The following is a 57,671-nucleotide window of genomic DNA, read 5'->3' as shown; positions in this document are numbered from 1 at the left end:
GTAAATGCTCCCACAAAATACTTTTTAATTGAGTGATTTCCAGTTGATTCCAACCCATGTGAGGAATAGTGATGTCAGGTTCTGGACGAAACCGCCGCACTTTTCCTTGGATAATTCCTAGTCCTGGTTGAGTACCTTCTGCACTTGATTCAAAAAGAATTTGCAATCCTAAACAAATTCCTAAAAAAGGTTTACCAGATGCGATCGCTTCTTTAATAGGTTGTTCTAAACCACGTGATCGCAGGTGTTGCACTGCTGGATCAAATGCTCCCACTCCCGGTAGGACTATAGCATCTGCCTGCTCTAATTCCTTTGGAGAATAAGTAACATTAGGAGTTGCTCCAGCTTTTTCCAAGCCTTTGCAGACTGAGTGCAAATTTCCCATCTCATAATCTACGACCGCAATTACTGGCATTTACCTGCTCCTTGTAAATTTATTATGGAGGGTTTTTCTATTCTAAATAATATTTGTTATGAAGAAAAGAATTCTATTAACTTCTTTTGACACTTGGCTAAAAGATCAACAGTCAAATTCTTCTGATGATTTATTACTTGAAGTTACCAAACTCGATCTGATACAGCATGACTTAACTTTTTTACGCCAGTTACCTGTAGATGTACAACTTGCCAGTACTCTGGTAATGGAAAAAATCAAGGCAATCCAACCTGATTACATCATCTGTTGTGGTATGGCTGCAAGTCGTACACAATTAAGTGTGGAAGCAGCAGCTAGCTGCAAAGAAAGTATTTTACAGACAGAAGTTGATTTAGAAAAATTAGTGGCGGGAGCAGCGGCAATTCAGATTAGTTACGACTGTGGAAAATTTGTTTGCGAGGGTCTTTACTATTCAGTGTTGGACTACTTAAGCCAAAATCAATTCACAGCGCGTTGTATTTTTGTCCACGTTCCGGTTTTCAATCAAGAAAATTTGATGGGGATTCTTGCCGATTTCGTATTAATTATTAACAAACTGGCACTTTCATCAAGTTGTTAATGTCTGTATGGTGAAATAAATATCTAAGTATATGTTGCCATTGTTACTATTTTTCCCAATAGCCGAATCAATACCTGCCACACCACCACCTGAAGAAGTTGTTCAACCACAAGATGTACGTCCTTTACCAGGTAAGTTGGATACAGTGCCAACCTTTAATAGCAATAGTCCAGAATTGGTTTTGAAAGAAGGAATTTTACTTTCCACCTTTCCATCAGATGGAAAAAAAGTGCCAACGGCGCATCTGAATTTTCCCTTTCGGGGACGATTTGATATTTTTGCCCATCATGTTGCGAAGGCTCAACCACCAGAGAATTTGCGTTCTCTTTATTTAGGAATAATTTTACACAACCCTGGTTCGGAACCAGTGAAGGTAAATATTTTGCAGGCGGCGAGTTATTTAAGTCAACCGGATGCACCATTTATTCAGTTACCATCCTTTAGCCAAAATCTTTTAGGTAAAGTTTTTGCTGGGCCAGGCGATCGCGTCATGTCTGATGTACTTAGGGGAGTGCGACAAGAGATTTTCCCTGCCCAAATTGAGATTCCACCAAAGCAAAGTCGGATGTTACTCAATTTACCAATTCCTGTACAGGGATTGACACCACCCCTGAATGGTCGGTCTACATTAATCCGACTGCAAAGTGATGGCACTGTTTATGTAGCTAGCCTAGCGATGTTTGCACGGGAGAATCCTGATGGCAGTGAGCGATGCCTACGGCAACCCGAAGCGGGAACGCCTACTTTGGAAGAATGGCAGAATTTACTAGATAATGGCGATTTGGCTGGACCACGAGATAAAACTCCCACTCCTTTAGAGGAAACTGGCAAGCCAAGAATTTATGGGCGAGTTGCGGGAGTGGTTGAAGGTTCGCGATGGAGAGCCTTATTAGTAGATAATCCTAAAGCCAGGTATCTAACTATTCCCCAGCCTGGTCAAGTGTTTTCTTACGCTCTAAATACGCTGCATGGCGGTACATTAGGAACTGGTCAAATTCAAAGTGCGCCTATGCTGGTACGCTATCCTGACACCGCATATCGCGCTCATGGCAACTATGGAATTCAATATAATCTCAAATTGCCGTTATACAACAATACTCAAAGTCCTCATACTGTTAGTGTATCCATACAAACACCACTCAAGGAAGATCGGTTAGTCAAACCAGGGTTACGCTTTCTGAGTACACCAGATCCTCAAGTATTCTTTCGGGGAACGGTACGGGTACGTTACAAAAATGAGCAAAATCAGCCACAAACTCAGTTTGTGCATTTAGTGCAAAAGAGAGGTCAAGTAGGGGAACCGTTAGTTTTATTAAAGATGAAACCAGGCGATCGCTCTTTAGTAGAAGTAGACTTTCTCTATCCCCCAGATGCTACACCACCGCAAGTATTAACAGTCTCAACTCAAGCTGAACCTCGGTAATGAGTTATGGGTAATGGGTAATAGCTTTTCTCCTATTACCAAAAAATATTAGTCCACTTTGTAAGTACTACAAAAACGCCATCACCAAAACCTAAAAATATTAGAGAATATATTAAGAAATTTAAATAGATAAAAGTTATTTTAAGTTTTTTGTCATTCGATAATAACGATAAATCAGGGTGTAGCTAAATACTTGTAATAATAATTGCAAAGCCCTGGACTTCCACTATTACGGAAAACAACACTTTACTTATGGAAACCATATCGGATATACCTCTAGATTCCTACGCCATCTGTTCGAGCCGCTAAATTCTGAGAATTGCGTTACACAATGTTAAGTAAAATTATGGAAATCTTATTTTTCTATGAAAAATGCACTAATTTTTAAATTCTCATTAGATACTGTGACATTCACTTAGAGTAGGCACCTAGTATGCCCATTCCCAACACTTCCACACTGGAAGGATTGCGAGTACTAGTGGTCGACGATGACCTCGATTCCTGTGTCTGGATGACTTGTTTGCTTGAGTTGTATGGGATTGAAGTTCATTCAACTTTCACGGTACATCAAGCCTTAGCAGCGTTTATCGAACTTCACCCAGATGTAGTACTTAGTGGGCGTTGCATATTTGCGGGATGAATTAGACCGGAAGGGGTACAGTACCGTCATGGAGGTAGTGCAGTAGTAATTTAATTGATAGTCTCAGCATTTGTTCTGACTTTGAATAACATAAAGTCTTACGATGAAGACAAGCCAAATAATGCGGAGCCGGAGATACTCCGCCTCCGGTCTTAATCTTGTATTTTCCCCTTCAACCCGCGTCATATAAGTTTTCTTGACAATATGGTCTCCATCATCAATAAAACATGGGTAAACTGGGTAACCATCCGTGACATAAAAGTAACTTTTCCAGCATCTTATAATTTTCCATAGTTTTTCGAATGTTTTAGCACTACGGTCTCCTAAAATCCAGGCTAAAATCCCTGAACAGCTTTTATTTACTGCTGTCCACAGCCATATTTTGTTTTTTTTTAGCAACAAAAGTTTCTAGTTCATCAACTTGGGTTATTTCGGGAATTTCAGAATGTTCAGGTGCATCTGCTAATGGTTGAACCGCTTTTTTAACCCACTGTATGATCGTATTATGGTTAACTCCCGTTTGCCGTTCTATAGCACGAAATCCAGTACCATTAACGTACATTGTTAAACATCGTTTTTTAATTTCATCTGAATAACCACGCGAGTGAATGTGATTCTATAAATTGGCGTTAGCGAAGCGGGGCGGAACGCACGTCGCATGATACACAAATGTAATTTTGTTTACCACGCCGATGCCCGTTCTTACGAATATGGGTTGATGCACAATCAGGACAGTTCATCCCTTAATTATGCAACGCCACTTAGTGACATTGCCATGCCCAATGAAGATGGTTATTCGCTGCTACATCAGATCAGGCAAATCGAAGATAGGCTTGACAAATCCACTCCCGTTATCGCAGTCACAGCACTCGGAGAGTTAGAAGCTCGATTTCCAAAGTCGCAAGCAAGGTTTGACCAATGGTTATTAAAACCTGTGGACATAGATGAGTTGATTAAGGCGATCGCTCACCTAACAGGGCGCTCAATATTGCTCGGTGAATTAACTTCCTCATATTGATAAAGCTTTTCACCCCAAGTTTGTGTATTTAGGGTGAATACTTATTCCGCTCTATGCGTTGCAATAGAAATAGCAAACTATAGCAGGCAATAAAAGGACGGCATGGCAACGGATCAGAAAACCAATCAAGAAACTGAGTTAAATTCGCTCCAGCACCTGATTGGAACCACTATCTTACTGGTAGAAGATGAGCCAGATATTGCAGATTTGCTCACCTTCATTTTGGAAACAGCAGGTGCAGAGGTAATGTCTTTAAGCGACGCAGAAACAGCCCTTGATTTGGTCGAATCGCTTCATCCCGATCTTCTGCTATGCAATGTGAAGTTGCCCGATCGTGATGGAAATTGGTTAATTGAGCAAATTCGAGTGCATTCTTCCCCATCTATAAGAGAATTGCCTGCGATCGCTATCACTTCTTATACACGGGAAGTCTCAAGCTATAAAGCTTTGAATGCTGGTTTTAATCGATTTCTAGTCAAGCTTGAGAGTCCAGAAGAAATTGTAGATGAGATTGTTCATCTGTTATTTACCGATCTTTAAATATAACTAGCTAGCTTGATCTCGTTTTTCATATTGATTTTACGCAATACGCTGTGGGAGCGCACAGCTAACTATACACTCCTACAAACGACTTTAAGAAAGAAAACGATAAACCCTAAGTGAGTAGGGTAAAATGTCGGATATATTTATTAACCTCGTTGAAAACCCTTTGCTGGCTTTTGTTGCCCCTTACCCTTGGGCTTAGATTTGTTAACTTCTCCTAAAGCTTCCTGAAATAAGTTATGCAAATGTATGGGTACACTGGCAATGTCTGGCAAGTCTGGCTCGATAGGTTTGTAAAATTCTTGCAAAAGTGCATCCAAGTCACTTTCAAGCCTAAACTCTGGACGTTGTAAAAATGTTTGCAACACATTTTCTGATTGAGTTGGATACTGTTGCGCTAATCTATGCCAAATAAAAGCATTAATACTTTTATCTTCGAGGTAGTAGCGAATTAGTTTTTCTGCCCCTTGCACACTTTGCCAGTCCTCTGCCGATAAAATTGCTTGTACTTTACTATATGTTGGTAAAAACATTTGTCCCCAACGGGGATGAGAAAGAGCCGTCACCTGTTCTGCTTTCTTGAGTTCAGCAGGCAAATCAACCTTTGGCATCACCATTTTGCTCTTACTGCTTTTGCTGTTAAACATCTCAGAGACTACGTTGGAATCTGCACCAAATTCTTGTGCGGCTGCTTTTATTTCTTCGTCGCCAATTCCAGCTGCTTGTGCTACTTCCGCAAGAGACTTAGAAGTATCAATTCCTGCGGCTGCAAAGGTTTTTTCAGTAATTACTTCTTGAAATTCCGCTATTTTTTTATTAAGCTGGTATCCAGGTAGTGTGATTTCATCAGTGCCAAAAAAGTCCACAAACTGCTGATGATATTTTTCTACTGACTGCCAAGCTTCTTCTAGCAAGTCTGGAGCATCGCTGTAAAGATTACTTTTATAGTTTTCTTTGAAATTGCCAATTGCTACGGCAAGTTTTGGTTTACCTAATTTACCCATTATTGTGTAAGGGCCAGAAAACATCCAGTAACTATCGGTAATGGGAGAAATGCGAGTTAGTAAGATTTCTCCGACTTTCAACCGAGATATTTCCTGTAATGTTTGAGTATTGTTTGGCTTGACAATGTAGCGTTTATCTGTCAACCAATTCGTCAATTCAAAGCCATCAGGTAAAATATTAGTGATAGCAAATAAGCCAATAAAACTATGATGCCAACTATTTATCAGACTGCGATCGCTTTCTGCTAAATCTGGATGGCTTTCGATAAACAACTCTAATGGAGACTTATCACCGACTTTCCCGGCTGTCAAAAAGCTATCGATGGTTAAGTCCTGCTGTGTACTATCACCACTTCCACGACGCAACTGTTCTGCGGCATAAGTTTCCAGTGCTTGTGCCAGTTCGCCTTCAGCATCAAGGACAAAATCAACTAAAGCTTGTTTTAATTCGTGCGATCGTTCTAATATGACATCCACAAGTTAATCTCTCGGTGCAACAGATGTAAATTATAGCCTTTAAGAGAATTTCAGCATCTAGCTATTGCTAGATTTATGGAAATGCACACTTAGCAGAATAGGTTTTATCATGCAGGCATACTACAGCCAACATCTGGCACAGCCAGGTTATTGGGATTAAACCCTTGGTAAAATCGGCGCGAACAAGCGTACCAGATTGGTGTGGTGTTTAGACAGCGATCGCAGTTATGGTATCGTCTACTTCCCCACGATACCTTAGAGATTCAATTTCTTGGGGTAAGAGTTTTTTGAAAGTTATAAATATAGGGAAAAACGGGAATATAGAAGTTTGATTTCCAGACTTTTTTCAAAACCTACTATGCAAACTTAGTTCGTTTGTACTATTTTGTAGTTGTAGATTTTATTACAGGCATATTATGAAAAGCGATCCTAATCAGAGTAAGGAAACAAATTATAACACTGGGCTGAGTGTTATTTTCTCTGAAAAAGCTCTCATTGCATTATTCCATATCATACTTGCCTTAGGCATTGCTCATCTACAATTTAGCAGTTCACCTAATCAAGAACACCCTGCAAAAGTTTTGCAAGACAAACACAATTAGTAAGGTTTTTACTAGGGAAATATGAGAAATTGCGAAAACTTGCACAAAGGATGATTACTTATGCCAAGAGGCGGTTCCAGAAAAGGGTCAGGTCGGAAATATAAATTTGGCGAGCCACTTACAGACATTGGTGTCCCTTCATCAATCAGTAATGACTTGATTGTGGCAATAGAAAACCTCTGGGAAAAGGGAATAAAAGGAGAAGAACTGATAGATATTTTACATTCAGCAAAGTTTCGCAAGGTCAGAAAGTATGATTATCCAGTATCAGCAGGTATACATAGCACATCTAGTGTTGGAGGGGATTCAATGAACATTGATTATGAAGAAATTGATCTCTGTGAGGAACTGATCAATGAATCAAATAAAACGATCATCTTACCTGTAATGGGAGACTCAATGATAGGTATTGGTATATATCCTGGTGATTGGTTAATTGTTGAACTGATTGATCCTCTATACCAAAAGCCTAAGGAGGAAGAGATTGTTATAGTTTCTGTGGATGATGAGACTTTAGAGCTGATTCGTAAAGAAAATCTTGAGGGTACTCAACTCATTACTAGGTCTGAGTTTCAGCGAATAAGTGCTTTATTGACTTAAATTCCTGAAACCCTTACTAGACAAGTACTTTACTTTAGTTTACGAATTAGCTCTTAGTTAAACGTTATAGGAGGGAAAAAGGAGAAGTAGTCTTAGTATCGGAGAACAAGAACCACGAGCCAATCAGACGCGCTGAAGGAGCAATTTATATTTCAGGAATTGTGAAAAGTGCTCTTAGTCGCAATTTATCAAAAAGGTTGCCGAATGGATAACCTTTGTACAGGACTCATTGATAAATTACTTAGCAGCCTTTTTGATACCTTGCCATCTTTGTCGCAATCGCTGCAAGTTAGGTGTATGACCGCCATAACGCCAGCCAACATAAGCTTGACAAATTTCATCTATAACCTCAGCAGTTGCTATAGCATGATGGTGGTATGAGACCCTGGCATACTCTAAAGGTGTTTGTGCTGGATGTTTACCTAAACCTTTTTGGGTTGTCCATTGCAGCATTTGTTGATAAAGGCTCTCCATCGCTGGCAATTTCTTTAACCATCGGCGGTTGCGCCACTCTCGCCACTGACCCCAACCCAGCCAACTTAAGAAAGCTGCTGTAGTCCCCACAATTAAGCCAGTTAACACGCCAAACCAACCTTGAGAGAATAAAGCTAAAAACCAAGCGATCGCTCTAATCACCCACTTAAATATTGTCTCAAATAGATTATTCAACAAGCCTGTCACCGGAGAAGGTAGCCAACCAGCAACCCAATGCCACAATTGGCGCAACACACTAAAAGTCTGAGTATCTTCAATGGATGGCGGAATCAGAGGATGATTGGGAATAGGGTCAAAGGTAAACCAACCATATTTCGGAAAATACACTTCCGTCATCGCATAAGCATCAGTATTACGGACAACATACAGCCCTGTAAATGGATTAAATTCTCCGGCACTAAACCCTGCTACTAACCGCGCGGGAATACCAATGGAACGCAACATCACCGTGAGAACTGTCGAGAAGTGGTCTGGATAGCCTCCCTTTTGCTTAAACAAAAAAGTTTCTACCAAATCTTCTTTTTCACTCAAATAAGGCAGTTCTAAGGGATTTTGGGGAATTGAGTAGCGTTGCTTTAAATATTGAGCTAAGTAAAGAGCCTTCTCATAAGGTGAATCCAGGCTTTTAGCAGACTTTGCGACTTTTTCTTGATTGTAGTTAGCAAGAATTTCTTCGGTACGTTGTCGGACTTTTTCAGCAATTTCGGGAGGAATTTGCAGATAATACTTTTTAATTTGTGGTGGATATTTAGTAGAAGCTTCACTTAACAAAGTGCGATCGCGGTATGGCACTTCAGAAACTATTGTGTAGGTGAGACCTTGTGATAATTCTACAGGCGATCGCAATCCATCTTCTTTATCAACAGCGATCACTGGTGCTGGAAAGTAAACTTCTTTGGGATAAGTCATCGCTGGAATCAGGTTAGGCAAATCTGACACCACTGTATAAGTTTGTACTACCTGTTGGGTTTTACCAGTAAGCACAGATGGAGAAAGAAAAATTTGGTAAGACCAAGGCGATCGCTTAACAGTCGTCACATCTTCATTGCGAGAAACTTCCCATCCCTTACCTGTATAACGATCAAATCCTAATACTCGCCAAAAACCCTCAGCTTGCGATCGCACCCGCATCACAACCTTGGGTTTCATCTCGCCCCGCAAGTTTTGGTTTATTTGGCTATTAAAACCGTAATAAAAATTATTATCTATTTTACCTGGTTGACCAGTTTGATTTTGTCCCGTACCACCGCTACCACTGCCTTGATTATCAGCTTTACCTTGGCGGATATAACCGGGATTAATGATACTACGTCCGGTGAAATTATTTTTTACTTGAATAGCGGAACTTACAGGAAAATTTCGTAATTGATAGCCGGGAAATCTCGGTAAAACAGCAAAAATTGCCAGCCCCAGACCAACAATTAGTAAAAAAGTTAGAATTAAAAATTTGAAATTAAGACTTGAGGAATTCTGCTGATTTAATTTTTCATTTTTTATCTTTAATGGCTGCAAACCCAAGCGTGAGCGGTAATCTAGTACTAAAGTTGGCAGAGCGATCGCTAAAAATAACAGCAACACAGGTGCAAATGCAAAAGTCTGACTTAGGGTTGCCGCCACACCTAATAAAATCAGTCCGATAACAATCGAATAGCCCAAATTTTTCCGGCGGGGTGTATCAAAGCTATGCAACACCTGGAGTTGAATTAATAACTCTGCCAAACCCAACCGGGTATCATTTAACTCTCCCACTAATCGCCCAAAGAAAGCACCCAGTGCTACTAACATTCCGATGGCGATACAGAACTTAATTGCAACATTGCGATCGCGGCGACGATAGTAACTCCAAATCGCACCTACTAGACTTAGGGGTAACGCCCAAAAACTAAATGAAGTTTCAGCAGCAATATCCGTCGCCACAATTCCCAAAATAACCAACGCTAGCACCAGCACCCGCAAAGAAATAGAATCTTCTACTTCAATCAAAGGCGACCCCTGCGAATTTTGCCGCCAGAAATTACTTACAGGGATACGCCAAAACCGATTCATCCTGGATAAGTTAAACATTTGAGTCTAATAGAAGCAATGATGTAGATGCAACAAACACAATGCAGGGCACATAATTACTTACCCTACTACTGTGTTAAAAAATCATAGATAAGGGGTAATGGAGATACACGAGAAATGGGTGACGCGGTAAATCGAGAAATCAAATACTTTCTCAATATCCCTATGTCCCCATATCCCTGTGTCCCTGTGTCTTTGTAATAATTGCTTCTCGTAGACACCCTAATGACCGTTTATTGAAAAATGGGATAAGCTTCAAAACCAGGAAAATCCTCTTAATATATATCGGTGTTGATTGACATAGTGTGCTAGCGGTGGAAATTTAAACTAAATCGTGGGATTAATCACAAACAACAACGACTGTTCGTCTATTTCTGGAAATTCAACTTCCAGGGTATAAGTTGGGTTAAGTTGCTCGCAGCCTAACTCTACATTTAAGTATCCCGAAGTCGAAGATGTTGTCATTGCTAAAGTGCCGCTTCCCCGCAGCGTCAAAGTTCCTTTAACAGGTAACTCAGCTTGAACAAGTAACTTCGTAAGTTTACCTAGAGACTGGTATTCTACTCTGATATTTAAAGTACCAACGCTGGTTAGCCATTCTCTTTCTACTACCGGACTGGTTGCTGAAAGTGGTAGAGTCAGATTTTCCAGCAATTGTTTAGCTGCTAGCAACGACAAAGCCATTTGTTGACGTGGCTGTAAATCTGAGTAATCGCTCTGAATAGCGGGCATTGCTTCCAGAGTACTTACAGACCTATAAGTGCTTCTTAGCACCAATCCAGCGATGTCATTTAGTGCTTGAGACTCATTGGGAAAAAAGTTCTCCACCACTTGAACTAATTTTGCCCCCAACGGCGCTGAAGATGTCACTAAAGCCTGACATTGTTCTAACAATTGCTGGAAAACTTTTTCCGGTAGGCGAGTCGGCAAGGTCAACTTTGACTGTTGTACCATCCATCCCCAGCTAGGAACGAGTGTCATTGACGGCTCATCAACAAAATCAGGATATTCAATTAATTCTGTTTCCCAGGGAAACAACGGTGGATGTTCTTGGGCTTGAATTTGTAACCGACGCTTAAGGATAGCTTGAAAACGATCTTGCACAGTAGGAATTTCTCCCAGTTGAAACGTCTGGGGTGTTCCTCCCAATTTTGGCTGACTGCTTTTTGAAGCAGTAGCTTCCTTGAGGAGGTTTTTTACCCCGTCATTTTCCTCACATTCTACCGAGTGCTCGTTATTTTTGACATTATCTGTCAATAACAAATCGAGACACTGGTGTTGTAAAGATTCTGAGTCACTATTCATGAGTAGATGCACCCGATCCGGAAACTAATGAGTTACGAATTTCCCAAGCTTGCTCAAGAATTTTAAACCATCGTTTTTGCAGTTGTGCCATTGACAGCCCTAAAGTTTTTGCTATTTTTTCATCAGATTGTCCTTGTTGCTTTAACTCTAATAAAGACCGTTGCTTATTGTCCAGGTGTGCTGTGTATGCTTGCCATTGCTGAGGAGTTAAGCCCAAATTGGTGTTCAAAGATGCTTCCAGCCACTCGTGAACTAATTCCCAACGGTGCAACAGGGCGAACCGAATCAAATGATACTTAAAGCGCTGCTGCAAATAATCTCTCTGACGAGGAGTTAAACCTAAAATCGACTCAATTTCCTGTGCTGATAAATCCTGGAGGCGGAGAGAAAAGTAATCAGCGCAGTCAGGTTGTTGTCGTTGTTCGAGATAATTCATTAATTCTGTAACGACAACAGAGCGCAAGGTGTCTTCTTCAAGTTCGGGTTCGGCTTGGGTTGCCATTGTGGAGCGCAATTGGTGAATTGCTGGTTCTTCCCAAGAACCGTCACCTTCATTATTGCTACCTTCTGCGGCTTGTTCTATATCTACGCTGGTTTCTGGGGGCTGCTGTTGGGAAAAAGTTTGTGCCCGCAGGATAATTAGCTGTTGCTGGCGACCTGGTAAGGGAATGCGTCGCTTGCCGTAGCGCTCGGTAAATGCCATATACTCGGACAATTCTAAGAGCGTCTGAGGGCGATAAGTAGCACCAAGTTGATTTTCTCGCCGGAAAGCGTTCAACGCCTCTAAATAAAAACTCTGGAGGAAATCTTCAATTATCGTCAGCCGCCCTTGATAGCTCAATTGTCTCTGAGGAGGATTAATATACCGATAAATAATTGCACTCAAAGTACTGTGTAATTCGACTCTGCCCCGATTTGAACCCAACTGATAGTACCTGAGACATTGTTGCAGGCGATGCCGAGCTAAGGTCATCGCCGAGCTTTCTACAGATCCAGAAGCTTGGATACGTTTACTCTCATGACAAATCCGGTAGACTTCGGTGGTAATACGTGTTGCGACGTCATGGCAATTCTGTTCCGAAGCTTTGGTTGACTGCTGAAACTCCTTGGACAGGAGTTGAAAGATCGCCTCCACGCCTGTAGAATTTTCTCCCAGAATAGTTGCAGATGGAATAGTTGCGGTTGCGGCTGAATTCATAGTCTCGGTTTTCAAAAGACCCTAACTTACTTAAATACAACCTGTAAGACTGTGGGTATTGGCTAGTTTGGTTTTACGTATAAGCTAAACGCAGGCCAATCCTATATTAAGGATATGGCTGATTTTATTATTCCCAATTCTGATGGAATTGTTCACATTTGATAGATGTTATTGCCATTACCCAAGAGCCGTATACAAGTCATTATGGATTTAGAAACACAAATTCAATTGCTGATTGACAATGCACCTCGCGATGGGATGACACCACATCTTGTTGCAGCAATTGCTCCTGCCCTGAGAGCGATTGCTCAAAAATTACGCTACTCCCAGTACTATATTCTCCAAAATTCGGAGTCAAGCTGGGTTTTAACTACATTGAGCAATCGTGCTAACCCAGGATTGGAAAAACGTGTGATTTACGCTTTCCCTACCATACAGGATGTCTCTCTAATTTCCCCTGATGGGCTTGACCCTCAAATGCTAGCTAAAATTACTCCTGTCACCCATATTTTGTTCCAATTGGTGGCATTAGAACCCGTAGATAGTATCGTTTTTTTGGAGACGCCGGGTAAGACCACTCATACCGTTGAAATTCGGCGCACTGAACTAGAAAAACTCATGCAGAAACAGTTACGACAAAAGCGATCGCCTAAACAGATACCCCCTGATATTGCATAGAAAAAATTTGGATGTGGAGTTTTTTAGATACAATCCCACATCCAAATTTTTAAATTTCAAATTCCTTTAAAAAAGTTTTCTAAATCAGTGAAAAAAGAAATTTTTTCTTTCCGTTACACTATACGACTGGCTCAACTTCTCGTGAAACCTAAAATTGATTAAAAAACAGTTATCAGTGAACATTTTTCCGTTTTCAAGTTTTAGTTTCCCAGTGAAGCAGAGTCTCATACTTAAGAACTTTCACATCAAAAAATATCCCATTCTTTATTGTCAAGTTCCCAGCAGCCATAAGAAGGCAAGTCTTAAGAGTGAGCGCTCAGTCACACGCTTTCCATCCCATAAGTAGTAATTTATTTTTTAGAAATCACTAAAAACTTCCAAATCAAAACTCCACTTTATACTTGCTGAATAAGTGGATTAAATTAAACATAAAGCTGCCTGAGTGTGTTAAAGCGTTGCATAACACAAAATTTCAGGTTTTCCGTGGGTTACAGAAGCCACAACACACTTACATCAAAATCCCCACTTTTTACCTAAGAACTAATAACTGATTTAATAGAGGCGACTCAGTGTGTACTCAGCAATGTTAATCAATGCCTGATGAGATTCTGAGGGTGGGAGAACTGCAAGATGTTCAATTGCTAACTTAGCATGATGAGCAGCTAACTCTCGCGCCTGCTGTATACCTTGACTATCTTGAATCAGTGCTAGTGCTTGCTCTAAATCTCCTTCTTGAGCAAACTCTCGTTCAATCAGCACTTCTAAAGATGGTTTTTGGGCTAAAGCAAATAAAACGGGTGCAGTCAGATTACCACTTTTGAGATCAGACCCCACTGGTTTACCCAAGGTATCTGTTGTACTGGTGAAATCTAAAATGTCATCAACAATTTGAAATGCTATACCAAAATGACGACCGTAGCTATACAGATGCTCAACAGTTTCTCGCGAGACTTCACTGAGTAAACCAGCAGCTTTAGAACTGTTGGCGATTAACGAAGCTGTTTTGTAATAACTCTTCTCAATGTACGTTTCAATAGAGATACCAGCATCAAAACGATTTAGTCCCTGCTTAATTTCCCCAGTAGCCAAATCCATAATGACTTCTGAGAGCAGTTTCACTACTTCCAAATTGTCCAAGTTAGCTAAATACCAGGATGATTGGGCAAAGAGAAAATCTCCTGCTAAGATGGCAATGCGGTTCCCGAACAAACTATGAACGGTGGGAACACCTCGCCGCACGTCTGATTCATCTATCACATCGTCATGTACTAAGCTTGCTGTGTGAATCATTTCTGTAATCTCAGCAAGGCGACGATGACGCGGCGTAATATCTTGTTCTAACATTGTTGCCCGCGATATTAGCAGGACAATTGCTGGTCTGATACGCTTTCCCCCAGCTCCGAATAAATGTTCGGCTGCTGCAAACAGAATGGGGTGGCGATTTCCAACTAGCTGTTTTAGATTATCTGCTAGTAGTCGCAGGTCTGCTTCCACAGGGGTAAACAGGGAGGTGGCTGGGGTCATGGATGGGCGGACTCTGACTTAGGTTACGAAAGTTTACATATCCTATACTCATTTTAAGATAACCCTGTGCCAGCGCAAAGTTTTCATCAGGTAATCCCATTTTTATGAGTCTATGGGTGATAATTAAGGTTACTGGTGTATTTGTCAATAAGTAATTATGCTTTATACGTAGCTACTTAGACTTTAAACCGACTTAAAATATAAATTCTCAGTACACGGAATAAATATTAGATGAAATTGTGTTAATTAGTTTCTCATCTCACCTTTCCGCCCACAGTTTCCCAGATACTTTAAGCAATATTACTTATTGACAAAAAGACGCAGTTTGAAGATATGCCAAGAGATAAGACTAAATTTCCTCAGATTGAGGTGTAGCTCTTCAAAAAATTTGAAATTTAGCAGCCAAATAAGCTCAAAATTTAGTGTCGTTGTGTTACGCTAAAATATAGGAATTTTAAATTTTGTAAGATGTTCGCACTCTAAAATTAAAATTAGCTACTAGTTGATTTTACTGATTTGGGGTTGTGAGTATAAAATAAATATTCGTCGGTGAGGTTAAAGGAATAAATTCTTTAATTTTTCCTACGATACGCAAAACTCCTGGTTTGGAGCTGTGTAATATCCCTATGGGAAGCCGCTACACGTCCTCAGCGCACGTTGAGCGCAAGCATTGCTATTTATCACAGCAGTTTGAGCAAAAATAAAGCAGATCGAGTAGACCGCAGAGAATCGTAGTTTAGATTGTTAAACGGCAAGCTAACTGTTGTGGAATCTATGGTCTGCTAGAAGTCGCGTTAAATTATAAATTCTTTGTCCGTAGAGGATTTTATCTCTATAGGTAGTTTTACCATAGGAAACTCCAGCCATTGAGAATGCACTTGCTTGGCTGAGGTTCTACTAATTTTATATTCGTTTAGAAGGGTGCTAGTAGAACAATGATTTACGGAAGTATACTATGATGATTTTTATTTTAGCCTCTGGATATTTGTTCACAGTCTACCTATTATTAGCACTGGCGAAGCGAACGGGTACAAAAACTGTTCCTACAAGTTTCCCTTCATCATCTGAAGGAAAACGCAAGCAGGAGATATCAGTTAATAGTCAATAGTCATTTGTCATTTGTCCTTCATCCTTGGTCATTTGTTTTGATTAAATGACTAAGGACTAAGGACTAATTAGTTTTATTGGAGTTGGGAAATAGCGGTATCAGTGAAGGAAACCTCTTCAACCATTGGGGTATAGCCTAGCCATTGCACTCCTGACTGGGAAAACTGTTGCGGAGAACCGCTGACGGCGAAGCGAGTTGGTAATGGTAGATGAGTATTTCTTAAACCTAGTAAGTCTAGCTCTTGGGCACAAGCTGCCACAACATGAACAGCTGGATCGACCAACTGGACTTGAGAGGGGAGGAGCGATCGCAGTACTGGTGTCAGGTGGGGATAATGAGTACAGCCGTGAACTAGGGTGTCAATTTCCTGCTCTAATAAAGGCTCTAAGTAGGCTCTTGCAACTTCCGCAGTGTAAGGATCGTGAATGCGGTTTTGCTCAATCAGTGGCACAAACTCTGGACATCCAACTTGCCAGACTTGGACATCGGGAGCAATTTCGAGAATAGCGTGCTTATAAGCATTACTCTTAGCTGTAGCTGGAGTAGCAATTACACCAATCCGCTTTCCTTGCTGCACCGCAGCTTTTGCACCCGGTAGGATTACTCCCAAAATGGGTATGCTAAATTCTTGACGCACGGTTTCTAGAGCTAAGGCGGAACTGGTGTTACAAGCCATAATTACCATTTTTACCTGCTGCTGTTGTAGCCAGGTAATGATTTCACGTGTAAATCGTAAAATTTCTGCTTGTGAACGAATTCCGTAAGGAAGTCTAGCTGTATCCCCAAAGTAAACAATTGATTCATTGGGAAGTTGCCGATATATTTGTCGCAGTACTGTCAGCCCACCTACACCACTATCAAAGATGCCAATTGGGGCACGTTGGGGTTCTCGATTGGAAAAATCGTCAAGATTCCCTTCAAAAATGGAAGATGAATACACAGGCAGATATATATTTAGGTTTTGGGATTTAAAATACAGAATTTAGCAGACAATCTCTAATTTAACCACTAAATTCTGCGCGTTAAAGAAGTTTAAATATCACCTCTTTAATTAGTAATTTGTACTATATTACCTCTGCTGTAAGTATTTTAGAATGCCACGAGCGATCGCTTCTGCCATCCGATTTTGATATTCTGGTGTTCCTAATCTGGGATTATCCTCGTAACCAGTCATATAGCCTGTTTCTACCAAAATCGAAGGCATGGAGCTTTTCCTGAGAACGTAGAATCTGGCTTTGCGGGTTCCCCGGTCTTTGATAGTACCGATGTCCTGGAGAATGGTTTTACGAACTACTTCAGCCAGATTGTAACCACTATCGAAATAATATACTTCTAACCCATTGACATCAGGGCGATTATCAACAGAATTAGCGTGAATACTGACAAACAAAGTCGCATTAACCCGCTTGGCAATATCTACCCGTCCCTGAAGTTCTACGAAAAAGTCGGCATCCCGCGTTAGCACTGCTTGTACGCCATTTTGCTCTAAAATTGCTCCTACCCTTTTTCCAATAGGCAGAATTACATTCTTTTCTAAAAGTCCCCCCAAACCAGGGGCACCTGAGTCTTTTCCCCCATGTCCTGGGTCAATAACTACTAGCAATTTCCCTTTGGGAACTGATGAGGGGCGTGGTGATGGCTGAGAGATTGGACGGGGATTATCTATGGGATTTGGTAATTGACCTTGGTCTGGCGATGGCAGAGGAGGTAAAACAGTGGGTGGTGTAATGCTGCTAACAGAGCGTCGTAATTCTAAAGCTAAAAGCTGGTCGCCAACCTGGTTGAGTTCCCCAATTTGTACTCCGGCTGCTGGTTGAACTAAGACGACAACAGTATTGGATTCTTGTGGTTGCAGGCGTACCCGCAAAATCGGGCTATTAGAATTGAAAGTCGGTCCTGTGACTTTGGGAGCTAACTTAGCATTGTTGATAGTGATGCGGAATAGACCAGAGGTTCTATCCCAACCTCCTGTAGCAGATAAAGTTTGGTCGGCTCGAATCAGCAGTTGTGTGCCATTATTAGCCAGTTGCACAGACTGAATACTAGCAGTTGTATTACTTGGTGTTATGGGACGTGGATTGTTATTTCCAGGCAGCTGGGCAACCCCACGACTAGGTAGAACCACAAAACCACCAGCGCTACTAGTGGTTGCTCGCCAATTTGGACTATTTTCATCTACTTGTAAAGTCAGGCGAACAACTGATGGGCTGGTTTGCAGTTGAGTAAATTGAATACGGCTGACACCATAGCGATTAATCGACAAATTCCGTGGCTCTAAACTTGGTGATAAAGTTGCGCCAGCAATGTCGATGTTAATTGCTTTTTGATCGTTGCTACGATTTACCTGAATCTGAGGATTGCCACCACTTGTAGCAATGAAAAAACCATCACCTGTGACTTGTAAGTTCTTAATTTGAGTAACCCTGGCAACAAGCGTTCCGTTGTTAAGTGGATTTACAGAGCCGTTTGTTACCACATTGTAAATATCCCTTGGGGGGAATGTTGGTGTAGATGTTCTGGGTGAAGTATCACTGGCTATAGCTTGTTCTGGTTGTCCCTCAGTGTTTCTTGCGGGTACATTGTCGGCTTGTGGCGTCGGTAATTGCACTGTCCAGCGATCACCAGTTCTGCCCACAAATTGCACTCGTTTGGGGTCTAAACTATAACCAGGAGTTAGTTCAACAACTATACGTGTTGTTTGTTCGTCAAACTGCCCAATACGGATCGAACGAATTGCACCGCCCACTTGTTGGGTTAGCTGCGGGCGACCAAATGAGGTTCCTGGTAAATCAATTACTAGGCGAGTTGGGTTAAAAATTAATTGTGCTTGGGGTTGAACATCCCCTTGAATATTAAATTCCAGCCTGTTTTGATTAGCATCAAAACGCCAAGATTCAAGTCTCGCGGCCATTGCCGGCGACGATAGCATGAAGATGGTTCCAATAGTACTGGATAGTAACCAGCGTAATTTCACAGTCTTTTCTCCTGATTCACATTTATGGGAGCCGTCAACATCTCAACATATTGGCTAATCCTCACACCGTCACCGCGCACACTTGAGTTCTGCGCTGTTATTTCAGACACAGCTAATGGCGTAAAATATAGCACGCTCCTCTGATTTTGCCATGTCATTAGCCTATATAAATTTGACTGCTAATTTGAAATTTTAGATTCCCAATTTTAGTTTCTTGCCAGACTAGTACCGCAAAGCGGAATTCAAAATTCAAAATTCAAAATTCAAAGTTAGTACAGCGTAAGCGTTTCATTGATTTGGAAAGGGTGGTTTATTTACGCCGTGTTGTACTAGAGTTTTGCTACACTAACACCTGTTGTCGGTGATACAAATCCAAAATCCAAAATCTCAAATCCAAAATTTGTTGACTTGCAAAGTATCAAATGACAATAACAAAGAAGCTACTCTTATTCCGCCGCAAGAATACTTAAACTGTTTTACTACTAAATTGGATAAAAATGGTAAAGATTAGATGTATGTACTTACTTAACAATTTAGAAATTTAGACTAAATTACTTATCTTCTCTTGAGATACTGAAGAACACCACGAGCGATCGCTTCTGCCATTTGATTTTGGTAAGCTGAAGTTCTGAGCCTAGCCATATCCTGTCGACCAGTCATATAACCTGTTTCCACGAGAATCGAGGGCATAGAACTTTTTCTAAGGACATAAAATCTGGCTCGCCGCACTCCCCTGTCTTTGATAGTACTAATACTTTGAAGAATGCTACTGCGGACAATACGAGCTAGATCCAGACCGCTATCGTAATAATAGACTTCCAAGCCATTAACATCGGGACGACTTGCACCTGCGGAATTAGCGTGAATGCTAACAAACACATCAGCGTTAGCTCGCTCTGCTAATTGCACCCGTCCCGGAAGAGTAACAAAATAGTCAGAATCCCTGGTCAGAATCACTTGTACACCATGTTGCTGCAAAATCTCACCCAGCCTTTTACCAATAGGCAAGATAACATCTTTTTCGCGCGCCCCTCCGATGCCAAGCGCTCCTGAGTCTTTACCACCATGTCCTGGGTCAATAATGACTATGACTCGCCCATTGGTAACTCGGCGCTGTGGTTGTATTATGGGTCGAGGATTTGGATTGTTAGGGTCTGGGAATGGCCCCCGGTTTGGCGGTGGTAGCCCAGGTAAAGCATAGGGGGGTCTTCCGGGGAGGGTGACAACTCGCCGAGAACCTTGTATTGGTACCAAAAGCTGGTCGCCGATTTGCTGGGGTTGCCCAAGTTGCACTCCGCCTGCTGGTTGAACTAAAACAACCACTGTATTAGATGCTTGAGGTTGCAGACGTACTCGAAGAATGGGGCTATTGGCAGTAAAAGTAGGCCCTGTTACTCTGGTGGCTAACTTGGCATTGGTAATCGTAACGCGAAAGATACCTGAGGATCTATCCCAGCTTCCCGTAGCAGATAAAGGTTGGTTGCCTCGAATTAGCAGTTGTTTGCCATTATTGGCAAGTTGCACAGACTCAATTGTTGCTGGCAAGTTATTGACAGATGCTCTACTGGGAAAGGAGACGGCATTTGACTGATTGTCTAAATTATTACTTCTGGGCAATCTGACAACGCGACTAGGTAGAACTATCAAACCACCATCGTTACTATTAGTTGCTCCCCAATCTGGGCTATTTTTATCTACCCGCAAAGTTAGACGGACACCAGGAGGTTGGGTTTGCAATGAGGTAAATTCGACGCGGCTAATACCATGTTTGTTAACGGGTATATTCCTCTGCTGCGTCAGACGTGGTGATAAAGATGCACCAGAGATATCTACGAAGATGGTAGCGCGATCGCGGCTGCGAATTAGCTGAATCGGAGGATTACCACCACTGGTACGAATGAATAACCCATCGCCTGTTACTTGTAAGTTTTCGATTTGAGTTGCCCCTCGTGTAGTAGTAGCAACCCTTGAAATATTAAGTTGAGGTTTGGATGGAGTAACTACACTGTAAGCACTTCTTGGAGATGAAGCTACTTTTTCGACTGTTGGCTTCGGTAATTGCACCGTCCAGCGATCGCCAGTTCTACCAACAAATTGCACTCGTTTGGGGTCTAAAGTGTAACCAGGAGTCAGTTCAACAACTATGCGTGTTGTATCTACATCAAACTGTCCAACACGGATTGAGCGAATTCCACCACCCACCTGTTGGGTTAACTGCGGACGACCAAATGTAGTTCCCGGCAAATCAATTACCAGCCGAGTCGGGTTGAAAATTAGTTGTGCTTGGGGTTGAACTGCTCCTACAGTATTAATTTCCAGCCTGTTTTGATTGGCATCAAAGCGCCAAGATTCAAGTCTCGCGGCCATTGCTGGCGACGAGAGCATGAAGATAGTTCCAATAGTGCTGGGTAGTAACCAGTGTAATTTCACAGTCCTTTCTCCTAATTCACATTCATGGGAGCCGTCAATATCTCAACTCATTGGTAAATCATCACACCATCACCACCTAAACTTGACTTTGAATCCCCTTTTTGATTTTTAAGCTGGAATTTAGACATACTTAAATCAGTTATCAGGTTTCAAATTCGGTTTAAATACCCATGCGAAACCTTCCACCTGTAGCAGTAGAGAACTCTGACTCCCAATAAAGCTAGAAAACTGATAATTGATAGCTGTTTACTGATAAGTGTTTGTTCTTTGTTGCCATCGATGCACTGAGTAAATAATTCCCATTACTGTCAAACGATCTAGCAAAATTTATGGATGTTACTCCCCAATTATCTGAAAAATATTTAGATAAAGGCTCACAAGCCAAGGGAGACTAGAAATTAAGTAACATTCTGAATGTTGGTAGAAATTATAAACAAATGATTATTTTACAATCACACGGGACGGAGATTTGAGAATAGAAGTTTCCACTGCACAATTGGGAGCAGAGGAGGAGAGAGCAGGGAAGCAGGGGAGCAGAGGAGAGAAAGAGCAATGTCCAATGCCCAATGCCCCATTCCCCATGCCCAATAATTTAACGATCACCAGAATCTGGAGTTACTCCCAAATTGCTGCTGTCATTTGATGCTGGCACCCTCGATTGAGGTGGTTCAATTACCAACGAAGTCCCAGAGGAACTGTCTAAAATTAGTTGCTCTGAACTTCCGTCCACGGTTTTTGGATCTGGAAATACAAATCGTAACAAGGGAGGAGCTAAAAAGGTTGTCAAGATAACCATCATGATAATTGCTGCCCCTAATGGTTTCGAGAGAGCGCCACTGGCAGCGCCGACACCAGCAAACACTAACCCAACCTCGCCTCTAGGAATCATCCCCACACCGATCGCTAAACGGTTAATTTCCGGTTGACCAAACACGCTTAAACCTGTCATTACTTTACCGAGAATGGCTACTGTAATCAGGAAAGTTGCCATAATTAGACCTTCACGATTGTCGGGAATTGCTGGGTTTAATACTCCCAAATCAGTTTTTGCGCCAACAGTTACAAAGAAAATTGGGACTAATATATCGGCAATGGGAGATACTTGCCTTTGCAGTTCTTTACGCTTATCTGTTTCTTCTAGAACTAAACCAGCTGCAAAAGCTCCTAGAATTGCTTCTAACTGGATGACGGCGGCCAAGTATGCCATAGCAAAGGCGAAAATGAATGCTGGGATTACTAGTCCACCACGTGTTTTGAGTTGATCGGCGATCGCTACAAAGGACTTATTAAAAACATTACCTAGTAGGATTGCTCCCAAAATAAAACCAGTGGCGCTGATAATCAAGTAAATGACTTTGTTGACATCCACCACGCCGTCTTTAGCTAAACTGGCAACTACCGCTAAAACGATGATTCCTAGTACATCGTCAATTACAGCAGCACCCAAAATAATCTGCCCTTCTTTAGAATTGAGTCGCCCCAGTTCTGACAGCACTTTGGATGTCATCCCAATACTAGTAGCAGTCAAAGCCGCCCCGGCAAAAATTGCAGGTATAGCGCTAATACCAAACAGAGTCATCAGTCCCGCAGTCCCAGCAGCAAAGGGTACTGCTACCCCGACGACTGCGACGACGGTGGCTTGGATACCAACTGCCATTAAATCTTTTAAATTCGACTCCAAGCCGATTTCAAACAGCAGAATGATTACACCCAATTCTGCCAAAACTGAAATGACCTCGGACTGGGCTGCAAAAACTGCTGGAGCAGCTTCAGGCGTTAAACCAGCAGTGGTTTGAAGGAAGGACACGATCAAAGAGTTAGAACTGTCTGTGCCGCCTTCTGGAAAGACTAAAAGATGAAAAACAGAGATGCCAACTACCACACCGCCAACGAGTTCGCCTAAGACAGGTGGCAAACCTACTTGGTTTGATAACTCTCCACCAACTTTACTGGCGAGATAAATGACTACTAAGCTTAGTAGCACTGCTTCGACTACCATTGAACTGTCTGCGGCTTGTGTTGCGCTGGCCAGCAGAGGAAAAGAGAAGTTGATTGGTTCTAACAAATGCATTAGGTTCTCTGAAAATCCTTCTCTTTGATTTTGACGCGTTTCTGAAAAACATCATATAAAGACATAATCTGAATTCAAAATGAATACAGTGTAAACGTTTCATTTACGCTGTGCAGTATTAGTACATTTTTTTAGTATCCAAAAATGTAACCATTTCTGCTTTTGACGATCGCTATGTCAAAGTAAGAACATACAAATCGTATTTGGCGATCGCACTTGAGTTGTGAAAAACTTGTGGTGGCTGTTGACTCTCAACAACCACCAGAAGATTGCTACATACGGTTATTCAAAACATCTGTGGATACTTTGAGGAGTGCAAATATTATGACTAGAGCCGCTTTACCCGGTTCTCAGTTTCCGTCTGGAAACCTGTGGAAAATACTGCCTTTAGCAATGCTTTTATGTACAACCTTTGTACTACCTGCATTTGCACAAGAAAAAGATAAATTGTCGCGAACCCTTAGTGTCAGTGGTCGCGGAGTCGAAACAATTCCGACAACTCTGGCACAAGTCAGTTTAGGAGTGGAGATTCAGGGGAAAACAGCCCAAGAAGTACAACAAGAAGCCGCTCAGAGGTCATCGGCGGTGGTTGCGTTTCTCAAGAGCAAAAATGTTGAAAAATTACAAACGACTGGTATCCGGCTCAATCCAGTTTACAGTTATACCAATAATGTACAGCGGATTACAGGCTATGCTGCCAGTAACACTGTAAGTTTTAGAACTGCTGTTGAGCAAGCTGGGACATTATTGGATGATGCAGTCAAAGCCGGTGCGACACAAATTAACGGTATTAGTTTTGTTGCCAATGATCAAGCGATCGCTGCTGCTCAAAAGCAAGCATTAAAAGAAGCTACTCAAGACGCACGGCAGCAAGCTGATGCCGTTTTCAGTGCTTTGGGTTTTAAATCTAAAGAAATAGTGAGCATTCAAGTTAATAATGCTAGTGCGCCTCCACCACCACCAATGTTTTTGCGGGCTGAGGCTGCAAAATCAGCTGATGCTTCCACCCCTATTGTTGGTGGTGAACAAGAAGTAGAAGCATCGGTGACGTTGCAAATTAGTTATTAGTCATTTGTCATTAGTCCTTTGTCATTTGTAAAGGCAAAGGACTAATAATCAATGCCCAATTAAAAATGTTCTGGAGACATATCTCCCGTTCCTCCGTCTCCATCTTGCTTAGAACCCAATAAGTCCACTTGATCTACTAGAATAACTGGTTTAGAGCGGCTAACTCCTGTTTGGCGATCGCTCCAAGCGTCGAACTTCAACGAACCTTTAACGGCAATTTGTTTACCTTTTTGCACATAATTCTTTGCAAATTCTGCTGTCTTTCCCCATAGTTCCAACTCGAACCAGTCAGGTTGATCGCTGTTACGCGATCGCCTTTTTACTGCTAGTGTTAATCTACACTTCACACTACCAGACTCAAAATACTTAATCTCTGGGTCGCCGCCTACACGACCAATGAGGTTGACAACATTGATACTCATCGCGTTACCTTTCAGTACAAACGTACTTAGCAATTTCGACTTTCATCATAGCGAATTGTGAAAGACTTGAAAATAATGTGTTAAACAGTTAACAATATAATTGACTTGAAAATTTAATACACACTATTTGGAGTAAACACATAAAAGTATACGGATATACGAAGTCAACCAGAGAATATCAAAAGTACGGCGCTTGAGACATACTAAATATTCCTGGGAATCATATAAAAATATTGTCTAGTTTACTCAACTCAGGATACAAACATAATCGAATCAAGCACGATTAACTCTTACCGTTGTAGTCAAAAAGTATCGCATATAGGGGGCTTACAAACGCGTGGGTATTTTTAGGAACTTTCGCACTTCATGGGATATGGGTATCGACCTTGGTACCGCAAACACCCTGGTTTATGTATCTGGTAAAGGTATTGTACTACAAGAGCCTTCTGTAGTTGCGATCGATGTCAACGAAAAGGTAGCACTAGCAGTAGGAGAAGAAGCCAAAAAAATGCTCGGTCGCACGCCGGGAAATGTGATTGCTCTGCGTCCTTTGCGGGATGGTGTAATCGCTGACTTTGATATAGCCGAGTTGATGCTCAAAAGCTTTATTCAGCGTGTAAATGAAGGTAAATCTCTAATCTTACCCCGGATTGTTATTGGTATTCCCAGTGGCGTCACAGGAGTAGAAAGGCGAGCAGTGATGGATGCAGCTCACCAAGCAGGAGCAAGAAAAGTTTATTTAATCGATGAACCTGTAGCTGCGGCTATTGGTGCAGGATTACCTGTTGCGGAAGCAACTGGCAACATGATCATCGATATTGGTGGTGGGACAACAGAAGTTGCAGTGCTGAGTCTTCAAGGTACGGTAATCAGCGAATCAGTACGCATTGCTGGAGATGAACTAACTGATGCGATCGTTCAGTATATTAAGAAAGTTCATAATTTAGTCATTGGTGAACGTACTGCCGAGGAAATCAAGATTCGGATGGGTTCTGCCTATCCGACTAATGATGATAATGACGCCATGATGGAAGTCCGAGGCTTACACCTGCTTTCTGGTCTACCGCGAACTGTCACAATCAAAGGGCCGGAAATCCGTGAAAGTATGTTGGAACCGCTATCAGTAATTATAGAAGCTGTGAAGCGGACCCTGGAACGCACACCGCCAGAACTGGCAGCAGACATTATTGACAGAGGTATTATGTTAGCTGGTGGCGGTGCTTTGCTCAAAGGCATAGATACCCTCGTTAGCCATGAAACAGGGATTATTACCCACATTGCTGCCGATCCTTTAAGCTGTGTTGTGCTGGGAACAGGTCGTGTGTTAGAAAACTTTAAACAGTTGGAACGAGTTGTCATCGAAAGCTCTCGCAATATCTAACTAAAAAAATATCAGACTTGAGTTCTATTTGAGTTCTATTTGGGTTTTATATATAAAGAATCCAAGTAGAACTTAATTTATATAAGTACATACAGGTATATATGGTGACAATACGGCGTTGGTGGGATCGTAAAGGGTTGCAAATTGGCTTGTTAGCTTTAGTAGTTGGTAGTGCTTGGATATTGCGACAGACTCAAGGTGAACTAGTGCTTGAGACATACCAGGCAATTACCCGTCCATTAGAGATGTTGCAGTCAGGGCCAACTTCAGAAGAACGTCTTAGAGATGCCCGGATAATGGAATTGCAAACCCGTATAGTAGATTTGGAAAGTCAAAAGACAAAGTTACAAGATTTATTAGGCTATGTGGAAAAAGAGCCGCTGGCATCACGCCCAATTCCAGCACGGGTGGTAGGACGTAGTGCTGACCAGTGGTGGCAACAAGTTACGCTGAATCGCGGTGCAAATACGGGGATTCAGGAAGGCTTCATAGTCAAGGCAGAAGGCGGATTAGTGGGTTTGGTAGAGAGTGTAACTCCCAATACTAGCCGCGTGTTATTAATCAGTGACCTCAAGAGTCAAGTGGGTGTATCAGTTAGCCGCACAGCAGCTAAAGGCGTTTTGCGAGGAGATTCTTCTGCTGAAGCTGTATTGGAGTTTTATGAAAAAGTTCCAAATGTCAAAGTAGGAGATTTAGTTTCCACATCTACTTATAGTCAGAAATTTCCCTCCGGTTTGGCGGTAGGACGAATTAAGTCGCTGGATTTAAAGAAACTTCCGGCATCAGTGGCAAAAATTGAGCTTTTTCCGCCAATCCGTTCTCTCGATTGGGTAGCTGTTTATCCCAAACCAGAAAACCAATCGGCAAATCAAGTGCCGCAAAAGTCTAAGTAAATTCTTTGAAAAAATCCATAGAAAAATGAAGATTCCTGCATTTGGTGGTAGCAGGCAGAAAAAGCCAAAATCGTCAGAGCGAAAATCGAAATTCCGAATCCAGCCACTTGCTCGTTGGCATCCCGGTATACGTCAGTTGTTTGGTTGGATAGTGACGGCTAGTTCTGTACTGTTATGTTTACTATTATTACCAACCCGATTCCCAGGTATGGAATTGTTAGGAATTGGTCCTAACTGGCTGTTAATTTGGGTAGTAGCTTGGAGTGTGAAGCGCACGGTGTTTGCCGGAGCATTGGCAGGTATAGTTCTGGGGCTACTTCAAGATTCAATGACATCACCTAATCCTACTCATGCCATCAGTTTAGGTATAGTGGGGGCTTTAACTGGTCTGCTTCAGAAACAGCGTTTTATCGAAGAAGATTTTATTTCGATTGCTGTAATTGTCTTTGTGATGGCAGTTTTGGCAGAAACTATCTTTGGGTTGCAATTAACTTTGCTGGGCAATGAGCGCAAGGTGACAGATATTTGGACATATTATCAGCGTGTCGCTCTTGCCTCTGCCATTCTAAGTAGTCTGTGGGCACCTGTGGTTTATTATCCCCTGAATCGTTGGTGGCAGCGGATGAAATTATTGGAGCAATCTTAAAATTGCTTCGCCAATTAGTTTTCAGGTATAGCCGGGATTAGGAAAAACACCACTTTGCAATTCAATAAACCAAGGTAAGGGCATAACTTTGTTGTGCCCTTATGATTATTCAGCAACATTCAAGCTTTTAGTGCAAACGTTCTCGTTTTGAGTGGGAACGTTTTCGTTTTGAGGTAAAACGTTCTCGTTTTAAGGTAAAACGTTCTGGTTTTGAGCAGGAACGTTCTTGTTTTGAGTGGGAACGTTTTCGTTTTGAAGTGGAACGTTCTTATTTTGAGCAAGAACGTTCTCGTTTTGAAGTGCAACGTTCTCGTTTTGAGGTGCAACTTTCACCTTCTGAACTCGAATCATGCTCCTTTAAAGAATATTAATTACAAAAATACACAGATTGTATAGGCACGGCATCCAAAAATTGGCGCTAAAACAGAAATGCGATCGCTGCTGTGCCCCAACAGACTCGATAATTGATGTTTTAATATTCACTTATACCCGGAATACCACGCCTAAAAGCATTTTCATTTAATAATGATGTAAATACGTTGGTGAAGATACAACAATGTTGTGACCACACGAGAAATTTATATGTATCAGGGTTTTTGGGAATTGCTATAAACCCTCACTGTAGGCGAGGAGGACAATAACAGGTAATCTATTTTGATACATGGGCAGACAATATTATTGTGCCATTATCTCATTATGCTGAATCATGCCTAATTTTTGCCCATAAATTCCCATCTCAAACCGTCTTCAATTACGAATTACAAATTACGAATTACGAATTATTTAACCTTGCTCCTCTAATAACTCGTTTAGCGTGTCAGGGTCAGCAATACCCCGCAGGATAGCATTGATAATAGGAGCCTCATTAAAATTCAAAGATTCACACAGCACATCTTCATCCCTCTCACCGTCTAATATCACGCGAATGGTAGCTACGAGATTACCCCAACCATTTTTCACATCATTTTCCAGCACAGGTTCTAGCTGTTGCCTCACTTCTGCATCATTCACCGCCGCAACTACCCCTGCAATAAACTGCCCATACTGCCGTAACTCATAGTGCGTCCCAGCAAATGCTGCCTTTGCCTGCCGCGACAGGCGACGATATACTTTAGCTTCGGTTATATCGCCCAGTTTGTCAGTAATATCTGCCAAAATATTGTAAATTTTCCAAATCTCAGCCGCAGCAGGGTCTAAGGTTTGCTTGATAGCCAATGCTTCTTCTGCTAATTGCCGCGCTTCTAACAGGCGATGGGGTTGGTCTTGCAGGAGGTTGGCGAGGTTGTTGAGTGAACTTAATGCTTTTAACCTATCTCCTGCAGTTTTTGCACCTGCGATCGCCTTGCGATACCAAGCTTCTGCGTCTTTCAGTTTGCCAGTGTATTCATTAACTAGAGCTAATTGATTCCAAGTTTTTACAGCACCTCTGAGATCGCCTTGAGATTCATTAATTAGTGCTGATTTTCGGTAAGCATCTTCGGCTGTGTTCCATTGCTTGGCTTCTTCGTACACTCTACCCAGTTGATGCCAAGAAACAGCTTCCGCTGCGAGTTCATTCAGTTGTTGGAAAGTAGTTAGGGCTTCAAGGTAGCGTTTTTCAGCTTCTGGAAGGTTGCCTTGCAACAAGGCGAGGGTGCCGAGTTGCCCATTCACTACTGCTGTACTATGAAAGTCGTCAAGTTCTTTATTAATAGCCAATGAAGTCTCATAAGCTTTTCGCGCCTGATCGTAATCCCCGATATCCCTCAGTACATCCGCCAATTCAGTCTGCAAATTTCCTATCTGCCACTTCACACTGTCAGACTGTTCTAACTGCGTTGCCACTGTCAAAGCCTGATAGTAATATTTTGCTGCCTGTGCTGCTTGTCCTAGAAGTCGCAAGCATCTCCCTAGCTGATTTAAAGTTTGACAGCGTTCATAACTTGGTTGCTCAGCCAAACCAGCAAGTATCTCACCAAACACTTGCGCCGCTTCTTGATTGCGTCCGGTGTCGTGTAATTGCTCACCCAGATTCATTTGGACAAAATACCATGTCTGAGAACCCACTTCACCCTGTAGCTGTTCAACTCGTTGCGTGAGTGCATCCCTATCTCTGTTGAGTCCGAAGACTTTGAGAAACCTGTTTACACAATTAACAAACTTCAATGCCCATGCTTCCGCTGTATCTATAGCGCCGTGGACTGCATACAGCAAATTCGCTAGTTCTCTCTGGACAATGGCACGGACTTCATAGGGCTTTTTGCTATCTTGAGCATACAAATACTCAGATAATTCGTAATATTCCAGGCGATGACGAGCAACGAGTTCTCCCTGTGTTTCTGGTGACAAGCACGACCACAGCGCAGGGGCTAAGGTAGGGTGAAATTTCAAAAAAGGATCGCGGACACCTGGGAGATTTTCCACTTGTATCAAGCCTGTGTTTTCCAGCGCTGGGCGTAACTGTTGCCACTGTGACTTAGAAAATTCAGTAATTTCCAATAATAAATTCTCTAACGCCCCTCCCTGAAACACGCCCAACTTCGGCAATAACTCCCGCGCCTCATCATCCAAGCGTTCCAAGGACAAATTCAAGGACGCTAACAAAGGATTATCAGGTGTTTCCTCAATCAACGCTGCCAACCGTTCCCCCAACTCTGCTACTGGGCGAATTTTCAACTGTCGCGCCAATAAGCCGAGAGAAAGCGGATGAAAATCTATTAATCTAAATAATCGCCACAACTCATGTTGTTCTGGCAGTTTATATACAGGTGATGGCGGTAACTTCCACAAACTTTGGATATACGCCAAAGCATCTTGTCGCTCTAACCCCGACAATGGTAATGACCGATGTTTCAAACTGCCTTCAATGGCATAATCTGAATGATGAAAATTAGGTGTACGGCTGGTGAGTAATAGGCGACATTGCCCCACCTCAGACCATTGTTTCGCCACAGTTAACAATTCTTGCAACGATTGGAGCTGCAAGGTTTCCAAGTTATCCAAAATTACTAACGTCAGTGTTTGCCCTAAAGCAACAGTCGCCGCCGCTACATCAATTAAATTCTGCCCTAACACTGTGGCTAAGGTACTCACCGCCAACCCTACAGCATCCACTCCCTGAAAGGCGGCATAATCCACAAAACACACTTTCTCAAACATCCCCGTGCGGGACAACCACCGCCCCGCCTCGGCTGCTAAATAGGTTTTTCCCTGTCCACCAAAACCCGATATGGTGATGCGCCGCGTTCCTTGAACAAACCAGCGTTCAATGTTCCATAATTCCCGACTGCGACCAAAAAAACCAGCTTCTTGGAGTTCAGGGAGGTTGGTTGAAGAGGAGGGGGGGACAAGGGGAAGGGGGGACAAGGGGAGGGAAGAGGTTAATAGGGCGGTGTCTCCGGCGGCTTGATACAAAGCGGGGAGAAACCAGTCTTGTAATTTGAAAGTAATTTGCTTATCTCCCCGTCGCCTTTCGCCTCGTTCTTTGTTGAGGTACAAATCTCGTCGCCCATTATCTAAGGCTGCGCCGATACCTTCAGCCCGCACTAAGCGTTGATAAAATTTGGCAAACAATTGATGGGCTGTGACTACCAATACCGAATAGGTCATTGCCAATACCGCCGGAATCCCTGCATGGATTAACCTAGCGGCGACACAACCCATAGCGTCCTCACCCGCCACCATCGCTGACTGACAAGCAGACAGAACAATTAACCCGACTTTTTGACGATGCAGCATTTCTCCCAAGGTTTCGGCGGTAATCAGGGTCATCTTGCCTTCTGGATTCTCAAACAACAGATAACCCATATTGCTGCCATTGCCATTTTCTCCTTTGGTCGCTCCCGCCGGGTCGCTAGATTTCGCCCGTTCGTGGAATCGCCCATCGGGGTCATACACGCCATGCCCATCAAAGTGGACAATATCAATCGGTGGTAGGCGTGAGTCTTCTAAACGGGCGACTAAATTATCCAAAGTCGCGGGACGCAAAAATTCTACCTCAATTCTTCCTGCTGCTTCTTGGGCGATCGCATCCAATACCGCTTTAGCTTCCCCACGGGGGTCAATAAACCCCGCATCACTAGGACGACTCACTACAAACAGCAACCGCAAACGGTCTTTTGGCTGAACTTTAAACGGTCTGCGTCCACCCCCCGCCCCCGCCAAGCGACGACGCACAGAAATCCGGGGATTTTCGTTAAATAAATAGATATCTGATGCTGGGTCGCGTAACAATTCCCAAGGTAAAGATAAAATTGCCGGATGACTGGCGCTGATGGTTAATAAGCGTCCTGGTTCATCTGCATCTTGAAATTCATTAAATATCCTCTGGGCGGGGCGTTGCTGAAAAACAGACTCAAATAAGCTTTCGCCCCAGCGTTGAAAGTTCTCTTCAATCCGCTTTGCCCGTTTATCATCTACATCAGCAGTATAATTTGTGGCATAGACTTCAAAATACCAGCGAATATCTTCTAAATCTTCTGCTGCTAAGGGGGATGTAAAATTTAGTCTGTCGGTTTCTAGGTCGTCAAGTCTGACAATAACTTGATTAATTTCTGGAAAGCGTAAATTTAATTCCATATTCAGGGGAATTGCGGCTTGAGTGTAGGGATAATTCGATTGTAGATAAGCACTTTCAATCAGCAATACCAAAATTGCTGTAAGTTAAGATCACCAAAAGTAAAACCTAAATATTACTGTAAAAAAATCGCCCAAAAGAGCAGCTAGCGTGGAAAATATTGAGAATGTTACCCAAAATTATGGATAATTCCCCTGCGATCGCTCAAGCAGATGCATCTCTACCTAACTACACTCTGGAAAATACGCTTCCAGTGGATTCGACTGACAAAAGGGTAGGGAGTGACTTTGATTCCCGCATGATGCTGCGGTGTTTAGAACTGGCTCGCCGTGCTTTAGGGCGGACTTCGCCAAATCCGTTAGTGGGAGCGGTGATTGTCAAGGATGGCGAGATTGTCGGCGAAGGATTTCATCCTCGCGCAGGTGAGCCTCATGCAGAAGTGTTTGCTTTAAAAGCAGCAGGCGATCGCTCTCGTGGTGCAACAATCTATGTCAGTCTCGAACCTTGCAACCACTACGGACGTACTCCCCCTTGTTCGGAAGGATTGATCCAAGCTGGAGTGGCAAAAGTAGTAGTAGGTATGGTTGATCCCAATCCACTGGTGGCTGGAGGTGGCATCGCCCGTTTACGGGCGGCGGGGATCGAAGTTTTGGTAGGAGTAGAAGAGGCAGCTTGTCGTCAGCTAAATGAAGCTTTTGTGCATCGCATTCTCTACAAGCGACCTTTGGGAATTTTAAAATATGCCATGACTTTAGATGGCAAAATTGCTACTACCTCTGGTCATAGCGCTTGGGTGACAAGTCAAGAAGCCCGCACTGAAGTACATCTAATGCGGGCGGCTTGTGATGCGATAATTGTCGGCGGTAATACAGTCCGACAAGATAATCCTTACTTAACCAGTCATCAGGCGGAGGCACATAATCCCCTGCGGGTGGTCATGAGTCGCCATCTCAACTTACCGGAAAGTGCCCATCTATGGCAAACTGCCGATGCTCCAACTTTGGTGTTAACCCAGAAGGGTGCTAATCCCGACTTCCAAGAACTGTTGCTCAAGCAGGGAGTGGAGGTAGTGGAATTAACATCACTTACACCAGATAAGGCAATGGCGTACTTATATGAACGGGGTTTTTGTAGCGTGTTGTGGGAATGTGGTGGTACTTTAGCTGCTATTGCGATCGCTCAAGGAGCAGTGCAAAAAGTTTTGGCATTTATTGCCCCAAAAATCATTGGTGGTAATATTGCTCCCACACCAGTGGGCGATTTAGGTTTTACTACCATGACTGAGGCGTTGTCTTTAGAACGCGTTCGTTGGCGTGTAGTAGGCTCCGACTGCTTAGTGGAAGGTTATTTTGCCCCAAAAGCTAATAGTCAACAGTAATAACACTTGACGATCAATCTATTTATCTTGATTTTGCGTTGGCGTAGCCTGCCGTAGGCATCATGAACACTGGCGTTCATGGGCAATATCACGTATAAGGGCTAGCCGAGATTGAATGTAGTGGCATAGAAAGTCAGTTTCGTTAGAATTTAACAACACTTGCGTTTCGGTTTGTTTTACTAACCACTGCACCAAGCTAGCATCATCCAGTTGTAAGAGGAGCTTGGCTTGCGCGGTTTCAACCACTGACCAAAGCTGACGCATGATTGTAGGAGTCATTAGACCTCGATTGAATAATGAGCTATTAGCTGTCTTTAGATTACACAATTCTGAGCGCAATTTACGACATGAATGTAGAAGCTGAGACAAGTATTATTAAAAACTTAATAATGGTATTTATAACTTTATGAAGATTAAGAATTTTAAATTCATACCATTTCTTTGTGAAGCTGCGCCAAATTTTCTTTCTTCCTTTGTGTCCTTCTCTAATCAGATGCTACGCGTAGCTTGCTTTTCCATAGGAGTATGCGCCCTACCCTGCCTTAAGCCGCTTTGCGTCTATACAATTCGTTTTTTATATAATTTGGTACATCTTTATACAGAATTGGTATCAGTTTGAAAATGGACATAAGGCATTAGGTATAGGTAAATACAGATTCTCGAGAATTAGAGGATACTTTAAAACAGAAGTGTCATAACTTAGTGAATTTATCATAAAGCTCATAAATTTGTGACAGTTTTTGAGTCTGCTGTAAAAATCAATGGTTCTTCAGCACTTAATTTTGGCAAATTATTAACAATATTTAGTAAAGGAAATGTTAAAAATATATCATTAAGACATTAACACTTCTTGGCCGTAGATGGACTCACAAAATCATGTAAATCTGCATCCCAAATACTAATATAAATAAAATCACATTGTTGACGGATAATTTGGCCTTTGACTGAGCCATTCGTAAAACTAAAATTATCAGATTGACGCTGTTGTACCTGTTTGAGTCCCTGCTTAATTTCTCCAGTGGTTTGTCCTGCTAACATTCCATTTAAGGTAGTCTCCATTACCTGTGGTTCTACCGATTGGGCAAAAGATACCTCAGTTTGGCGTAGCACTTTAGAATTACGATCAAATAAGTAGCCAAGGTCAATTTTGTTGGGCACTAATTTATAAACGACAGCACGAGTCTTGCCCCATGCACCCCTTAAATCTTGATTTGGTTTGCCGAGGGTCGCTTCTACGTCACTTCTTGATGTACCTGTAGGAAATGCGGGAACGCTTTGGCTAGTGGTAGCTAATTTGCTAGGCGACCGATCGCTGTTTTGTGGTGTGGAACGAACTTCTGGTTTGGGAACTGCGCTCACCTTATTCTTTGGTTCTAGCTGTGGTGTGGATACTGCTATCGGTGCTGGAGTATCTGAAGTGACAGGCTCTTTTTCTGGCTGTGGTATGGATACAGCTGGGAGATTAGAGGTTGGTCGCTGTCGTGGTGGTGAACTAGGGATAACTGGAACTGGAGAAGTTTGGGAAGAAACGGGCGGTTCGCTAGATGCAGAAGTCGGAAAAGATTCTGGCGAAGGCGTGGGACTTGTGCCAATCGTTGTTTCTGGTTGTTGCTGACGAATGATGCTAGGAATTGCTACTGCACCAATCAAGCCACCAATAAGTAAACTACCAACAATCACAGCAGATTTTTGCCAGTTTCCAGAAGTGGAAGACCCTGGAATCGCAGAATTTTTTTGCGGGGAATATAATGGCTGGGTTTGTTGAGTCGATGTAGCAGTAGGAGAAAAACTGACTGTGTAAGTATTTGTAGCTGACTGCAAGGCGTGTAGCATTTTACTGGCAGTGCTGTAGCGATCGCCAGCATGAGGCTTAATTGCCTGATTGAGTACCGCCGCCAATTGGGAAGAGACATTAGGGGCGTGTTGCTGCCAAAGTATTTCCCCAGTTTTCAGATCGGTTAGTAATTCTTGTGGGTGTTTACCAGTCAGCAGATAAATTGCCGTTAAACCCAAGCTGTAGATATCAGTGGCATAAACTGGGCGGCCAACGGCTTGTTCGCTAGGCATATATCCTGGCGTACCAATGACAAGCGATCGCGTGGGGTATCCTGGAGAATTCACCACAGAACGGATTGTTTCTTTGACTGCACCAAAATCAATTAAAACAGGCTTGTCATCAACAGAACGCAGAATGATGTTCTCAGGTTTGATATCCCGGTGGATAATGCCTTTGCTGTGGACATAATCTAAAACTGAAAGCAGACTCAAGAGAATTTGCCGAACAGCAGTTTCACTCTCAAATCCTTTGGCTTCGACAATTTTCGTCAAGGTTTGGCCGTGAATCCATTCTTGGACGAGGTAAAATTGCCCGTTCTCAGAAAAGTAGGCGTAGAGTTTGGGAATTTGGTGACTACTTTCACCCAAATACTCTAAAGTTGCTGCTTCCCGTTCAAACCGTTGTTGGATAAGTTGGTAGGTTTGCGGATCATTATTGGTTATCGGTTTTAGTTGCTTGATCACACAGCGACGGCGAGAAGGCATGTGAACATCTTCTGCTAGAAAGGTTTCGCCAAACCCACCAGCGCCGATTACTTGGATAATTTGATAGCGATTGTTCAGCAGGGTTATTGTCATGAAAAATTACAAGTGTATACACCCAGTGCGGAGCCGGAGACTTCCTCTCTTCTCCAGGCTTGTCGTCAGACATCGCCCTTTCCAAATGTACATCAGATGAGTTGATGAGTTATGGACACTGAATTTAGAACAGGCGTAGCTAATGGGGGAATATAAGGATGCTCAAGTCAACTGTCTGAGTCGAAAGTGCCACAAGCCTAATTTTCTGTCTCCCAGTAAGGCGGATTGCCAAATTGCTGAATCAGGAAATCCATAAACACTTGAACGCGTCGCGAGTGCTTACGATTGGGTAAATACAATGCATAAATGCCTGTATCTTGATCAGTTTGTGGAGAAATTTGAAAATCAGACAACACTGACTGCAATCGTCCAGCTTTAACATCTTCACCGATTAACCAGGTTGGCATCAAGATTAAACCACTGCCATCTAAACAAACTTGACGCAGCACCTCCGAATGGTTTGCCACTAGAGATCCACTCACTTTCACTTCACACACTTCTGTCTCACGCTGGAAGCGCCAGATTTGATGATTTGTGGAATAAGCAAATAGCAAACAATTGTGCTGAGTTAAATCGTTGGGATGACTCGGTTTACCATGTTGCTTAAAATAGGCTGGGCTACCGCAGACTAGCCGATGGTAGGTCGCGAGTTTACGAACCATTAGATTGGCATTGGAACGATCAAGGTTGCCGATGCGGATGACCATATCTAGATCGGCTTCTACCAGGTTTGCCAGTCCATCGCTCAGTTGCAGGTCGAGTTTCACTTCTGGGTACTGAATCAGAAAATTGCTCAGAATTGGAGCAATGTGGAGCCGCCCAAACGTCACAGGCAGACTGATTCGCAAAGTGCCGTGCGGAATATCACTCTGTTCTATAACACAAATGTTGGCTTCTTCCACATCTTGCAGAATTTGCACGGCTTTGTTGTAGTACTTCTGCCCCTGTAGTGTGAGCGTGATGCTGCGCGTGGAGCGGTTGAGTAATTGAGTGTTCAGCATCGCTTCCAGGGAATTGATTTGACGCGTTACCGAGGAGACGGCTAAACCTAATTGCCGTGCAGTTTCCGAAAAGCCACCAGTTTCTACGACTTTGACAAACGATCGCATCGCTGCCAGTTGATCCATCGCATTTCCTTCAACTACTTATTGCAAAAAACGCAAAGGTATTTAGCGTATTTAGTAGATTAACATTCTTTTCAAATGAGATTAAAGTGAAACTATCAACAGTTGCAGAACAGTCCTAAAGGAGGCAACGATGACGCTGACGATCGCAATTACTTCTGATTTCATTTGTCCTTGGTGTTTGGTGGCAGAAACGCGGTTGAATCAAGCGATCGCGCAACTAAATTCTGCTGTTGAGATTGAGTACCTCTGGTTTCCCTTTGAGCTAAATCCGCAAATGCCAGAAGCCGGAATGGATCGCAAAGCCTATCGCACTGGCAAATTTGGCAGTTGGGAATACTCGCAAGGGTTGGATGCCAAAACGGTGCAGGCAACACAAGCTGATAATATTAACTTCCGCTACGACTTGATGACCGTCACACCCAACACCCTGAAAGCACATCGATTGACCTGGTTTGCAGGCAATCAAGGCAAAGCGACTAAGATGGCTGTCCGCATTCTCAATGCCTATTTCACAGAAGGTCGAAACATTGGTGATGTTGAGACTCTAGCAACTTTGGCAGCAGAGATCGGCATTGATGCTGCTCAAGTGAAGGCGTTTTTAAAGTCAGAAGCAGGAATTCAAGAAGTCAAAGACTTGGAACAACAAGCGCTCGCCCAAGGAGTTCGTGGTGTGCCGGCGATTCGCATTGGTCGAGAAATCATATCTGGAGCACAATCAGTTGAAGTCTTTCGGGCAGCTTTGCAACAAGCAACGAATGAATTAGCACCCGCTTAATCACGCCCATTGCGATCGCAACTCAAATCAATAATCACAAAACAATAACGAATGATACAACTGCACTGCGTGTCGCTTTTGCTGTCGAAGAAGGGGCGATGGCGGTCACGTTTGTGCATCAATATCTGGAGGAAAATAGATGAACGCTATTGATCGTCGTGCGATTGTGATCGGTGGATCGCTGGCGGGGCTATTTACGGGAACCCTACTGCGATCAATTGGTTGGCAGGTCGATATTTATGAGCGATCAACTCATACGCTCGACAGTCGCGGCGGCGGCATTGTACTCCAGGTTGATGTGATTGAAGCGTTTCAACGCGCAAGCATTCCCCAGGACAAACTGGGTGTCGTGGCGCAGGAGCGTTATTACTTGAAGCAGAATGGCAGCATTCAACGAATGCCGATGCGTCAAACCTTGACCTCCTGGAACTTGCTCTACGCTTCGATGCGGCGGCAGTTTCCAGATGAGCATTACCATCAAGGGAAATGCTTGAGCGAGATTGAGCAAAACGGCAATCAGGTGACAGCCATTTTTGGGGATGGTACGCGTGAGACGGGCGATTTATTGGTAGGAGCCGATGGGCCGAATTCCACCATCCGCCAATTGCTGCTGCCTCGCTACACGCCCCAGTATGCAGGCTATGTCGGTTATCGCGGCTTAGTCGATGAGTGGGAACTAGACTCAGAAACGGCTGCCATTTTTACCGAGCGCTTTGTTTTCTATCAGTTTCCCAATTCACACATCCTGCAATACGTGATTCCAGGGGAGAATGAGTCGCTTGTGCCAGGAGAACGTCGGTTTAATTGGGTGTGGTATGTCAATTACAATCAAACAACTGAATTGCCGCACATTTTGACTGATAAGCACGGCAAGCGTCGAGATTTTTCAATTCCACCCGGTCTGATGGCGCCATCTGTAGAACAAGAGATGCGATCGTATGCGAATCGAGTCTTAGTTACTCCGTTTCAAAAGCTAGTGGCAGCAACAAAAGAACCGTTTGTGCAAGCCATTTTGGATCTGGGTGTGCCGCAAATGACTTTTGATCGCATTGCTTTAGTAGGGGATGCAGCGTTCATCCCCCGCCCGCACACCGCAGCGAGTACCTCAAAAGCAGCAGCAAACGCGATCGCGCTCGTCGATGCCCTCATGGCTCATCAGGATGTTTCAAAAGCACTCTCCGCTTGGGAAGGCGATCAGCTGGCGCTGGGAATGCGGCTATGGAAACATGGTCAAGCATTGGGAGAGCAATCCCAGTTTCTCTATGGTACAGAGCGCTGGGAGGGAGAGGAATGAGAATACGCTTGGGTTAAGGAAATTTATTCGTTGAGCAGGGGAAGCAGGAGGAGCAGGGGAAGCAGGGGGAGAAAAAAAGACTTATCCCAAGCGTATTGAGAGCAATGAAGTCATTAATGAGCATGAATCGATTTGAGACATTTAGCAATGGCGTGTTTGCATATTGCACTGCATCTGTAATTTGTAGAGAATTAAATTTTGCAATCCTCTGCAATCCTAATGCATTGGTTTGCATTGTGAATGCGTTGGTTTGCATTGTTAATGCATTGGCTTACATTGTGAATGCATTGGCTTGCATTGTGAATGCGTCGGCTTGCATTGTGAATGCGTTGGTTTGCATTGTGAATGCATCGGCTTGCATTAATAAACGCTACGCTTTTACGCAAAGCTGTACTAAGTGAACTCTATAGTCTCAACAAACTCTAAAATACTCTCCTTGATATCTTCAGCTTCTTCTTCAAGGGATTCGGGAGTTTCGCCGTCAAGAAAGCTGTGCTGACTACTAACTATATATAAAAATTCACCACTGATAAAGGTGAGCAACCCCCGGTACGCATCTAATCTGATCGCAGTTCCATTATTTTCCTGCTTAGAAATTGTTGATCCTTTGGGCATATCAATTAGCACGTAGTAAGCGCCTCGTAAAGTATCTTTTAGATATTCGGTATACTCTACAGAAGCTTCTGGTACATTGGCAAAAATCGCTTGGGGTACATACTTGTCTACTAAAATTGTTTGTAAATATTCTTCTTGACCAACAGACTCCAGTTCCTCTAACTGTTCTAGGGGGAAAGGATAATAATCGATTCTCAGCAAAGTACCGATGTCATCAGAAAAGCCAACTACTCCTTCTTGACTTTGAATTCTACCGCCCTGCTGCGGCTCGACCGGAATCGGCACAGTAAAATTACCTAATGGGGATTGATATGCCTGTTCGCTAAAATCTTCGATGACCACTGTTTCATCATCATCATCGTCTGCATATTCTTCATCTTCTGCTTCTTTAAAAGCTGCAATTACCTCCTTGATGATTTCCTCTGCTTCTTCATCCTCCAGTTCTAAGGCTGCTTGTAACTTTTTGAGGTAAGCTTGCTTCGATTTCGGGATGGCAAGGTCATCGTCTAAAAGTACTATTACCCCAGTAGCAAAACCATCTAACACTAATTCATCTGAGAGAGATACTTTGGCGGTATTAAACAGGGGCCCAATTCCCTCTTCTTCTGCAATGGAGATGAGTCTATCAACAATTTCTACAATTTCATCTTCTGAGTATTCCTCGAAAACCTCAAATTCCCAGAGGATACCCGCTAAACTTTCTGCATCTACATCTTCAATCAATGAATCTGCGATCGCAGTCACAGTTGCGATCGCCGCTACTGCTTCCTCTGGACTTAGTGATTCCTCTGATGTCTTTGGTGAGTTAAAAACCTTGTCATATTTGGTCATAAATGCTACCTAAATTAATTCCTTGATAGTAATAACAGATTGAAAGTGACAATGGTCAGTTTACCAATGGAGCGAATCTTCTAGAGAAATTGGCTTATAGGTGGTTGACTTAGTATCGAACGGGTGTAACAAAAGCTTGTTGACAACTAATCTTCCAGGAGTTGAGTATTCTCAAATCTGTTCTCGAATATACACTTCTAACATGAGCTAGGCTCAATATTTACCGCAAGTCAATTTAATTAAATATTGTAAATTTTTATGACTGAGCAATTATTCTAAATAACTGCTATATCCCTTTATTTTTATCCTCCAGCAGATGAATTATATCTATCGATAGAATTATAAACTAGCTAGCGGTAGATACATACACCATAGGCAGGATGTCACAATACCGAGGTTTGTAGTAACGCACAATACTCAAAACGTTGTACTGTTGGTTCTACAAGTGTGAATTACATGAAATTTTGAGTTTTTTATGGTACAAACCCCACCATCCCAGTTTTCACCAGATCAATATAAAGTAGATCCGGCAAAGGAAAATGTAGAAGCTCTTATACAAGAACCGCAGTTAGATATTGAGATTGCTCTAGAGTTCCTTTACACCAGGGATATTGAATTTCGTCAGGAAACAATTTATTTTCTCGTAGTTGATCGCTTTTATGATGGCGATCCAGAAAACAGCGAAGGTGCAAACTCAGAACTATACGATCCAGACAGACAAGATTGGGGAAAGTATTGGGGTGGCGACTTACAAGGTGTCATCGATAAATTAGATTATCTCAAAAATATGGGAGTGACTGCCATTTGGCTAACTCCACTGTTCGAGCAGGTGGAAGAGTTATTTGTTGGCAATGCAGCAATACATGGCTATTGGACAAAAGACTTTAAACGGCTCAATCCTCGATACATTGCTGACGGAGAAAACCCTTCTTTAAACGCTACTCAAGAAGAAAAAAATACAACCTTTGATCGGTTAATTACAGAACTGCACAAACGCAATATGAAGCTAGTGCTGGATATTGTCTGCAACCATAGCACACCTGATACTAGCGGTAGTAAAGGTGAATTGTATGATGATGGCGTCAAAATTGCTGACTTCAATGATGATGCTAATCATTGGTATCACCACTATGGTGAAGTGCAAAACTGGGAAGACGATTGGCAAGTACAAAACTGTGAATTATCTGGTCTAGCAACCTTCAATGAAAACAATACTGAATATCGGCAGTATATCAAGTCAGCCATTAAGCAATGGCTAGACCGGGGTGTAGATGCACTGCGGGTGGATACTGTCAAGCACATGCCGATTTGGTTTTGGCAAGAGTTCACTGGCGAGATGACGAATCACAAACCAGATGTATTTATTTTTGGTGAATGGATTTACAGTAATCCTAATGACGAGCGCTCGGTGGAATTTGTTAACCACTCAGGCATGACACTTCTAGACTTTGGGTTGTGTGTGGCAATTCGCGCCGCACTAGGGCAAGGTTCAGAAATGGGCTTCCAAACAATTCAATATATTTTTGATCAAGATTATCGCTACAAGGGGGCAACAGAGCTAATTACCTTCATCGATAACCATGACATGTCCCGCTTCCAATCGCTGAACCCCAATCCAGCGATGTTGAAGGTGGCGATCGCCTTAATTATGACCTGTCGCGGTATTCCTTGCATTTACTACGGTACAGAACAATATCTGCATAACGATACTGATGGCGGTAACGACCCGTATAACCGCCCAATGATGGAAAATTGGGATACTGAGAGTGAGATTTATCGTTGCATCAGGCTGCTGTCTGGCTTACGGCGACTGAATCCAGCCGTATCAATGGGTAGCCATTGGCAAAAATACTTAACAGCTGATATTTACTGCTATGTACGCCGTTATCGTGACTCTGTGTGTTTTGTAGCTTTAAACCGGGGAGGAGAAGTTACTTTACCAGAAGTAGAAACAGAATTGCCCGATGGAGAACATACCTGCGTGGTGACTCGCAACAAGTATGAGGTGAAAGATGGCAAGATTTATGACCTAGTACTAGAAGAAAGGGGAGTGATTGTTTTCAGCCACGTTGGCGAACGGATAAAAGCACAAACAATTGTCCGCGTCCAACTCAATGGCGTAGAAACCCAACCAGGTGAAATTATTGTAGTCACAGGAGATTGCCCAGAGTTAGGTAACTGGGATATTGGCAAAGCCTATCCTTTAGAATACATCAACACCAATACTTGGTTTGCTGAAATTCCCTTTAATGAAAGTGCCGGAAATCTCATAGCTTACAAATATGCCATGTGGCGGGAAGGGCGATCGCCTCTGCGCGAAAATCTCGTAAATCGCCGTTGGCTAATTGCCAAAGAAGGTACTGTTAAATGGCGTGATACCTGGGCATCGGGAAGAGAATCTTAGAAATATAAAATGATGTATGAAGAGTGAAGGATTCAAATTTTAATTCTTCACTCTTCATTATTTATGAATTTTAAGTAACAAAAAATACATAACTAAGGGTATTGAACCGCACTGTGCGCCATAGTGTAGTAGTTAGATACTTTAGTAATTTTGTACTTATGAGACTCTTCTCCTACTGCCTAACTTGTGATAGCGGTGCTGCTCCTAACCCATTCAGGGAACTTTGCACTCTTGCAATTTGCAAGTCTAAAATCCGACGAGTAGCAAACATTGGAGATTGGGTTTTAGGATTTGGTTCTACACAGTCACCAATTGGAGATAGAGATATCGGCGACTGCGTTGTATATGCGATGAAGGTAACAGATAAGATGACATTGCAAGAGTACGACAAGTTTTGCCGAGTTCATTGTCCTGATAAAATTCCAAAGTGGAACAGCGAAATATTCGAGTATCGTGTCGGCGATTGCATCTACGATTACAGCCAAGGAGAACAACCAGTATTGCGACCAAGTGTTCATGACAACACGAATCGAAAAGGAGATTTAGACGGTGTGAGTGTTTTGATGTCACGGCACTTCTACTACTTCGGTGACAAACCGATTGATTTACCTGCTGAACTCGATGGACTTAAACTATCGTCATCACGAAATGGACACAAATCGACAGCAAATGACCCATACAAAGATGCATTTGTAAAATGGATCAATAATTTAGGTTACACGCCTAACCAATTACATGGTGAACCCCAAGACAAAAAGAAATTTACCTTAGAACGAGATATCAGCAGTTGCCGTCCCCCATGCAAACGACAAAATAAAAAAATTAATGAAAGGAGTAATTGCTAGATTCCTTTTGGAGGATTAAATAGGACAGCATCAATAATTAAAGGTATGTAGTCCAGCGTTTTAGCCCTACTTTGTTTGTAAAATGTTTAGTAAAGCACTGCATTGAGCAAAAATAGGCAAAATGTTGCTGAAAACAAAGGGGTAGCTGTTGATGAGTAAAACTACACTCTACAATCAGGACTTTCTGGTGTGGACGCAGCAACAAGCTGAATGCCTGAAGAAAGGACGCTGGGCTGAGTTAGATGTTGAACATTTGGTAGAGGAACTAGAGGCTTTGGGTCGAAGCGAACGAAAGGAACTTGGAAGTTATTTACAGGTGCTTTTAATCCACTTACTCAAATGCCAATATCAACCAGAACGAAAAACCAAAAGTTGGGTTAACACAATTTCAAACTGCCGAAACCAAATTCAAGATTGCTTGGAAGATACTCCCAGTTTGCAGCGCCTTCTAGAAGACTGGGAGTGGATACAGAAATATTATCGCCGCGCCCGTAGAGACGCCGCAAATGAGACTCAAAAGCCAATAGAAATTTTTCCTCTTGAGTGTCCTTTCACTATAGAACAACTTCTCGATCCTGAATTTCTCTAAATACAATTTTGCGTAAAAGCGTAGCGTTTTTAATGCAAGGGGATGCAATGGCATTGTAGGGGCACGCATTAACACTGTATCGGGATGCAATGGCATTGCAGAGGGACGCATTAACACTGTATCGGGACGCAATGGCATTGCAGAGAGACGCGTTAACATTGTATCGGGACGCAATGGCATTGTAGAGGGACGCGTTAACATTGTATTGGGATGCATTGGCATTGCAAGGTATTGTCAAATTTAATTCGCTACGAATTCATGAAATGCTGTACTAAGTTAGACTGCTGAGACTCAGTAACTAGGCATAATTAAATATAAAATATAAATCCTATTTCGTAGTGAGTGATTCATCGCTCAAAACAAAGATATCAGCTTCCTCAAGGTGGGAGAACACTACTGTAATTTAACATCGTGGGTGCATAGGCGAGCATTTACCGCAGGCATCGCAAACTTATAATGATGATATCTATCCACCTCTGACTTTTTATTGCGATAATTCCCAAGGGGGACGCGCTCTCCACTGCTCAGTTAAAGGGGGATAGATGACACTCAAGCGGTTGGTTTTATTTTTTGTGATGACGCCGATAGCAGTTCTGTTAGCAGTTTCGGCTTTATTCGGTAGTTGGCAAGAACCTCAATTTCAAAGTCGTTTGGAACTATACCAAACAAATATTGCTTTACAAGCCCAAGCTTGGCAATCAGAAGATAGCGGTGATGACAAACTCCAAGGAATTCGGGAAGCAATACTTGGTGAGCAACCCCTAGAAAGCGCTACAAAGCAGTATCAGGAGGCGCGTCAATCAGTTCAAGCTAATTTAAACAAAGTTAATAACAAACTTGCACAATTACGCTCTCAAGCTGAAATAACTCCCACGCCTCCGAAACCTCTACCGGATGCTCCTCCCACTATTGAAACGTCTAAACAGGGACAGCAACAGTTACAACAGTCTTTTAAACAATTACAAAAACTACTGGCTGAATTAGACCTGCGCTTGGGAATTTTACAAGCACAGCAAGGACAGACGGATACAGCCTTCATTACTTGGAGCGAATTACAACAACGCTCAGATATTAATCCATTTGGGGAAACCGCTGCTGTATTGACTGGACTGTGGAGCAATCCTCCCCGTATCCTCCAAAATGCTCAAGAACCACTTCAAAAGAATTTAGAAGGTTGGTTTCGCTCTACTGCTTTGGTTAAGTTATACCAACTCCAGCAACGACAAGACGCGTTATCAGCAGTAAAAGCGGCACAACAAGAATCTTCTGCTCAAGCAGTGTTGAAATTGGCGGTTATTGGCACTATTCCCACTTTGGCAGCTTTAATTGGTCTAATACTGCTGATTTTATTATTTGCTCAACGGTTGTTGAAAGGAAAAGCCTCTTTATTAGCTCAAAATGCTGATATCCCTTGGTCAACGCCTTGGGGTGGTGAAACGGTTTTGCAGGTTTTTATCATCGGCTTTTTCTTTATGGGGCAAATTTTTGTGCCCTTAGTAATATCGCTGCTACCCATCCCGCGTCCCATTGTGGATGTGCGACTTCAGGCGTTTTCTGTGTTAGTTAGTTACTTTTTGGTAGCATTAGGTGCGCTGTTAGTGCTGTATTTCTCTCTCAAGCGCTTTTTTCCACTACCGGAATTCTGGTTTCGCTTCCGTTTTCAAGATAACTGGTTTTTGTGGGGACTGGGAGGCTATTGCACGGCTTTACCTGTAGTTGTGCTGGTATCTTTGATTAATCAACAGCTGTGGCAAGGACAGGGTGGGAGTAATCCTTTGTTGCAACTAGCGCTGGAAAGCCAAGATGGTGTTGCACTTGGCATATTTTTCTCCACAGCTGCAATCGCCGCTCCATTTTTTGAAGAAATCCTATTTCGCGGTTTTTTATTACCCTCTCTAACTCGTTACTTACCCGTGTGGGGAGCAATTCTGATCAGCAGTTTGTTGTTTGCGATCGCTCACCTCAGCTTATCGGAAATTCTCCCCCTAACCGCATTGGGCATTGTGTTGGGAGTAGTCTACACGCGATCGCGCAATCTCCTCGCTCCTATGCTCCTTCATAGCCTCTGGAATAGTGGTACACTATTAAGTCTGTTTGTTTTAGGTAGTAATTAATGCAATTTTAATACTGTTGCCAAAAAATAAAATATCTGATTTATCTCCATAAATACAGAAAATATACCAATGAATAATTAGTTACAAGCACAAATACTAGCTGAAAATCCAATTAAGAAAATGGCAAAAGCAAATTAAAGAATGCTATTAACATAGACAACAAACTATCTAGTTAAGCATTTATTCTCATTCGGGTAGATATTTAGCCATTTTCGAGATGTTAATTGTCTTCTTGAACCATTTTTAGCTGTCATAAATTGGAATGCAATTCCGGTTTGCGCTCATAGAAGTGGGGATCGGTAACTAAAGGTTAGACAGATATGGAAGATGCCTTTTGCGCTTCTAAATTCCCACTAGCCATACAGTTGTCTTGTCATTGGTGCGACGGCGTTTCACTTCTGCTGAAAGCGATTTCTACGACGGGCTACGCCTACGCAAAAGAATCCGGAAACAATACTGATGGACTTGTAAAAAGTGGTGTAGCAACTTTTGCTGATTATTAAGATTCATTCTGCTCAAGATAAGCGTCTGGGCTAAAAATCTGCAAAACTGCTGGCTGCATCAGGGTTTGCGATCGTCAAATCCACCAAAACTCATCAAGGAGCGCCAGATCGGCTTATACTGCAAGACATCTTGGCCTCTCCTCTGGAATAGAAGCACCTGATTTTAATTATTCATCTTGGGACTTACTCATACTGAAAAATTAAAAATTTATTAAGCAAATACATTTACTTGCTTTCATTACAATCAAGACTTTATTTTTATACTCACTTATCAAGGAGCAGCACTTATATGGCAAATCTCAACCCCAGTCACCCTACAAAACAACTTCTAGCTGGTTACTGTGGAATTATCCTGGGAGCGTTTGGAGTTCATAAGTTTATTCTCGGATACGCTTCGGAAGGCTTTATCATGTTAGTGATTTCTGTAGTTGGGGGTTCTTTCACCTACGGCGTTGCCTTGTTAATTATGCAACTTGTAGGTCTAATTGAAGGCATGATCTACTTAAATAAATCCCCTGAAGGATTTGTAAATACCTATTTTGAAAATAAGCAAGGCTGGTTTTAGTATAAGAATAGCCTTCTTACTGGAAACAGAGGGTAATACCAATTCAAAATTCAAAATTCAAAACTAAGAAAGCTAGACAGAATAAAGGTATGTCCGTATGTATCTGTTGTATCCTTTTTTCAAATTGATATAACACAGGCTTCCAAGTTTAGGATTGCAGCAAAAGCGCAAGGATAAAGGGCAGCGAGCGACAAAAGCAACATCTTTTTTCCCTTGTGCTTCACCCTTTAGCTTTAGTAGAAGTTATACAGCACTTCTACCTCCTATATTTATTTTTATTGATATGTTCATTTTCAAACCTAAACAGCTTAATTGGGCAATGTTCTTCTTGTTAGGCTTAGGATATTTTAGTGTTATGTCTCATTTGGAAATCAACTATTTCTTAAAAAACCTGATTGTGATCGCGCCAATACAAGTGGCAGCTATTATTTATGTCACCTATCGACGTTGGAACTGTCAACCCCCTGTAGGGGAATTAAAAATTCCAAATTTAAAATTCAAAATTCAAAACTCTAGAGATAAATCTGGGAACTTGGAACATTGAATTAAAGTGTAGCGATAGTCTTGATGCTCAACGAAGTACGATAAAAAGCAGCCATAATTCAGAATTTTGAATACTTTACCGATGTTAGTGCAGCGTCCCGTAGGTATGGGATAGAGTTTTAAGGCGATAAGCTGTGAATTCGCTTTCACTTACAAGGGGCAAGATTTAAACCAATATTCATTATCCAGTCATACTGAATTCTTCTTATAAATTAATAATTTTAATATGATTGACATTGAGTCATAGTTGCATATTTCGCCTACGCTCGAATTAGAGACGTTTTTAGTCAGGCGTTGAATTTCTGTAGCGAATCTAAACACAAGCCATGCAACTTGTCCCGAAAACTAAGCCAGCCCTAGAACTTGACCCAATCCTAGAGAAGATTATTCTAGATGTTGGGGGTATGAAATGTGCTGGGTGTGTGAACGCAGTAGAGCGACAGCTGACCCAACATCCAGGAGTCAAGAGTGCCTGTGTGAACCTGGCCACAGAGGTAGCAGTTGTAGAGTCAGAAGTTGGTGCAATAGATGCAGATGCACTGGCACAGCGATTAACAGCCGTTGGATTTCCGACTCAACCCCGAAAAGCTAATGGCACAGTAGCAGGCGAAATATCGACCTTACCAGACCCAGCAGAACGACAACGCCGAGAAATGCGTTCTTCTCTATGGCAGTTGGCGATCGCTGTGGTGTTGCTGGTATTGTCGGGAAGTGGGCATTTTGGTAATCTTGGTAGCTCAGTGCTGCCAGTGCTAAATAACATCTGGTTTCACTGTGGACTGGCGACAGTAGCGCTGTTAATACCCGGTCGCCCGATTTTAGTAGATGGCTGGCTGGGCTGGCGGCGAAATGCGCCTAACATGAACACCCTAGTGGGATTGGGAACGCTGACAGCCTACATTGCTAGTTTAGTAGCGCTGCTTTTTCCCCAATTGGGTTGGGAATGCTTCTTTGACGAACCAGTAATGATGTTGGGCTTCATTCTCTTAGGAAGGACATTAGAGCAACAAGCTAGAGGTCGCGCGGCGGCTGCATTTAGGAAATTACTAGCACTCCAGCCACTCTTAGCGCGATTGATTGCCAACCCAGAGAAAGCCGAAATGGGTTCTTCTAGTGTTGAGATTCCTGCTGAACAGGTGCGTGTCGGTGAATGCTTACAAGTGCTGCCAGGTGATAAAATCCCCGTTGATGGTGAAGTAGTGGTTGGTCAAACAACGGTTGATGAATCAATGCTAACTGGGGAAGCAGTGCCAGTAATCAAGAAACCAGGAGATATGGTGACAGGAGGGACGCTAAACCAGTCAGGAGCGATTGCTATTCAGGCAACCCGGATTGGAAGTGATACAACTCTAGCTCAAATTGTTGCCCTAGTAGAAGCTGCCCAAACTCGGAAAGCACCAGTACAGAAATTAGCAGATACAGTAGCTGGTTATTTTACATACGGGGTGCTGACAGCATCTGTCTTAACATTTGTCTTTTGGTACTTTTTCGGCACTCATATTTGGACTGATATCACCATGTCTGGTGGCATGGAAATGATCGGGCACGCTCATCACTCCCCACTCCCAACTGCCCACTCCCCTTTATTAATTAGTTTAAAACTAGCGATCGCAGTTATGGTAGTCGCCTGTCCCTGTGCTTTGGGACTTGCTACACCAACAGCCATTCTTGTTGGAACTGCTATGGGCGCAGAACAAGGTTTATTAATCAAAGGTGGCGATGTTTTAGAAAGAGTACACCAGTTAGACACCGTAGTATTTGATAAAACTGGCACTCTCACCACAGGTAATCCCATCGTCACAGATTGTGTGTTAGTTGAGGGATCGGGGAATGGGGAACTCGGGGCCCCCTCTGGGGATAAGGGGCAATGGGGACTAGGGAAGAATAACAATGCTCAATCCCTAATCCAACTAGCGGCAGCCGTAGAAAGCGGTACTCATCATCCCTTAGCAAAAGCGATTCAGCAAGAAACACAGCGGCAACAGTTATCTATTCCAAAGGCTGTAGACTTTCACACGGAACCAGGGCTAGGGGTATCTGCTGTAGTAGAGGACAAAGTTGTATTGTTGGGTAACTGGGAATGGTTAAGTTGGCACGGCATTGCTATTAACGAAACTGCACAACAGGTAGCACAGGATTTGGCAACAGATGGTAAAACAGTCGTTTGCGTCGCAATTGGGGGAACTTTAGCCGGACTAATTGGTGTTTCTGATACCCTCAGATCGGATGCCCGATCCACTGTAGACAAGTTGCGTCAGATGGGCTTACGGGTGATGTTGCTCAGTGGCGATCGCCAAGAAGCAGCTAGCGCCATAGCCAAACAATTAGGATTAGATAGCGTTGATGTAATCGCAGGTGTTCCCCCAGCTAAAAAAGCAGCGGCAATACAGTCTCTCCAGTTAGAAGGGACAAGGGGACAAGGAGGACAAGGAGACAAGGGGGACAAGGGGGACAAGGAGATAAAGAAAACTCCTAACTTTTCACTCCTAACTCCTAACTCCCTACTCCCCACTCCCCACTCAGTTGTGGCAATGGTAGGAGATGGAATCAATGATGCTCCAGCTTTATCCCAAGCAGATGTCGGAATTGCTTTACACTCCGGGACAGATGCGGCGATGGAAACTGCTGAAATTATCCTAATGCGCGATCGCCTAAACGATGTCGTCGAATCTATTCAGCTTAGTCGCGCCACTTTCAACAAAATCCGCCAAAATTTATTCTGGGCTTTTGCATATAATACACTTGGCATTCCTTTAGCAGCAGGTGTTTTATTTCCTAGTCTGGGTTTTGTGCTTAACCCATCTGGTGCTGCTGCATTAATGGCTTTTAGCTCTGTTAGCGTCGTCACCAACTCAATATTATTACGGCGATTCGCTCATCGCCTGTAGAATATTGCTTTACACGCTATAACCAGCTTTAATATCCCCACCAAATTTTTAATTTGGTGGTCAAGTTTCGTAGTGGCAAGTCTAAATCCTCTACTGACTCATTCAAAATTCTGAATTCTTCTTCAATCCCATATAAAGTTAAACTGAGTCGGTATCCAAGTTTTATCAGTTCACAAAGCTTTTTAAGACACTTACTAAAGCTATCATAGCTACTGGAGTAGAACGATCATGTTCTACTCTTTCAAGGTATTATGCAATTTTAAAGCTTATTTAGATTAGCACCACAGACTTATGGTGCGCGAAAATGGCAAGATCCGATACTAAACAAATCTTAATCAATTACAGTTCCACCGATTTGTCAATGGCAGCAGAAACCAATGAAAACCATCTACTAATTATTGAAGACGATCAAGGTCGCAAAGAATTTTCCCTGGAGCACCCCGTCTATTCTATTGGTAGAGACCGCGAATGTAATATCCGTTTGATGTCGCAGTTTGTCTCCCGCCGCCATGCCACATTAGTGAGATTGCCACGAGAGCATAATAGTCATAGCTACTATTACCGGATTGTAGATGGCGATGCCAAAGGTAAGCCTAGTTCCAACGGTTTGATGATTAATGGACGCAAAATACCAGCCCACGATCTCAGAAATGAAGACGAGATCGTTTTTGGACCTCAAGTACGTGCCATTTATTACCTTTTAAGAAATACTCAGCGTTTAGGACAAACGGATTCGAGTGAGTACGACATTACACTAATAAACCCCGGTATGGCCGAAGATTTAGAGGAGTAGGAAAGTGAATTATAACTACCAATTACAGTCTGACACTTCCACGGCTTCAAACCGTGGGAGTATCAATTCAATCACCAAAGCTATCCTGCAATACTTTCAATCAAATGCCAATGGCGGCTACTTTCAATAGATTGCTTGATTAACTCAAACATTTGTCGGCAGTAATTATCTAGGTGAATTGGTAGTTCTTCATTTTTAATTACAATACTCATCCGAGTTTCCGTTTCAGTCGATTTTGATTTATCAATCAGTACTTCTACTGTTATTAATTTAGGAAAAGGAACATTTCCAGGAACTTCACGACCGATAATATATTCGGGCGTGTGATATTGAATATCCAACTGACAGTCCTGTAGAAGTTCTACAAGTAACGGCAACAGATGATCACTAGCAACAGAAATAATAAATGAACAGGTATAGCGAGCCATAATAGCCCCACGCCTTGCAACACTGCGTCCATCCTATAATACCGAAGTATCTAAACATAAAGTCATTAAAAAATCAAAGTTTTTAAGACCCGGTACTACCATATACAGTCAACCAAGAGGCAGAAGGCAGGAGGTACCCCATAAATAAATTTAGGCGTTCCGTGAGCGTCAGCTAAACAGGGTTTCAATTCAATAAGGATGCAGTATTTTTTGTGGCACTTTCCGCTCGAAATACATATTTTATTCTTTCTTGTCTAATACACGCTCTACGAACATAAATAATATAAATTTACTTGATCTAGAAGAAAGTGGCAGAGGGTAAAAAATATGTTTTCTTGCTGCTGCCTCCTGCCCTCTGCCTTCTTTGGTAAGCTGAAAGTTTGATCAAAAACTTTACAATAAAGGTTTGGCTGAGGTAGAAAATGAAAGTCGCAATTACTGGAGCAACAGGATTTGTTGGTAGTCGTTTAATACAACGATTACACGGTGAAGGTCATAAAATAGTAGTATTAACTCGGAATACCACCTTTGCTCAAAAGGTTTTTCCATCTGAGTCTTTTCCCAATGTAGAAATTGTTGTCTATACACCAAATGCATCTGGTTCTTGGCAAAGTATCATCGCTAGTTGTGATGGCGTAGTTAATTTGGCAGGAGAACCTATTGGTGAAGGACGCTGGACACCAGAACGGAAACAACAAATCTTCAATAGCCGGAAGTTAGGTACACAAAAAATAGTTGAAGCAATAGCCAATGCTAACTCCAAAACGGCAGTCGCTACAACGGAGGGAACCTCCGCAACGCGCTGCCTCCCATCTGTGTTAATTAACGCTTCAGCGATTGGCTACTACGGCACCAGTGAAACGGCAACCTTTGATGAAACAAGTCTATCTGGTAACGATTTTCTCGCTCAAGTCTGCCAAGCCTGGGAAGCTGAAGCGAGAAAAGTAAAAGATGCTGGTGTACGACTAGTAATTCTGCGTTTTGGGATTGTTCTAGGCAATGGTGGTGCTTTAGGTAAAATGATTCCGCCTTTCAAACTCTTTGCTGGTGGTCCTATTGGCAGTGGTCGGCAGTGGTTCTCATGGATTCATGTAGACGATTTAGTTAACCTGATTTTGCAAGCTTTAACTAAACCGGAAATAGAAGGTGTATATAATGCCACTGCCCCTAACCCAGTCCGAATGGCAGATTTAAGCCAAACTTTGGGACAAGTGATGAATCGGCCTTCTTGGCTGCCTGTTCCTGCTTTTGCGATCGAAGCTCTTTTAGGAGACGGAGCTATAGTAGTTTTAGAAGGTCAGCAAGTTATTCCAAAACGCACCGTGCAAACAGGCTTTGAGTACAAATATCCTAATTTGCAATCGGCGTTAACACAAATTCTTACATAGATTAAAAGGGCTGGGTACTGGGGATTGGGCACAACAGGCAGAGACGTGCACAAGAGAGGAATTTTACCCCTTAACCTGCTTCTTTCCCAGTCCCCAGTCCCTAATACCCAGTACCCAGTCTATTGACTAGAAATAAATTTTTTGGAAACCCAACTGATAATACCGCTGAGAATGGCACCACCCATGAGAATGCCAATTGCTGGGTTAAACAAGGGTTGCCACAGTTGATGCCACAAATTCAAACCCAGGTTTACTCCAGCGGCATCACCGAGCACAGCGATCGCTAACCAGCCAAAGCCAAACAAAACTAAAAAAACATCGGCGACTAAAATCATGTTTAGCCAATTTAACAATTTATCTTTCATGATTGGATTGGGTACTGGGGATTGGATACTAGGCATTGGGCATTGGGCATTGGGCATTGGGCATTGGCAAGAGACAACTTAGAGAGTTACTTCAATAAATTCTTCCTTCTCTTCGTTGTCCCTAACCTCCAGTTCCCAGTTCCCAATTCCCATCCTCTACTTTTCAAACAGCCAATTTTTGACTTTTGTTAAACTTTGCCAATCTGGTTTTCTACTTAAACCGTCCTCAATACTATTTTTTATTTCATCACTCCATTCTTCGTTGACAAAAATTAACTGCTGTGCAATATCAATATGTTCGCGCAAACCTTTTTGCTTTGTTTCCAGCATTGCTAAGGCGAGATTGATTCTAGCTTGGGGATCTTGTGGATTTAACTTGACTGCCTTCTGTCCAGCTTTGTAAGCCAAATTGGGTTTGTTATCGAGTAGATACAGCCACGCTAAACAAACCCAAGCTGCACTAGTTTTAGGAGCGCGATCGCACACTTCTTTAAATACAGGGATTAAAGATTCTGCTGATTCTCCTGCTTTATAGCGTTCTAAACCTGTATCAAACAGGGATTCAACTGTTTGAGTCATAGTAAATTAATCATGAGTCATTGGTCAATTGTCATTTGTCTTTCGTCTAATAACCAGGGACAAATGACAACTGACAATATTACACCCCAAATGACTTGCCACAACCACAAGTTTGATTAGCATTGGGGTTAGTAAATTGGAAACCACCGCCAATCATAGCATCACTGTAATCGAGCATTAAACCGTAGAGATATAACAGACTCTTGCGATCGCTGACAATTTTGAAGCCATCGTAGTCAAAAACTTCATCATGAGGGGTGATCTTGCTAGTGTCTTCAAAGTCCATCATGTAAGACATCCCAGAACACCCACCCTGACGCACTCCTACCCGTAAGCACAAGTCTGTGCCTTGCTTGTCCCGGAGGGATTTTACCTGGTGCAATGCGGCTTCGCTCAACAGAATTCCGCGTTGTTGAGCTTCAATTGCTTGTGTCATCTGCTTTTCAACTCCTTAATTAATATAAGCGTTACCCTATATCGGCTTGTTAATGCTTTTGGGTTGCTCGTTGGGTGTTTTTGTATTCATTCTAGCGGCTTAGATGTTGCTAGATGCCAAATTGTAAACACTCCGTCAAAAGTACCCAAAGATTTTTATTCTAGAATTGAGAGACTCAATGTGTTTATACATTCGGTATTCTTAAAATTCAAGCCTTGCGGCAGCAACAGAAGCAACCACCCTTCAGGTGCAGCCATAAAAATTTAATCCGAGGCTAACTAGCCCCAAAGTTTACTTCCAAATTGCTTCTTTTGATCTCTATGACAAGTTTTAATCGCTCTACCAGTCGTCGGTTGAAGAAATTAACTCAAATTCCTTCTGTATGGGAGGGCGATCGCCGTCCGTTGTCATCACCAAACCAGCAGTCAGATTCAGAGGCAAAGGGAGAATGCATTCTTTGGGTAGATTACTCCCAAGGTATTGTTCGAGGAATGGACGTAGTAGCTTCAGATATCGGTCCAGAAGCAATAGTTCGCACTTTAATGCAAGCAATGGAGCATCCTCAAAGTCCAGCAAGACCTGCTAGACCTCAAAGAATTGTAGTCAAAGACCGCGAGATCCAATTTTACCTGCGGGGAGTGCTACAAGATTTGGATATCGCCATTGACTACGCACCAGAACTGCCTTTAATTGACGAACTATTTCGTGGCTTTGCCGATATCCTCGATAGTCAAACCCCCGACTTACCCCCACAGTATGCGCAAATCTTGCGAGAGAAAGCATTTGCAATTTGGCAAGCAGCACCTTGGGAATTTTTAGAAGAACAGCAAATTTTGTCAATCGAGATTAATAAGTGGGATGTTGGCACACTCTACGCCTCAGTCATGGGAATGCTGGGAATGGAGTATGGGATTTTGTTTTATCGCTCAGAAGAGTCTTTAAAACAGTTTCGTGCCGCAGTTCTAACAGATGAAGAATCAACAGAGCATCTAGAAGAAGCGTTCCTCAAGCAAGATTGCTTGTTTCTCACTTTTGAGAGCGTTGACGAAACTGATGAAGATGACGATGAAGAAGATGATTTAGCGGATCTACCATTATCAGAAATTGACCCTACTTTTGGTAATATCCACCCCTTAGAAGGACTCCGGTCTGTTTTGTATGACGAAGAAGCATTGGTAATCTTGGTTGCGATCGAAAGCCTGAGTCGCTTTATTCGCGATCACCGTCGCCAACTTCATGAGGACATCTTCCCTACCCTCAGCCGTCGCTATCGCATTTCTCTACCGCAGTCAGAAGAATCAACTAAATCTGTAGCTGTAACAGTCTCTACCATACCGCAGTTAGCAGCAGAATTAGAGGAAATGACAGGCTTTGGTATTGACGATCGCGAGATTAACAATCTTGATTTCCAATCATTGCGAGATGACTTGATACCAGAAGATTCCTTCCTCAGCTTAGGTGTAGTGTCCTGGGAAATGTTAGATTCTCTACGAAAGGGGGTCAGCTACCACCAGGCTAGTGAAATCAAACAAGTGGGTGATGGTTTGCCGGTGATTTTAATTCAAACCTCCCGACCCAAAGCGAAGACCGTAATTGAAAGAATTGAAGCAGCAGGTGGACTAAAAGCAATTTGCTTTAATCCAGGTACCGATCCTTTTGATGGCGAGCGCTACGACCTGGGTTTATTGCAAACTCAAAATGGCGAATTGTTCCTATTTGGTGAATTTTTAGATGAAGATCCGATTCATGTCGAAGCCCGAAAAAAATGGAATCAGCGGTGTAAAAATACTAAGGGCTACTGTGGCTTAATCATTGCCAAAGGACTAACGGGAGCCTCCCGTGGCAATCCTCAGTTACGAGATATGATGGCTTTGTTTGAAGGGCGATCGCTTTCACCAAAAAATTTAGGTATTGGCACTCTCCAACTTATGCCCCAACTTAAATTTGATTAATTGCATGAATTACTGCAATCCTGAATCTAAAATTATCGGTATGAGAAATTAAGTTGATGTGTATTTGATTGGCATATTGACTGAACCTGCATTTAAGAGAGGAAAAGGGCAAGGCTTTGTCTGTATGTTAACGTTTACCTCTCCCATCCCTCCTATGTAGTCTTTTAACCGGAGGCAGAGCGTTTCTGGTTCCACTCAATCTTCGTCATCCGCGTACCTATCAGGGCGTGGCACTTTGTAATGAATATTTATGTATATGTCAATACTAATAGGCGTACCAATCTTGAAAGCTAACTTTATCTAAATTTCATGAAGTACCTGTGTTTTTATAGTTTTCTAGTCTTTTTAGGTGAATACTTATCAGTATAAATAACTACAAAACTCTCAAATATTGTTTACAAAGACGACTTGAATCAAACTTAGAGGATGTTTTAAAAGTCCAAGAAAGTAAAAACTCATGCGAGTCGTCGAAGCATAATACGTATCATCGCAATATAAATAAAAGTCTCGG

The 57,671-nt window shown here is 42.6% G+C and carries 46 protein-coding genes and 1 pseudogene (1 of these 47 running past the window's edge); 26 read left to right on the top strand and 21 right to left on the bottom strand.

Going from position 1 to position 57,671, the window contains the following annotated elements; genetic code table 11:
• Positions 1-415: the 5' portion of an imidazole glycerol phosphate synthase subunit HisH gene (gene hisH, locus V7K89_RS25770; RefSeq protein ID WP_335192219.1), read on the bottom strand. The gene continues 221 nt to the left of window position 1, outside the view; 415 of the gene's 636 nt are visible here — the first part of the coding sequence; its start codon is at positions 413-415; its stop codon lies off the left edge, out of view.
• 58 nt (positions 416-473) lie between these two features.
• Here hisH and V7K89_RS25765 point away from each other — a divergent pair, with 58 nt between their 5' ends.
• The 3 genes from V7K89_RS25765 to V7K89_RS25755 all read left to right on the top strand — a co-directional run bounded on the left by V7K89_RS25765 (position 474) and on the right by V7K89_RS25755 (position 3,058).
• Positions 474-995, top strand: coding sequence for a pyroglutamyl-peptidase I family protein (locus V7K89_RS25765; protein WP_335192217.1), 522 nt, complete (start codon positions 474-476; stop codon positions 993-995).
• 31 nt (positions 996-1,026) lie between these two features.
• Entirely contained in the window at positions 1,027-2,418 is a 1,392-nt protein-coding gene (locus tag V7K89_RS25760; protein WP_335192215.1) for a DUF3370 domain-containing protein, read from the top strand.
• Between the two features lie 433 nt (positions 2,419-2,851).
• Positions 2,852-3,058, top strand: coding sequence for a hypothetical protein (locus V7K89_RS25755; protein WP_335192213.1), 207 nt, complete (start codon positions 2,852-2,854; stop codon positions 3,056-3,058).
• A 1-nt stretch (position 3,059) separates the two neighbouring features.
• Here the strand turns inward: V7K89_RS25755 and V7K89_RS25750 are convergent.
• Positions 3,060-3,798: pseudogene (locus V7K89_RS25750) on the bottom strand (IS1 family transposase).
• Between V7K89_RS25750 and V7K89_RS25745 the strand changes: the two are divergent.
• Complete coding sequence (locus V7K89_RS25745; RefSeq protein WP_335192211.1) at positions 3,717-4,076, top strand: response regulator; 360 nt, start codon at positions 3,717-3,719, stop codon at positions 4,074-4,076. The pseudogene V7K89_RS25750 and the gene V7K89_RS25745 sit on opposite strands and share 82 nt — an antisense overlap.
• Before the next feature lie 102 nt (positions 4,077-4,178).
• Positions 4,179-4,616, top strand: a complete 438-nt coding sequence (locus V7K89_RS25740; RefSeq protein ID WP_335192209.1) for a response regulator — start codon at positions 4,179-4,181, stop codon at positions 4,614-4,616.
• Positions 4,617-4,765: 149 nt separating this feature from the next.
• Here the strand turns inward: V7K89_RS25740 and V7K89_RS25735 are convergent, their stop codons facing one another.
• Positions 4,766-6,100, bottom strand: coding sequence for a hypothetical protein (locus V7K89_RS25735; RefSeq protein ID WP_335192207.1), 1,335 nt, complete (start codon positions 6,098-6,100; stop codon positions 4,766-4,768).
• A gap of 662 nt (positions 6,101-6,762) precedes the next feature.
• On the opposite strand from V7K89_RS25735, the gene V7K89_RS25730 reads away from it, so the two are divergent.
• Positions 6,763-7,302, top strand: a complete 540-nt coding sequence (locus V7K89_RS25730; RefSeq protein ID WP_335192205.1) for a LexA family protein — start codon at positions 6,763-6,765, stop codon at positions 7,300-7,302.
• 237 nt (positions 7,303-7,539) lie between these two features.
• Here the strand turns inward: V7K89_RS25730 and V7K89_RS25725 are convergent, their stop codons facing one another.
• The 3 genes from V7K89_RS25725 to hetZ form a co-directional block, all read right to left on the bottom strand.
• Positions 7,540-9,861 (bottom strand): transglutaminase TgpA family protein, encoded by a 2,322-nt coding sequence (locus V7K89_RS25725; RefSeq protein ID WP_442941762.1) that lies wholly within the window; start codon positions 9,859-9,861, stop codon positions 7,540-7,542.
• 327 nt (positions 9,862-10,188) lie between these two features.
• Positions 10,189-11,166 (bottom strand): PatU, encoded by a 978-nt coding sequence (locus V7K89_RS25720; protein WP_335192203.1) that lies wholly within the window; start codon positions 11,164-11,166, stop codon positions 10,189-10,191.
• Entirely contained in the window at positions 11,159-12,364 is a 1,206-nt protein-coding gene (gene hetZ / locus V7K89_RS25715; protein WP_335192201.1) for a heterocyst differentiation protein HetZ, read from the bottom strand. The genes V7K89_RS25720 and hetZ overlap by 8 nt, the downstream gene beginning before the upstream one ends.
• Positions 12,365-12,568: 204 nt before the next feature.
• On the opposite strand from hetZ, the gene V7K89_RS25710 reads away from it, so the two are divergent.
• Positions 12,569-13,042, top strand: coding sequence for a hypothetical protein (locus V7K89_RS25710; protein ID WP_335192199.1), 474 nt, complete (start codon positions 12,569-12,571; stop codon positions 13,040-13,042).
• A 552-nt stretch (positions 13,043-13,594) separates the two neighbouring features.
• Here V7K89_RS25710 and sds read toward each other — a convergent pair.
• A complete protein-coding gene (sds, locus tag V7K89_RS25705) occupies positions 13,595-14,566 on the bottom strand; it encodes a solanesyl diphosphate synthase (protein WP_334912487.1) in 972 nt (323 codons plus the stop codon).
• 955 nt (positions 14,567-15,521) lie between these two features.
• On the opposite strand from sds, the gene V7K89_RS25700 reads away from it, so the two are divergent.
• Positions 15,522-15,674: a hypothetical protein gene (locus V7K89_RS25700; RefSeq protein ID WP_322739219.1), complete on the top strand. Its 153-nt coding sequence runs from the start codon at positions 15,522-15,524 to the stop codon at positions 15,672-15,674.
• A gap of 73 nt (positions 15,675-15,747) precedes the next feature.
• Here V7K89_RS25700 and murI read toward each other — a convergent pair whose 3' ends face one another.
• The 4 genes from murI to V7K89_RS25680 form a co-directional block, all read right to left on the bottom strand.
• The gene (gene murI / locus V7K89_RS25695) at positions 15,748-16,614 is read right to left on the bottom strand and encodes a glutamate racemase (protein ID WP_335192197.1); all 867 of its coding nucleotides are present in this window, start codon (positions 16,612-16,614) and stop codon (positions 15,748-15,750) included.
• Positions 16,615-16,743: 129 nt separating this feature from the next.
• Positions 16,744-18,648 (bottom strand): N-acetylmuramoyl-L-alanine amidase, encoded by a 1,905-nt coding sequence (locus tag V7K89_RS25690; protein WP_335192194.1) that lies wholly within the window; start codon positions 18,646-18,648, stop codon positions 16,744-16,746.
• A gap of 555 nt (positions 18,649-19,203) precedes the next feature.
• The gene (locus tag V7K89_RS25685; protein ID WP_335192192.1) at positions 19,204-21,078 is read right to left on the bottom strand and encodes an N-acetylmuramoyl-L-alanine amidase; all 1,875 of its coding nucleotides are present in this window, start codon (positions 21,076-21,078) and stop codon (positions 19,204-19,206) included.
• Between the two features lie 592 nt (positions 21,079-21,670).
• Entirely contained in the window at positions 21,671-23,149 is a 1,479-nt protein-coding gene (locus V7K89_RS25680) for a cation:proton antiporter (protein ID WP_335192190.1), read from the bottom strand.
• Between the two features lie 324 nt (positions 23,150-23,473).
• Here V7K89_RS25680 and V7K89_RS25675 point away from each other — a divergent pair, with 324 nt between their 5' ends.
• The gene (locus tag V7K89_RS25675) at positions 23,474-24,217 is read left to right on the top strand and encodes an SIMPL domain-containing protein (protein ID WP_335192188.1); all 744 of its coding nucleotides are present in this window, start codon (positions 23,474-23,476) and stop codon (positions 24,215-24,217) included.
• A gap of 59 nt (positions 24,218-24,276) precedes the next feature.
• On the opposite strand, the gene V7K89_RS25670 is transcribed toward V7K89_RS25675, so the two are convergent.
• Positions 24,277-24,639 (bottom strand): single-stranded DNA-binding protein, encoded by a 363-nt coding sequence (locus tag V7K89_RS25670; RefSeq protein WP_292745073.1) that lies wholly within the window; start codon positions 24,637-24,639, stop codon positions 24,277-24,279.
• A 373-nt stretch (positions 24,640-25,012) separates the two neighbouring features.
• Here V7K89_RS25670 and V7K89_RS25665 point away from each other — a divergent pair, with 373 nt between their 5' ends.
• From V7K89_RS25665 to mreD, 3 genes are all read left to right on the top strand, one after another.
• Positions 25,013-26,020 (top strand): rod shape-determining protein, encoded by a 1,008-nt coding sequence (locus V7K89_RS25665; RefSeq protein WP_335192186.1) that lies wholly within the window; start codon positions 25,013-25,015, stop codon positions 26,018-26,020.
• Between the two features lie 101 nt (positions 26,021-26,121).
• On the top strand, positions 26,122-26,913 hold the full coding sequence (mreC, locus tag V7K89_RS25660) for a rod shape-determining protein MreC (RefSeq protein ID WP_335192184.1): 792 nt from the start codon (positions 26,122-26,124) through the stop codon (positions 26,911-26,913).
• A 25-nt stretch (positions 26,914-26,938) separates the two neighbouring features.
• The gene (gene mreD, locus V7K89_RS25655; protein ID WP_335192182.1) at positions 26,939-27,559 is read left to right on the top strand and encodes a rod shape-determining protein MreD; all 621 of its coding nucleotides are present in this window, start codon (positions 26,939-26,941) and stop codon (positions 27,557-27,559) included.
• Positions 27,560-28,342: 783 nt separating this feature from the next.
• On the opposite strand, the gene V7K89_RS25650 is transcribed toward mreD, so the two are convergent.
• Positions 28,343-32,188, bottom strand: a complete 3,846-nt coding sequence (locus V7K89_RS25650) for a tetratricopeptide repeat protein (RefSeq protein WP_335192180.1) — start codon at positions 32,186-32,188, stop codon at positions 28,343-28,345.
• A gap of 107 nt (positions 32,189-32,295) precedes the next feature.
• Between V7K89_RS25650 and ribD the strand changes: the two genes are divergently transcribed.
• Positions 32,296-33,492 (top strand): bifunctional diaminohydroxyphosphoribosylaminopyrimidine deaminase/5-amino-6-(5-phosphoribosylamino)uracil reductase RibD, encoded by a 1,197-nt coding sequence (gene ribD / locus V7K89_RS25645; protein ID WP_335192236.1) that lies wholly within the window; start codon positions 32,296-32,298, stop codon positions 33,490-33,492.
• Positions 33,493-33,552: 60 nt separating this feature from the next.
• Here ribD and V7K89_RS25640 read toward each other — a convergent pair whose 3' ends face one another.
• From V7K89_RS25640 to V7K89_RS25630, 3 genes are all read right to left on the bottom strand, one after another.
• The gene (locus V7K89_RS25640; RefSeq protein WP_335192178.1) at positions 33,553-33,771 is read right to left on the bottom strand and encodes a hypothetical protein; all 219 of its coding nucleotides are present in this window, start codon (positions 33,769-33,771) and stop codon (positions 33,553-33,555) included.
• Between the two features lie 561 nt (positions 33,772-34,332).
• Entirely contained in the window at positions 34,333-36,126 is a 1,794-nt protein-coding gene (locus V7K89_RS25635) for a protein kinase domain-containing protein (RefSeq protein ID WP_335192176.1), read from the bottom strand.
• 197 nt (positions 36,127-36,323) lie between these two features.
• Positions 36,324-37,253 (bottom strand): LysR family transcriptional regulator, encoded by a 930-nt coding sequence (locus V7K89_RS25630; protein ID WP_335192174.1) that lies wholly within the window; start codon positions 37,251-37,253, stop codon positions 36,324-36,326.
• Positions 37,254-37,383: 130 nt separating this feature from the next.
• Between V7K89_RS25630 and V7K89_RS25625 the strand changes: the two genes are divergently transcribed.
• Positions 37,384-38,028, top strand: a complete 645-nt coding sequence (locus V7K89_RS25625) for a DsbA family oxidoreductase (protein WP_335192172.1) — start codon at positions 37,384-37,386, stop codon at positions 38,026-38,028.
• 139 nt (positions 38,029-38,167) lie between these two features.
• Positions 38,168-39,322, top strand: a complete 1,155-nt coding sequence (locus V7K89_RS25620) for an FAD binding domain-containing protein (protein WP_335192170.1) — start codon at positions 38,168-38,170, stop codon at positions 39,320-39,322.
• Positions 39,323-39,715: 393 nt separating this feature from the next.
• On the opposite strand, the gene V7K89_RS25615 is transcribed toward V7K89_RS25620, so the two are convergent.
• Positions 39,716-40,768: a hypothetical protein gene (locus tag V7K89_RS25615; RefSeq protein ID WP_335192168.1), complete on the bottom strand. Its 1,053-nt coding sequence runs from the start codon at positions 40,766-40,768 to the stop codon at positions 39,716-39,718.
• Positions 40,769-41,243: 475 nt separating this feature from the next.
• Here V7K89_RS25615 and V7K89_RS25610 point away from each other — a divergent pair, with 475 nt between their 5' ends.
• From V7K89_RS25610 to V7K89_RS25570, 9 genes are all read left to right on the top strand, one after another.
• Complete coding sequence (locus V7K89_RS25610; protein WP_335192166.1) at positions 41,244-43,172, top strand: alpha-amylase family glycosyl hydrolase; 1,929 nt, start codon at positions 41,244-41,246, stop codon at positions 43,170-43,172.
• 158 nt (positions 43,173-43,330) lie between these two features.
• Positions 43,331-44,017 (top strand): hypothetical protein, encoded by a 687-nt coding sequence (locus tag V7K89_RS25605; RefSeq protein WP_335192164.1) that lies wholly within the window; start codon positions 43,331-43,333, stop codon positions 44,015-44,017.
• A gap of 151 nt (positions 44,018-44,168) precedes the next feature.
• Positions 44,169-44,606, top strand: a complete 438-nt coding sequence (locus tag V7K89_RS25600) for a DUF29 domain-containing protein (protein WP_335192162.1) — start codon at positions 44,169-44,171, stop codon at positions 44,604-44,606.
• A 542-nt stretch (positions 44,607-45,148) separates the two neighbouring features.
• The gene (locus tag V7K89_RS25595) at positions 45,149-46,720 is read left to right on the top strand and encodes a CPBP family intramembrane glutamic endopeptidase (RefSeq protein WP_335192160.1); all 1,572 of its coding nucleotides are present in this window, start codon (positions 45,149-45,151) and stop codon (positions 46,718-46,720) included.
• A 320-nt stretch (positions 46,721-47,040) separates the two neighbouring features.
• Positions 47,041-47,223, top strand: a complete 183-nt coding sequence (locus tag V7K89_RS25590) for a hypothetical protein (protein WP_335192158.1) — start codon at positions 47,041-47,043, stop codon at positions 47,221-47,223.
• A gap of 289 nt (positions 47,224-47,512) precedes the next feature.
• Positions 47,513-47,788: a TM2 domain-containing protein gene (locus V7K89_RS25585; protein WP_322731440.1), complete on the top strand. Its 276-nt coding sequence runs from the start codon at positions 47,513-47,515 to the stop codon at positions 47,786-47,788.
• 355 nt (positions 47,789-48,143) lie between these two features.
• Positions 48,144-48,332, top strand: a complete 189-nt coding sequence (locus tag V7K89_RS25580; RefSeq protein ID WP_335192156.1) for a hypothetical protein — start codon at positions 48,144-48,146, stop codon at positions 48,330-48,332.
• Between the two features lie 325 nt (positions 48,333-48,657).
• The gene (locus tag V7K89_RS25575; RefSeq protein WP_335192154.1) at positions 48,658-51,219 is read left to right on the top strand and encodes a heavy metal translocating P-type ATPase; all 2,562 of its coding nucleotides are present in this window, start codon (positions 48,658-48,660) and stop codon (positions 51,217-51,219) included.
• Positions 51,220-51,523: 304 nt separating this feature from the next.
• On the top strand, positions 51,524-52,012 hold the full coding sequence (locus V7K89_RS25570) for an FHA domain-containing protein (protein WP_322731443.1): 489 nt from the start codon (positions 51,524-51,526) through the stop codon (positions 52,010-52,012).
• 80 nt (positions 52,013-52,092) lie between these two features.
• Here the strand turns inward: V7K89_RS25570 and V7K89_RS25565 are convergent, their stop codons facing one another.
• Positions 52,093-52,440: a hypothetical protein gene (locus V7K89_RS25565; protein WP_334912453.1), complete on the bottom strand. Its 348-nt coding sequence runs from the start codon at positions 52,438-52,440 to the stop codon at positions 52,093-52,095.
• Positions 52,441-52,862: 422 nt separating this feature from the next.
• Here V7K89_RS25565 and thyD point away from each other — a divergent pair, with 422 nt between their 5' ends.
• Positions 52,863-53,828 carry a thylakoid membrane protein ThyD gene (thyD, locus tag V7K89_RS25560; protein WP_335192151.1) on the top strand — a complete coding sequence of 322 codons (966 nt, stop codon included), beginning with the start codon at positions 52,863-52,865 and terminating at the stop codon, positions 53,826-53,828.
• Between the two features lie 119 nt (positions 53,829-53,947).
• Here thyD and V7K89_RS25555 read toward each other — a convergent pair whose 3' ends face one another.
• The 3 genes from V7K89_RS25555 to V7K89_RS25545 form a co-directional block, all read right to left on the bottom strand.
• Complete coding sequence (locus tag V7K89_RS25555; protein WP_335192232.1) at positions 53,948-54,193, bottom strand: hypothetical protein; 246 nt, start codon at positions 54,191-54,193, stop codon at positions 53,948-53,950.
• Positions 54,194-54,349: 156 nt separating this feature from the next.
• Positions 54,350-54,772 carry a tetratricopeptide repeat protein gene (locus V7K89_RS25550; protein ID WP_322674253.1) on the bottom strand — a complete coding sequence of 141 codons (423 nt, stop codon included), beginning with the start codon at positions 54,770-54,772 and terminating at the stop codon, positions 54,350-54,352.
• 79 nt (positions 54,773-54,851) lie between these two features.
• The gene (locus V7K89_RS25545) at positions 54,852-55,208 is read right to left on the bottom strand and encodes an iron-sulfur cluster assembly accessory protein (protein WP_322665540.1); all 357 of its coding nucleotides are present in this window, start codon (positions 55,206-55,208) and stop codon (positions 54,852-54,854) included.
• A gap of 320 nt (positions 55,209-55,528) precedes the next feature.
• On the opposite strand from V7K89_RS25545, the gene V7K89_RS25540 reads away from it, so the two are divergent.
• Entirely contained in the window at positions 55,529-57,160 is a 1,632-nt protein-coding gene (locus tag V7K89_RS25540) for a DUF6930 domain-containing protein (protein WP_335192149.1), read from the top strand.
• The last annotated feature ends 511 nt before the right edge of the window (positions 57,161-57,671 follow it).

Source organism: Nostoc sp., from assembly GCF_036917515.1.
Lineage (GTDB): Bacteria > Cyanobacteriota > Cyanobacteriia > Cyanobacteriales > Nostocaceae > Nostoc.
This window is presented reverse-complemented; position numbering and strand designations above follow the sequence as displayed.

Coding starts and splice junctions, on each gene's coding strand:
- V7K89_RS25765 (WP_335192217.1), top strand. CDS start 474: ATGAAGAAAAGAATTCTATTAACTTCTTTTGACACTTGGCTAAAAGAT.
- V7K89_RS25760 (WP_335192215.1), top strand. CDS start 1,027: ATGTTGCCATTGTTACTATTTTTCCCAATAGCCGAATCAATACCTGCC.
- V7K89_RS25755 (WP_335192213.1), top strand. CDS start 2,852: ATGCCCATTCCCAACACTTCCACACTGGAAGGATTGCGAGTACTAGTG.
- V7K89_RS25745 (WP_335192211.1), top strand. CDS start 3,717: ATGATACACAAATGTAATTTTGTTTACCACGCCGATGCCCGTTCTTAC.
- V7K89_RS25740 (WP_335192209.1), top strand. CDS start 4,179: ATGGCAACGGATCAGAAAACCAATCAAGAAACTGAGTTAAATTCGCTC.
- V7K89_RS25730 (WP_335192205.1), top strand. CDS start 6,763: ATGCCAAGAGGCGGTTCCAGAAAAGGGTCAGGTCGGAAATATAAATTT.
- V7K89_RS25725 (WP_442941762.1), bottom strand. CDS start 9,861: ATGTTTAACTTATCCAGGATGAATCGGTTTTGGCGTATCCCTGTAAGT.
- V7K89_RS25720 (WP_335192203.1), bottom strand. CDS start 11,166: ATGAATAGTGACTCAGAATCTTTACAACACCAGTGTCTCGATTTGTTA.
- hetZ (WP_335192201.1), bottom strand. CDS start 12,364: ATGAATTCAGCCGCAACCGCAACTATTCCATCTGCAACTATTCTGGGA.
- V7K89_RS25710 (WP_335192199.1), top strand. CDS start 12,569: ATGGATTTAGAAACACAAATTCAATTGCTGATTGACAATGCACCTCGC.
- sds (WP_334912487.1), bottom strand. CDS start 14,566: ATGACCCCAGCCACCTCCCTGTTTACCCCTGTGGAAGCAGACCTGCGA.
- V7K89_RS25700 (WP_322739219.1), top strand. CDS start 15,522: ATGATGATTTTTATTTTAGCCTCTGGATATTTGTTCACAGTCTACCTA.
- V7K89_RS25680 (WP_335192190.1), bottom strand. CDS start 23,149: ATGCATTTGTTAGAACCAATCAACTTCTCTTTTCCTCTGCTGGCCAGC.
- V7K89_RS25675 (WP_335192188.1), top strand. CDS start 23,474: ATGACTAGAGCCGCTTTACCCGGTTCTCAGTTTCCGTCTGGAAACCTG.
- V7K89_RS25670 (WP_292745073.1), bottom strand. CDS start 24,639: ATGAGTATCAATGTTGTCAACCTCATTGGTCGTGTAGGCGGCGACCCA.
- V7K89_RS25665 (WP_335192186.1), top strand. CDS start 25,013: ATGGGTATCGACCTTGGTACCGCAAACACCCTGGTTTATGTATCTGGT.
- mreC (WP_335192184.1), top strand. CDS start 26,122: ATGGTGACAATACGGCGTTGGTGGGATCGTAAAGGGTTGCAAATTGGC.
- mreD (WP_335192182.1), top strand. CDS start 26,939: ATGAAGATTCCTGCATTTGGTGGTAGCAGGCAGAAAAAGCCAAAATCG.
- ribD (WP_335192236.1), top strand. CDS start 32,296: ATGGATAATTCCCCTGCGATCGCTCAAGCAGATGCATCTCTACCTAAC.
- V7K89_RS25640 (WP_335192178.1), bottom strand. CDS start 33,771: ATGACTCCTACAATCATGCGTCAGCTTTGGTCAGTGGTTGAAACCGCG.
- V7K89_RS25635 (WP_335192176.1), bottom strand. CDS start 36,126: ATGACAATAACCCTGCTGAACAATCGCTATCAAATTATCCAAGTAATC.
- V7K89_RS25630 (WP_335192174.1), bottom strand. CDS start 37,253: ATGGATCAACTGGCAGCGATGCGATCGTTTGTCAAAGTCGTAGAAACT.
- V7K89_RS25625 (WP_335192172.1), top strand. CDS start 37,384: ATGACGCTGACGATCGCAATTACTTCTGATTTCATTTGTCCTTGGTGT.
- V7K89_RS25620 (WP_335192170.1), top strand. CDS start 38,168: ATGAACGCTATTGATCGTCGTGCGATTGTGATCGGTGGATCGCTGGCG.
- V7K89_RS25615 (WP_335192168.1), bottom strand. CDS start 40,768: ATGACCAAATATGACAAGGTTTTTAACTCACCAAAGACATCAGAGGAA.
- V7K89_RS25610 (WP_335192166.1), top strand. CDS start 41,244: ATGGTACAAACCCCACCATCCCAGTTTTCACCAGATCAATATAAAGTA.
- V7K89_RS25605 (WP_335192164.1), top strand. CDS start 43,331: ATGAGACTCTTCTCCTACTGCCTAACTTGTGATAGCGGTGCTGCTCCT.
- V7K89_RS25600 (WP_335192162.1), top strand. CDS start 44,169: ATGAGTAAAACTACACTCTACAATCAGGACTTTCTGGTGTGGACGCAG.
- V7K89_RS25595 (WP_335192160.1), top strand. CDS start 45,149: ATGACACTCAAGCGGTTGGTTTTATTTTTTGTGATGACGCCGATAGCA.
- V7K89_RS25590 (WP_335192158.1), top strand. CDS start 47,041: ATGGAAGATGCCTTTTGCGCTTCTAAATTCCCACTAGCCATACAGTTG.
- V7K89_RS25585 (WP_322731440.1), top strand. CDS start 47,513: ATGGCAAATCTCAACCCCAGTCACCCTACAAAACAACTTCTAGCTGGT.
- V7K89_RS25580 (WP_335192156.1), top strand. CDS start 48,144: ATGTCTCATTTGGAAATCAACTATTTCTTAAAAAACCTGATTGTGATC.
- V7K89_RS25575 (WP_335192154.1), top strand. CDS start 48,658: ATGCAACTTGTCCCGAAAACTAAGCCAGCCCTAGAACTTGACCCAATC.
- V7K89_RS25570 (WP_322731443.1), top strand. CDS start 51,524: ATGGCAAGATCCGATACTAAACAAATCTTAATCAATTACAGTTCCACC.
- V7K89_RS25565 (WP_334912453.1), bottom strand. CDS start 52,440: ATGGCTCGCTATACCTGTTCATTTATTATTTCTGTTGCTAGTGATCAT.
- thyD (WP_335192151.1), top strand. CDS start 52,863: ATGAAAGTCGCAATTACTGGAGCAACAGGATTTGTTGGTAGTCGTTTA.
- V7K89_RS25555 (WP_335192232.1), bottom strand. CDS start 54,193: ATGAAAGATAAATTGTTAAATTGGCTAAACATGATTTTAGTCGCCGAT.
- V7K89_RS25550 (WP_322674253.1), bottom strand. CDS start 54,772: ATGACTCAAACAGTTGAATCCCTGTTTGATACAGGTTTAGAACGCTAT.
- V7K89_RS25545 (WP_322665540.1), bottom strand. CDS start 55,208: ATGACACAAGCAATTGAAGCTCAACAACGCGGAATTCTGTTGAGCGAA.
- V7K89_RS25540 (WP_335192149.1), top strand. CDS start 55,529: ATGACAAGTTTTAATCGCTCTACCAGTCGTCGGTTGAAGAAATTAACT.